Origin of the sequence: Ligilactobacillus ubinensis (genome assembly GCF_024160875.1) — a bacterium.
Taxonomy (GTDB): Bacteria; Bacillota; Bacilli; order Lactobacillales; family Lactobacillaceae; genus Ligilactobacillus; species Ligilactobacillus ubinensis.
On the sequence record NZ_JAIULA010000007.1, the window covers coordinates 1 to 57,671 of the forward strand.

The 57,671-nt window shown below is 32.5% G+C and carries 46 protein-coding genes and 1 pseudogene (1 of these 47 running past the window's edge); 26 read left to right on the forward strand and 21 right to left on the reverse strand.

From position 1 onward, the window contains the following. Positions 1 to 162: 162 nt before the first annotated feature. The 15 genes from LB941_RS04620 to LB941_RS04690 all read left to right on the forward strand — a co-directional run bounded on the left by LB941_RS04620 (position 163) and on the right by LB941_RS04690 (position 20,753). A complete protein-coding gene (locus LB941_RS04620; protein ID WP_253359897.1) occupies positions 163 to 1,491 on the forward strand; it encodes an MFS transporter in 1,329 nt (442 codons plus the stop codon). 291 nt (positions 1,492 to 1,782) lie between these two features. Further along, entirely contained in the window at positions 1,783 to 3,279 is a 1,497-nt protein-coding gene (gene yjeM / locus LB941_RS04625) for a glutamate/gamma-aminobutyrate family transporter YjeM (protein ID WP_253359898.1), read from the forward strand. Positions 3,280 to 3,477: 198 nt separating this feature from the next. Further along, positions 3,478 to 4,098, forward strand: coding sequence for an LbetaH domain-containing protein (locus LB941_RS04630; protein ID WP_253359899.1), 621 nt, complete (start codon positions 3,478 to 3,480; stop codon positions 4,096 to 4,098). Between the two features lie 357 nt (positions 4,099 to 4,455). Further along, complete coding sequence (locus LB941_RS04635) at positions 4,456 to 6,231, forward strand: potassium-transporting ATPase subunit KdpA (RefSeq protein WP_253359900.1); 1,776 nt, start codon at positions 4,456 to 4,458, stop codon at positions 6,229 to 6,231. Between the two features lie 14 nt (positions 6,232 to 6,245). Then, positions 6,246 to 8,330 carry a potassium-transporting ATPase subunit KdpB gene (gene kdpB / locus LB941_RS04640; RefSeq protein WP_253359901.1) on the forward strand — a complete coding sequence of 695 codons (2,085 nt, stop codon included), beginning with the start codon at positions 6,246 to 6,248 and terminating at the stop codon, positions 8,328 to 8,330. Between the two features lie 15 nt (positions 8,331 to 8,345). Continuing rightward, positions 8,346 to 8,933 carry a potassium-transporting ATPase subunit KdpC gene (gene kdpC, locus LB941_RS04645; RefSeq protein ID WP_253359903.1) on the forward strand — a complete coding sequence of 196 codons (588 nt, stop codon included), beginning with the start codon at positions 8,346 to 8,348 and terminating at the stop codon, positions 8,931 to 8,933. A gap of 94 nt (positions 8,934 to 9,027) precedes the next feature. Further along, positions 9,028 to 11,697 (forward strand): ATP-binding protein, encoded by a 2,670-nt coding sequence (locus LB941_RS04650; protein WP_253359905.1) that lies wholly within the window; start codon positions 9,028 to 9,030, stop codon positions 11,695 to 11,697. Further along, the gene (locus tag LB941_RS04655) at positions 11,694 to 12,392 is read left to right on the forward strand and encodes a response regulator transcription factor (RefSeq protein ID WP_253359907.1); all 699 of its coding nucleotides are present in this window, start codon (positions 11,694 to 11,696) and stop codon (positions 12,390 to 12,392) included. Before LB941_RS04650 ends, LB941_RS04655 begins: the two co-directional genes overlap by 4 nt. Before the next feature lie 24 nt (positions 12,393 to 12,416). After that, positions 12,417 to 12,572 (forward strand): hypothetical protein, encoded by a 156-nt coding sequence (locus tag LB941_RS04660; protein ID WP_253359909.1) that lies wholly within the window; start codon positions 12,417 to 12,419, stop codon positions 12,570 to 12,572. A gap of 477 nt (positions 12,573 to 13,049) precedes the next feature. Continuing rightward, on the forward strand, positions 13,050 to 14,231 hold the full coding sequence (locus LB941_RS04665; RefSeq protein WP_253359911.1) for a hypothetical protein: 1,182 nt from the start codon (positions 13,050 to 13,052) through the stop codon (positions 14,229 to 14,231). 301 nt (positions 14,232 to 14,532) lie between these two features. After that, positions 14,533 to 15,483, forward strand: coding sequence for a choloylglycine hydrolase family protein (locus LB941_RS04670; protein WP_253359913.1), 951 nt, complete (start codon positions 14,533 to 14,535; stop codon positions 15,481 to 15,483). Between the two features lie 157 nt (positions 15,484 to 15,640). After that, positions 15,641 to 15,940 carry an NIPSNAP family protein gene (locus tag LB941_RS04675; protein WP_253359915.1) on the forward strand — a complete coding sequence of 100 codons (300 nt, stop codon included), beginning with the start codon at positions 15,641 to 15,643 and terminating at the stop codon, positions 15,938 to 15,940. Positions 15,941 to 16,603: 663 nt separating this feature from the next. Beyond that, a complete protein-coding gene (locus LB941_RS04680; RefSeq protein WP_253359916.1) occupies positions 16,604 to 17,341 on the forward strand; it encodes a GntR family transcriptional regulator in 738 nt (245 codons plus the stop codon). Between the two features lie 240 nt (positions 17,342 to 17,581). Next, entirely contained in the window at positions 17,582 to 19,033 is a 1,452-nt protein-coding gene (locus LB941_RS04685; protein ID WP_253359917.1) for a 6-phospho-beta-glucosidase, read from the forward strand. A 400-nt stretch (positions 19,034 to 19,433) separates the two neighbouring features. Continuing rightward, positions 19,434 to 20,753, forward strand: a complete 1,320-nt coding sequence (locus tag LB941_RS04690) for a PTS sugar transporter subunit IIC (RefSeq protein ID WP_253359918.1) — start codon at positions 19,434 to 19,436, stop codon at positions 20,751 to 20,753. Between the two features lie 115 nt (positions 20,754 to 20,868). On the opposite strand, the gene LB941_RS04695 is transcribed toward LB941_RS04690, so the two are convergent. Continuing rightward, positions 20,869 to 22,527, reverse strand: a complete 1,659-nt coding sequence (locus LB941_RS04695) for an FAD-dependent oxidoreductase (RefSeq protein WP_253359919.1) — start codon at positions 22,525 to 22,527, stop codon at positions 20,869 to 20,871. Between the two features lies 1 nt (position 22,528). Beyond that, complete coding sequence (locus LB941_RS04700) at positions 22,529 to 22,840, reverse strand: rhodanese-like domain-containing protein (protein WP_253359920.1); 312 nt, start codon at positions 22,838 to 22,840, stop codon at positions 22,529 to 22,531. Between the two features lie 354 nt (positions 22,841 to 23,194). On the opposite strand from LB941_RS04700, the gene LB941_RS04705 reads away from it, so the two are divergent. Both LB941_RS04705 and LB941_RS04710 read left to right on the forward strand, forming a co-directional pair. Beyond that, positions 23,195 to 23,491 (forward strand): hypothetical protein, encoded by a 297-nt coding sequence (locus LB941_RS04705; protein WP_253359921.1) that lies wholly within the window; start codon positions 23,195 to 23,197, stop codon positions 23,489 to 23,491. Positions 23,492 to 23,677: 186 nt separating this feature from the next. After that, positions 23,678 to 24,226 carry an NADPH-dependent FMN reductase gene (locus tag LB941_RS04710; protein ID WP_253359923.1) on the forward strand — a complete coding sequence of 183 codons (549 nt, stop codon included), beginning with the start codon at positions 23,678 to 23,680 and terminating at the stop codon, positions 24,224 to 24,226. Between the two features lie 144 nt (positions 24,227 to 24,370). Here LB941_RS04710 and LB941_RS04715 read toward each other — a convergent pair whose 3' ends face one another. Further along, entirely contained in the window at positions 24,371 to 24,979 is a 609-nt protein-coding gene (locus tag LB941_RS04715) for a DedA family protein (RefSeq protein ID WP_253359925.1), read from the reverse strand. Positions 24,980 to 25,430: 451 nt separating this feature from the next. Here LB941_RS04715 and LB941_RS04720 point away from each other — a divergent pair, with 451 nt between their 5' ends. From LB941_RS04720 to LB941_RS04740, 5 genes are all read left to right on the forward strand, one after another. Then, positions 25,431 to 27,350: a BglG family transcription antiterminator gene (locus LB941_RS04720; protein WP_253359927.1), complete on the forward strand. Its 1,920-nt coding sequence runs from the start codon at positions 25,431 to 25,433 to the stop codon at positions 27,348 to 27,350. Positions 27,351 to 27,353: 3 nt separating this feature from the next. After that, entirely contained in the window at positions 27,354 to 27,812 is a 459-nt protein-coding gene (locus tag LB941_RS04725; RefSeq protein WP_253359929.1) for a PTS sugar transporter subunit IIA, read from the forward strand. Between the two features lie 3 nt (positions 27,813 to 27,815). After that, on the forward strand, positions 27,816 to 28,142 hold the full coding sequence (locus LB941_RS04730) for a PTS fructose transporter subunit IIB (RefSeq protein WP_253359931.1): 327 nt from the start codon (positions 27,816 to 27,818) through the stop codon (positions 28,140 to 28,142). A 16-nt stretch (positions 28,143 to 28,158) separates the two neighbouring features. Beyond that, on the forward strand, positions 28,159 to 29,250 hold the full coding sequence (locus LB941_RS04735; protein WP_253359932.1) for a PTS fructose transporter subunit IIC: 1,092 nt from the start codon (positions 28,159 to 28,161) through the stop codon (positions 29,248 to 29,250). A 123-nt stretch (positions 29,251 to 29,373) separates the two neighbouring features. Then, the gene (locus tag LB941_RS04740; protein ID WP_253359933.1) at positions 29,374 to 31,986 is read left to right on the forward strand and encodes a glycoside hydrolase family 38 N-terminal domain-containing protein; all 2,613 of its coding nucleotides are present in this window, start codon (positions 29,374 to 29,376) and stop codon (positions 31,984 to 31,986) included. 89 nt (positions 31,987 to 32,075) lie between these two features. Here the strand turns inward: LB941_RS04740 and LB941_RS04745 are convergent. From LB941_RS04745 to LB941_RS04755, 3 genes and pseudogenes are all read right to left on the reverse strand, one after another. Continuing rightward, positions 32,076 to 33,473, reverse strand: a pseudogene (locus LB941_RS04745) (IS5 family transposase). Between the two features lie 119 nt (positions 33,474 to 33,592). After that, complete coding sequence (locus LB941_RS04750; RefSeq protein WP_253359934.1) at positions 33,593 to 34,402, reverse strand: HAD family hydrolase; 810 nt, start codon at positions 34,400 to 34,402, stop codon at positions 33,593 to 33,595. A gap of 4 nt (positions 34,403 to 34,406) precedes the next feature. Continuing rightward, positions 34,407 to 35,159, reverse strand: a complete 753-nt coding sequence (locus LB941_RS04755; protein ID WP_253359935.1) for a DeoR/GlpR family DNA-binding transcription regulator — start codon at positions 35,157 to 35,159, stop codon at positions 34,407 to 34,409. 282 nt (positions 35,160 to 35,441) lie between these two features. On the opposite strand from LB941_RS04755, the gene LB941_RS04760 reads away from it, so the two are divergent. Then, positions 35,442 to 36,248 (forward strand): DUF4422 domain-containing protein, encoded by an 807-nt coding sequence (locus LB941_RS04760; protein WP_253359936.1) that lies wholly within the window; start codon positions 35,442 to 35,444, stop codon positions 36,246 to 36,248. Positions 36,249 to 36,362: 114 nt separating this feature from the next. Here LB941_RS04760 and LB941_RS04765 read toward each other — a convergent pair whose 3' ends face one another. From LB941_RS04765 to LB941_RS04805, 9 genes are all read right to left on the reverse strand, one after another. Continuing rightward, entirely contained in the window at positions 36,363 to 36,998 is a 636-nt protein-coding gene (locus tag LB941_RS04765) for an NAD-dependent epimerase/dehydratase family protein (RefSeq protein WP_253359938.1), read from the reverse strand. Positions 36,999 to 37,314: 316 nt separating this feature from the next. Next, positions 37,315 to 39,363 (reverse strand): methyl-accepting chemotaxis protein, encoded by a 2,049-nt coding sequence (locus LB941_RS04770; RefSeq protein WP_253359940.1) that lies wholly within the window; start codon positions 39,361 to 39,363, stop codon positions 37,315 to 37,317. Positions 39,364 to 39,593: 230 nt separating this feature from the next. After that, positions 39,594 to 40,697: a lactate oxidase gene (locus LB941_RS04775; protein ID WP_253359942.1), complete on the reverse strand. Its 1,104-nt coding sequence runs from the start codon at positions 40,695 to 40,697 to the stop codon at positions 39,594 to 39,596. Between the two features lie 27 nt (positions 40,698 to 40,724). Beyond that, positions 40,725 to 42,479, reverse strand: a complete 1,755-nt coding sequence (locus LB941_RS04780) for a thiamine pyrophosphate-dependent enzyme (protein ID WP_253359945.1) — start codon at positions 42,477 to 42,479, stop codon at positions 40,725 to 40,727. A gap of 101 nt (positions 42,480 to 42,580) precedes the next feature. Next, positions 42,581 to 43,003, reverse strand: a complete 423-nt coding sequence (locus LB941_RS04785; protein WP_253359947.1) for an Rrf2 family transcriptional regulator — start codon at positions 43,001 to 43,003, stop codon at positions 42,581 to 42,583. A 144-nt stretch (positions 43,004 to 43,147) separates the two neighbouring features. Next, positions 43,148 to 44,248 carry an SLC13 family permease gene (locus LB941_RS04790; RefSeq protein WP_253359949.1) on the reverse strand — a complete coding sequence of 367 codons (1,101 nt, stop codon included), beginning with the start codon at positions 44,246 to 44,248 and terminating at the stop codon, positions 43,148 to 43,150. A 51-nt stretch (positions 44,249 to 44,299) separates the two neighbouring features. Continuing rightward, on the reverse strand, positions 44,300 to 45,736 hold the full coding sequence (locus tag LB941_RS04795) for an APC family permease (protein ID WP_253359950.1): 1,437 nt from the start codon (positions 45,734 to 45,736) through the stop codon (positions 44,300 to 44,302). 246 nt (positions 45,737 to 45,982) lie between these two features. Then, positions 45,983 to 46,459 (reverse strand): GNAT family N-acetyltransferase, encoded by a 477-nt coding sequence (locus LB941_RS04800; protein ID WP_253359952.1) that lies wholly within the window; start codon positions 46,457 to 46,459, stop codon positions 45,983 to 45,985. A gap of 238 nt (positions 46,460 to 46,697) precedes the next feature. Continuing rightward, positions 46,698 to 48,773 (reverse strand): methyl-accepting chemotaxis protein, encoded by a 2,076-nt coding sequence (locus LB941_RS04805; RefSeq protein WP_253359954.1) that lies wholly within the window; start codon positions 48,771 to 48,773, stop codon positions 46,698 to 46,700. A gap of 185 nt (positions 48,774 to 48,958) precedes the next feature. Here LB941_RS04805 and LB941_RS04810 point away from each other — a divergent pair, with 185 nt between their 5' ends. Next, positions 48,959 to 49,177, forward strand: coding sequence for a CsbD family protein (locus LB941_RS04810; protein ID WP_253359955.1), 219 nt, complete (start codon positions 48,959 to 48,961; stop codon positions 49,175 to 49,177). Positions 49,178 to 49,273: 96 nt separating this feature from the next. Here the strand turns inward: LB941_RS04810 and LB941_RS04815 are convergent, their stop codons facing one another. Then, positions 49,274 to 50,200: a LysR family transcriptional regulator gene (locus LB941_RS04815; RefSeq protein ID WP_253359956.1), complete on the reverse strand. Its 927-nt coding sequence runs from the start codon at positions 50,198 to 50,200 to the stop codon at positions 49,274 to 49,276. A gap of 120 nt (positions 50,201 to 50,320) precedes the next feature. Between LB941_RS04815 and LB941_RS04820 the strand changes: the two genes are divergently transcribed. Continuing rightward, positions 50,321 to 51,484, forward strand: a complete 1,164-nt coding sequence (locus tag LB941_RS04820) for a cobalamin-independent methionine synthase II family protein (protein WP_253359958.1) — start codon at positions 50,321 to 50,323, stop codon at positions 51,482 to 51,484. A 208-nt stretch (positions 51,485 to 51,692) separates the two neighbouring features. On the opposite strand, the gene LB941_RS04825 is transcribed toward LB941_RS04820, so the two are convergent. The 5 genes from LB941_RS04825 to LB941_RS04845 form a co-directional block, all read right to left on the reverse strand. Then, positions 51,693 to 52,862, reverse strand: a complete 1,170-nt coding sequence (locus LB941_RS04825) for a DUF998 domain-containing protein (RefSeq protein ID WP_253359959.1) — start codon at positions 52,860 to 52,862, stop codon at positions 51,693 to 51,695. A gap of 152 nt (positions 52,863 to 53,014) precedes the next feature. Next, complete coding sequence (locus tag LB941_RS04830; protein WP_253359960.1) at positions 53,015 to 53,893, reverse strand: alpha/beta hydrolase; 879 nt, start codon at positions 53,891 to 53,893, stop codon at positions 53,015 to 53,017. A 6-nt stretch (positions 53,894 to 53,899) separates the two neighbouring features. After that, positions 53,900 to 54,688 (reverse strand): alpha/beta hydrolase, encoded by a 789-nt coding sequence (locus tag LB941_RS04835; protein ID WP_253359961.1) that lies wholly within the window; start codon positions 54,686 to 54,688, stop codon positions 53,900 to 53,902. Position 54,689: 1 nt separating this feature from the next. Continuing rightward, positions 54,690 to 56,153 carry a sucrose phosphorylase gene (gene gtfA, locus LB941_RS04840; RefSeq protein WP_253359962.1) on the reverse strand — a complete coding sequence of 488 codons (1,464 nt, stop codon included), beginning with the start codon at positions 56,151 to 56,153 and terminating at the stop codon, positions 54,690 to 54,692. Next, a complete protein-coding gene (locus LB941_RS04845; RefSeq protein WP_253359963.1) occupies positions 56,150 to 57,097 on the reverse strand; it encodes an alpha/beta hydrolase in 948 nt (315 codons plus the stop codon). Before LB941_RS04845 ends, gtfA begins: the two co-directional genes overlap by 4 nt. 210 nt (positions 57,098 to 57,307) lie before the next feature. Between LB941_RS04845 and LB941_RS04850 the strand changes: the two genes are divergently transcribed. After that, positions 57,308 to 57,671 carry the 5' end (the start) of a glycoside-pentoside-hexuronide (GPH):cation symporter gene (locus LB941_RS04850; protein ID WP_253359964.1) on the forward strand. The gene runs 1,016 nt beyond the window's last position, so the window shows 364 of its 1,380 coding nt (coding positions 1-364); it begins with the start codon at positions 57,308 to 57,310; its stop codon lies off the right edge, out of view.

Genomic DNA, 57,671 nt, shown 5'->3' on the forward strand with positions numbered 1-57,671 from the left:
CAGCGCCTTGAGACGCTGGCAAGTACATAGGGCTTATAGCCCTGGAGCAAACCACCCGTTTGACGGGTGGTCATGATTTGTAAAAAAGGAGAGATTTTGATGGATAATAGCTAGAAGATAGAGAGAAAAGGAATTTAGTACAAATTTTAGGAGGATGTTTAAATGGATACATTAACAAAAGGTAATTCTGATACACAAAACTTAGATACATATAATATGACACGAGATTCTGTTAAAACGGTTATTTTAGCATCTATGATTGGCACTGCAATTGAATTTTTTGATTTTTATGCATATGGCACGGCAGCAGCTACGTATTTTCCCAAGGTTTTCTTTCCTGAAGTAACACCAACAATTGCCACTTTACTAAGTTTATTGACTTTCGGAGTAGCTTTTGTAGCTAGACCTTTAGGATCATTTATTTTTGGCCATTTCGGAGATAAAATTGGTAGAAAAAAGACATTAGTTGTTTCTTTGTTATTGATGGGTGTATCAACTGTATTAATTGGTCTGTTACCTGACTATAAAACATTAGGTCTTTTCGCAGTTATATTACTTTGCTCGTGTCGCTTTATTCAAGGAATTGGATTAGGCGGAGAATGGTCGGGGGCAGCACTTGTAGCTACTGAAAATGCACCAGATAGTAAACGTGCACTTTATGGTGCTTTTCCAGAATTAGGAGCTCCATTGGGCTTTTTCTTAAGTAATGGGTTATTTTTCACATTAGAATCTTTTTTAACTCCAGAGCAAATGATTGAATTTGGCTGGCGCATTCCGTTTTTAGCTTCAGCAGTTTTAGTTATTGTTGGTTTTTGGGTTAGAGAAAGAATGCAAGAAACGCCATTATTTAGACAAGCGCAAGCTAAAAACTTAACAACTAAATCACCACTTAAATTTGTATTCAAAACATCTTGGAGACAAATTATTCAAGGAACATTTATTGTTTCGGTAACATATACATTATTTTATACATTAGCAACTTGGTCGCTAACTTATGCTACGACGATGTTAGGTTTTTCGAATCGTGAATATTTGTTTTTATTAATGGGTGCAATAATTGTCTTTGCAATTTTAATTGTATATGCTTCAAAATTAGCAGATATTTTTGGACGTCGCCGTGTTTTATTGTTTTCATCTAGCGCTTTAGTAGTGTTCTCTTTATTGTTCCCTTATTTGTTACAAGGTCAACGTAACTTTATAGGTGTAAGCACCTTTTTAGTAGTTGGTTTTACTCTAATGGGAATTGCATTTGGACCAGTTGGGGCTTTATTACCAGAACTTTTTAAAACAGAAGTTCGTTATTCAGGTGCAGGCATTTCTTATAATTTTGCCGCAATAGTAGGAGCTGCATTTTCACCCACAATTGCAACGTGGTTAGCAGATAATTTGGGAGTAAAGTTTGTTGGATTATATTTAGGTGTGATGGCTATAGCATGCTTAATATCTTTATTAACAGTAAGTGAAACAAAAGATGTTAATTTTTCTGAATAGTTAACACCGTGGTATATACAAGATTCATAGAGTTAGATTAGTGTAATTAAAGATTAGACAATATTTATTAAAATTATTGGAAATATAAACTAGCCAGTAGAGTAATGCATGCTAGCGAACTGTATCTATAGTTAGTGGATAGCAATTTAAGATTTCTTGCATAAAAAAGTAGTTAAAATAAATGTTAAGAAAATAGATTAAATTAAGCAATTACTAACCTTTTATTAATAATCAAACATGAATTTAAAGTGTATAATTATTAATTAAGCATACAGAAAGAAGTTGAATTGGATGGATAAAAAAACAGCCGTAAAAATCAAAACGAGCGGTCTTGTTTTGATGATTTTTTCATCAATTTTTGGTTTTAGTAATTCATTAACGGCATTTTATCAAATGGGTTATTCCAGTATTATTTGGTATATTGTCACAGCATTACTCTTTTTTGTTCCTTCAGCATTGATGTTTGCCGAATATGGAGCATCATTTAAAGCTGCAAAAGGGGGAATCTTTTCGTGGTTACGAGGTTCCATCGGAGAAAAGCCTGCATTTATAGGTACATTTATTTGGTTAGCAGCTTGGGTTGTTTGGTTAGTCTCTTCAACCCAGTTTTTATTGGTTTCGATCTCAACAATGATTTCAGGACAAGATGAGACACAAACGTGGCATGTGTTTGGTTTAAATTCAGATCAGACACTAGGAGTATTAGAAGTAATTTTTTTATGTGTGGTAACTTTAATTGCTAGTCGTGGAATTAAAAATATTGCTAAAATTGCTTCATTTTGTGGGATTTTTACTTTAGGAATTGCAGTCGTTTTTATAGGCTGTAGTATGCTAATTTGGTTATTGAATCATGGTAGTTTAGCTGAACCTTTAACTAAAACAAGTTTGATAACATCACCCAATACTAGTTTCATTTCGCCAATTGCAATTATTTCATTTATTATTTACTCTTTATTTGCTTATGGTGGCTTAGAAACAATGGCTGGTGTAATTGACTCTGTTGATAAACCGGAAAAAACTTTTCCACGCGCATTAATTATTGCAATGGTATTGATGACATTATTGTATGTTTTAGCTATTTTTCTTTGTGGTGTAAGTACTAATTGGCAAGCAATTCTTGGTAAAAAGAATGTTAATCTAGCTAATGTTGAGTATGTTTTAATCAATAATATGGGCTTAACGGTTGGAACAAAATTAGGGTTAGGCCATGTAGCTGCAGTTAGTTTAGGGAAAATTTTTTCACAGATTACAGCTATGAGTGATGTTTTTGGTGGATTAGGTGCCGCATTTGTGATGACATACTCACCAATCAAATCTTTTATCGAAGGCTGTGATCAGCGCTTATTACCACAAAAATTAACAAAGATGAATAAATTTAATATGCCTGCAGCTGCAATGTGGACACAGACAATTATTGTTTGTTTAATCACGATTTTTATTGCATTGGGTGGGGATGCTGCCAATCAATTTTATACAATTTTGACTGACATGATGAACGTTTCTTCTTCTGCACCATATCTTTTTTTAGTAGGAGCATTTCCGTTCTTTAAAATGAAACAAGAGTTAGATCGACCATTTGTTTTTTATAAGAGTATGCGCTGGACATGGATTGTTACAATTGTGGTTTGGTTAGTGATTGCAATTGGAATTATCTTTACATGTATTGAGCCATTACTTGATGGAAGTTATTTAACCGCATTTTGGACCGCTTTTGGCCCTGTTTTCTTTGGAGTTGTTGCTTGGATTTTTTATACACATGCTGAACGAAAACACGTTTTTGATGATTGATGAAGTGCGATACAAAAGGTTAGACAAAATTAGATATTTTTATGCTATTAAGGTATGTTTCCGATACTCAGTCGGAGACATGCTTTTTTTAAGCGAAATTTGTTAGTCGTTTTTATTTTGTATATTGATAATTAATGCTTTATAATAATGATACTAAATAAACTAACAATAAGTTAGCTGAGAAAGAAGGCCCTAATTATGCACATGGATTTTCCAAAGCTTTCAAAAGACAAACCGACAATCGGCAAAGGAACTCAACTTAAGCGAACTACACTAGGTCAATGGATTGAATTAGGCGAGAATAATTTGATCGATAATTGTGTAATCGGTGATTATAATTACACTGGTCAATATTGTTTTATGCAGAATAGTGATTTGAAGAAGTTTATTAGTATAGCTGCGCAAGTGCGAATAGGGCCGACTAATCATCCATATGATCGGGTTTCGCAGCATATCTTTGCATATAATGGTGCAGCTTATGGATTTGATCAAAAAGACACTGATTTTTTAGAGAAACGGCAACAAGTTAGAACGACAATTGGAAATGATGTTTGGATTGGACATGGTGCGATTATTCAAACCGGCTTAACGGTTGGTAATGGAGCAGTAATTGGCTCAGGTGCAGTTGTTACGCATGATGTTGAACCATACACAATTGTGGGTGGTGTTTCGGCTAAAGTAATTAAAGATCGTTTTTCAGATGAAATTAAAACTGATTTAGAAAGTATTGCTTGGTGGAATTGGTCTCGGCAAGATTTAGAAAAATATTATATGGATTTTAGATTGCCGGTGGAAGAATTTATTAAGAGACATGTGTAAAAGATATACTAATTAAAATACGTACTGTTTGGTTGCTGAAGATTTTTTATTTAGGATAGGATTAAAGAGGTAGCTGTAAAAATCGAGTTTGATTTTTACAGCTACCTTTTTTTGTAGAAGTTTCTAGTAACAAGTATATCTTTAATTATTCGTCATTGTTTTGTTGTATGAAGATAATTAACAAAGATTTAACACGGAGAGATATTTTTTAACACCATATTAACACCAAGTTTGTTATAGTCTCTATATTCAGAAGAGTAAAAAAGGAGGAGATTAGATGATTATGGTCATGACAGTATTAACAACGATTGGACTATTTATTTATCTTATATATATTTTGTTAAAGGGGGGAGGAAAATGAATATAATTGTTCAAATTTTACCATACGTAATCTTACCATTTATTTTAGCAATTCCACTTGGTTTATATATGAGTAAATTAGTAGATGGTGAAAAAAATTTCATGACAAAAGTAATTAGTCCATTTGAAAACAAAGTATATAAATGGCTAAAGATTAATCAGAAAGAAATGAATTGGAAAAAATATTTATCAAGTGTACTATCTTTGTCAGTGATGAGTTTTATTGTTCTTTTTTTGATATTAAAATTTCAAGATTTGTTACCTATGAACTCAAATCATTTTACAGGAATGAGTTGGACTTTAGCATTTAATACTGCAATTTCATTTGTAACAAACACTGATTGGCAATCGTATTCAGGTGAAACTACGTTATCAAATTTTTCACAAATTGCGGGTCTTACAGTTCAGAACTTTGTGTCAGCAGCTGTAGGAATAGCTGTACTATTTGCTCTAATTAGAGGGCTGAAACGCTCTTCGGTGAATGTAATTGGAAATTTTTGGAAGGATTTTATCAGAATACAACTTTATGTTTTGATTCCATTGAGTTTAGTAACTTCAGTTATTTTAATTGCAACAGGAGTTCCACAAACATTTAGCGGGTCAAAAACGGTTGATTTGGTTCAACCAGTTGCTGTTAATGATAATGGAGTTCCAATTACAAATGCCAAAATAAATGTAAAGACTAAAGCAGTTACAGTTAATGGAAAGAAAATTAATAATGTTTCAATTATAACTAAAGAGGAATTACCTTTATACGCTCAGGCGAGTCAAGTAGCAATTAAGCAATTGGGAAGTAATGGTGGGGGTGTATTAGGAACAAATTCAGCACATCCATATGAAAATCCAAGTCCTCTTTCAAATTTTATAGAAATGACCGCAATGATGTTAATACCCGCAGCGCTTTGTTTTACTTTCGGTTTTTCAATTAAGCGAAGAAGAGAAGGAATCGCAATTTTTATAACAATGACTATTTTATTGACTTTTGGTTTAGTTGTCAGTGTGCTTATGGAACAAAAGGGCTTTTCATTAGCACATATTGGAAATCTTAATATGGAAGGAAAAGAAATAAGAAATGGGGTTACCATTTCATCAATTTGGTCTGTATTTGCAACTGCAACTGGTACAGGCTCCGTCAATGCATCCTTAGATAGTTTTTCAGCATTTGCAGGAATGATTTTTATGATTTTGATTCAATTAGGAGAAGTAGCCTTTGGTGGTGTTGGTTCAGGTTTGTATGGAATGTTGGGATTTGTTATTCTGACAGTCTTTATTGCTAGCCTAATGGTTGGTAGAACACCAACATATCTCGGGAAAAAGATCGGTCCTAAAGAAATGCGAATGGCTGTGCTAGCATGTTTAGCGACTCCACTTGCTATTTTACTTGGAAGTGGGATTGCAGCAACCCTAAAATCAACGTTGGGAAGTTTAACCAATAGCGGAGCACATGGCTTTTCTGAATTGTTATATGCATTTTCTTCTGCTGGAGGAAATAATGGCTCATCATTTAGTGGATTTAATGGTAATACGGAAATTTTAAATATCTTACTTGGGCTCGTTATGATTATTGGTAGATTTTTACCGATATTTGCAGTCTTGGTAATTGCTGGGAGTATGGCAAAACAAAAGGTTAGTGCAGAGACTTCGGGAACATTATCAACGAGCAACATTACATTTATTGTTTTACTAATACTTGTAATTTTGATAATTGGGGTATTAAGTTTTTTCCCAGCTCTATCACTAGGTCCTATTGCTGACTTTTTAACTAGACGTTGAGGGGAGATTTTAAAATGGAAAAGAAAAAAATGATAAATAATTCAATGTTTGATAAATCAATGTTACTCAGAGCTGTCAAAGATTCATTTATAAAGTTATCACCTAAAGATGAGTTGAAAAATCCAGTTATGTTTTTAGTATATGTATCAGCGCTTTTAACAACGATACTATTTGTTTTTTCCCTATTCGGTATTAAAGATGGAATTGTAACAGCAGCATTTATACTATGTGTTGCTATAATTTTATGGGCAACTTGTCTATTTTCAAATTTTGCAGAAGCCGTTGCAGAAGGAAGAGGAAAAGCACAAGCTGATTCTTTAAGAGCAACACGTAAGGAAGTTATAGCACATAAATTAATTGATAAAAATGATAAAAATCAGATAGAAAGTATTGAGGGTACGTTATTAAAAAAAGGTGATTATTTTTTAGTTGAGGCTAATGAACAAATTCCAGCAGATGGAGAAGTAGTTGAAGGAGCAGCTTCGGTTGATGAAAGTGCAATAACTGGTGAGTCTGCTCCAGTTATCAGAGAAGCAGGTGGAGACCGATCTGCTGTTACTGGGGGAACTACAATTCTTTCAGATTGGCTAGTTATAAAAGTAACTCAAGAAGCGGGAAATAGTTTTTTAGATAAAATGATTGGAATGGTAGAAGGAGCTAATCGAAAAAAAACACCTAACGAAGTTGCTTTAGAGATTCTTTTAGTCGCATTGTCATTAATTTTTTTGCTTGTAACAGCTTCTTTATATACGTATACGTCAATGACATCTGTCTTACTAGGTGTTAAAGATTCAATTTCCGTTGTGTGGTTGATAGCATTATTGGTTTGTTTAGCTCCTACAACAATAGGTGCATTGTTATCAGCTATTGGTATTGCAGGAATGAGTCGTTTGAATCGAGCTAATGTTTTAGCAATGAGTGGTCGAGCAATTGAAGCTGCAGGAGATGTTGATGTTTTATTATTGGATAAAACAGGTACAATAACATTAGGAAATCGACGTGCAGCTGAATTCATTCCTGTTGATGGACATGAGATAAGTGAGGTGGCAGATGTTGCTCAATTGGCATCTTTAGCTGATGAAACACCAGAAGGCAGATCTATTGTTATTCTTGCTAAGAATCAATTTGGATTACGTGAACGTAAAATCAATGAAAAACATCTTGAATTTATACCATTTACAGCACAAACAAAAATGAGTGGCGTTAATTACGCAAATGTAGAGATACGAAAAGGGGCAGCTGCTAATATTGAAAAATATGTTAAAGAGAATAATCACCAATATAGTAAGGAATGTCAAAATATTGTAGAAAAAATTTCAAAAAAGGGAGGAACCCCTTTAGTTGTAACAAAAAACTATGAAATTTATGGAATTATATATCTTAAAGACATCATAAAAAAAGGTGTTAAGGAAAAGTTCGCTGATTTACGAAAAATGGGAATTCAAACTATCATGATTACAGGTGATAATCCGATAACTGCAGCTGCAATTGCGGCTGAAGCTGGAGTAGATGATTTTTTAGCGCAGGCGACTCCTGAAAGTAAGCTAGAAACAATTAAGGAATTTCAAAAAAAAGGTCATCTAGTTGCAATGACTGGTGATGGAACTAATGATGCTCCAGCACTTGCACAAGCTGACGTGGCCGTTGCAATGAATTCTGGTACACAGGCTGCCAAAGAAGCGGGAAATATGGTTGATTTAGATTCTTCACCAACAAAGTTACTGGAAATAGTAAAAATCGGTAAACAACTTTTAATGACACGAGGAAGCCTGACAACGTTTTCTATCGCCAATGATATTTCAAAATATTTTGCGATTATTCCCGCAATTTTTATGAATCTGTATCCTAGGTTACAAGTTTTAAACATTATGCATCTATCTAGTCCAACAAGCGCAATTTTATCTGCATTGATATTTAATGCTTTAATAATTGTCGCTTTGATACCACTTGCCTTAAAGGGAGTTAAATATAGAGAAGTAACGGCCAAGAAGTTATTAAATCATAACCTATTGATATATGGTTTAGGCGGTATAATCATACCCTTTATAGCAATAAAGTTAATTGATATGATTGTGGCATCGTTATTAGGAATAGTTTAAGGAGGGGAATATAGAATGATTAATGTAATTAAAGATTCTATAAAAGCTTTGATTGTTGCTACGTTACTGACAATTATATATACATTAGTTGTGACAATGATAGGACAGGCTTTTTTTAATAAGCAAGCAAATGGAAGTATATTAACGATACACAATAGGAGTATAGGTTCAAAGTTGATAGCACAACCGTTTACAGAGAAAAAATATTTATGGGGAAGGAACATGATAATTGATACAAATTTATTTAAGACAAGCAAAGGACAGACAATATTATATGCCAGTGCTTCCAACCTTTCTCAAACAAGTACACAATTAATACGACAAGTTAGAAATCGTGCTGCTATTATTAAAAAGTTGAATCCAGGTGAAAATAATGTACCCATTGATCTAGTAACAACTTCTGGAAGTGGTTTGGATCCTGAGATTTCACCTCAAGCTGCTTTTTATCAAGCAAAGCGAATTGCAAGAGCAAGAGATATTTCAATAAAAAAAGTTAACAAGATTATTAAAAATAATATAGTTGAAAAAACATATGGAATTTTTGGTGAAAATCGGGTGAATGTATTGGAGGTAAATATTGCACTCGATAGGATTAGTAAATGATGTTAAAATGGAAAAAATCTCGCTTTCTAGCGTTCAATTGTTGCTTAGTAATAGCATGACAGTTAACTAAACGAAAGGTAAAAGGTGGTGTTGAATGTTGAAAGATAATACCGATGAGATGAAGAATTTGTTGCACCAATTAAAGGTTAAAAATGAATATGAACAAAAAGTCACACGGGGAAAATTGAAAATTTTTTTTGGTTATGCGGCTGGTGTAGGTAAAACATATGCAATGTTAGAAGAAGCGCAAGAATTAAAAGCAAACGGTGTTGACGTAATTATTGGATATTTGGAACCACATAATCGGCCAGCAACTACTGCAATGGCAAAAGGGCTGAATTGTTTAAAACCTAAGCAAGTAGAATATCAGGGCATTAAAGTAAATGAATTTGATTTAGAAGATGCTTTAAAGAGAAAGCCGCAGATAATCTTAGTTGATGAATTAGCCCATTCTAACATTGATGATACAAAACATAGTAAAAGATATCAGGATGTTGAAGAATTGCTTGCTGCAGGAATTGATGTTTATACAACGTTAAATGTTCAGCATGTAGAAAGTTTTAATGATTTAATTCAACATTTAATGAAAGTTGATGTTAAAGAAACAGTTCCAGATTATATATTTGAGATTGCATCTGAAATTAAGTTAGTTGATATAGAACCTAGTGATCTTATAATGCGACTAAGGGCTGGAAAAGTATATACGACAGAAAAAGTAGATTTTGCTTTAAATAATTTTTTCCAAAATGAAAACTTAGCCTATTTACGAGACTTAGCATTAAGAAAAATGACAATGTATCTTGCTAGTAAAGAGGGGGCAACAGAGAAATTATTAGTATGTATATCTGGAGCTTCAAGCAATGAGCGTGTAATTAGAGCAGCAGCTCGGCTGGCAAAAGCAGTTAATTGTGAATTAATTGGTGTGTATATTAGTAATAAAGATAGCGAAAAAATTCAAGATGAACGGTTATTAGTTAATATGCAACTAGCAGAAAAATTAGGTGCACATATAACGATTTTATATGGATTTAACAAAGGAGAATTAATTGCAGAATATGCTAAAGAAAAGGGAATATCAAAAATAGTTCTAGGCTCAAATCGATCAAACTGGTTAAAATGGCGTGATAGTTTGATAGAACAGTTGAATCAAAAAATTCCAGAAATAGATAAATATGTAATCACTGAAGTAAAAGCAAAAAAAAAGAATACATTAAAAAATATTATTTCTATAGCTTTCAGGAAAAAGATCAATTTATCAGATTCTGTCTGGACGACACTAATACTATTTATTTGCACAGTATTAGGGATTGGTATTCAAACATTAGGATCAAATAACGTTAATGTGATATTGATATATATACTAGGGGTTATGATTACAGCACTTGTAACAAATAGAAGAGCAACTTCATTAATTTATTCGGTTGCAATGCTAGTAGTATATGATTATATTTTTACGCATCCAATTGGTTCTTTGGAAAGTAATTCAAATAATATTTTAACTTTTATAGTCATGTTTATTGTAGCTTTTTTGAGCAGTACATGGACTTCGAAAATAAAAAAGCAAAGTAAACTAGATGCTAAAAGAGCATACAGAACAGAAATATTGCTTAAAACTAGTAGAACTTTGCAACAGGCAGTGAATATCAAAGACGTTTATTATGTTACAGGAAATCAATTAAGAGAATTATTAAAATGTTCAGTTTGTATATATCCCGAAAAAAATAATGACTTAGGCATACCGTATTATTTTACGGATAATAAGGGAAATAATATTGAAGACATTTCAACAAAAGAAGAAAAGGCAATTGCATTATGGGTTTTAAGAAATAGCCATGAAGCTGGGTTTGGAACAGATACTCTTTGTAAAGCAAGCTTTATGTATTTACCAATTACAACGGGTGAAGAAGGTAAGACAGCATCTGCAGTAGTTGCATTAAATATCAAAAATAGTGAAACATTAGATCCATTTACATTTAACCTGCTAACATCTATTTGTGAGGAATGTGAACAAGCGGTATTGCGAATTCAAATTAGAGAAAAACAAAATAAAAGCGAGATGATTGCTAAACAAGAAAAGTTACGAGCTAACTTGTTACGGGGAATCTCACACGATTTAAGAACACCTTTAACTACAATTTTAGGCAACACGGATATTTTATTACATCAAGACTATACACTAACAAAAGCACAAAAGACAGAACTGTATGAAGCAATTTATTCTGATGCGACATGGTTAATTGATCTAGTTGAAAATTTGTTGGCTATGACAAAAGTAGAAAATAATATGTTAAAGGTGAAGTGGCAACCAGAGCTTGTCGAGGACATCTTACAGTCAGCAATTATGCATTTGAGCAAAGATGCAGAGAATTACAATATAAAGGTTAAAATTGAAAATCCAGAATTGATTGTAAAAACAGATGGACAATTAATTGTACAAGTGATAATAAATATAGTTAACAATGCGATAAAATACGCACCCAAGGGCTCACTAATCTCTTTAAAAGCAACTTCAGTTGGAAAAAATATGTGTGAGATTGGTATTTCAAATGATGGTCCGCATATTGCTAAAGAAGTAAAGCAAAAGATTTTTGATCTTTTCTATACTGGGAATACAGAATATTCTGGAAGAAAGGGCATGGGTATTGGATTAGCACTGTGTAAATCAATTGTAGAAGCTAATGGTGGGAAAATAGATGTGGAAAATCTTAATCCAAGTGGAGTTAGATTCTATTTTACACTGCCATTATGGAGGGATGAAATATGAGCGAGACAAGAATTTTAATAGTTGAAGATGATACAGAAGTTGGAAAACTTATATCCATGACTTTAAAAGCAAGTCACTACGCTTACACGTGGAGTAAAGATGGAAATAGTGCAATTACTGATTTTAAAATTTTTAAACCAGATATAGTTCTTTTGGATCTTGGTTTACCAGATATAGATGGAGTAGAAGTCATCAAAAAAATCAGAATTAATAAAATGATTCCAATAATTGTAATTTCAGCTCGCAGCGAAGAAAGTGAGAAAATAAAAGCTTTAGATGAAGGGGCAGACGATTATCTTGTTAAACCTTTTTCAGTAAATGAAATGCTAGCTAGAATACGTGTGGCTTTACGTAGATTAAAATTGATACAAGATGTGGATGAAGTTGAAGTTAAAGATTATCAAAATGGAAATCTAAGAATTGATTATGCTGCTAGAACAGCATATCTAGATAATAAGGCATTAACATTAACTGAAACTACGTTTAATCTATTATGTTTATTTGCAAAAAATACGGCTAAGGTACTAACTCATGGTTATGTAATGAGAACTATTTGGAAAGATAAACCAATAAATGATACTGTATCTTTGCGAGTAGCTATTGCATCTTTAAGAAAAGAAATTGAACCTAATGAAGACTCAACAAAATATATTCAAACGCATATAGGAGTAGGGTATAGTTTTATTCAGCATTAAATTTAATGAAGTGAAGTGATAAAAATGTGGAATAAAAAACATTTATCTTATTTAATAGTTATTTTATTTTTACTTTTTTTAGAGGCGATACATCTTATTAATGGACAGGTCTGGATGCTTGCTGCTATAGGTGTTATTGTTTTAGGATTTGCAGTAGAATTTTTGATTCCTAAAAAATAATGGAGTTGTTTGGAACCAAATTATTCATAAGTTGCTATGAAATTCATAAATTTTCTAATTTTTTGAAGTGATGGTTAACTTATTTTAGATATTTTGGGAGCATGATTATTATGTTAGTATAGCTGTTTTAAATTAAAAATATATTTGAGAGCAAGAATCGGTGCAATAAACTGGGCACAGGATTCAAGTCTCTTTTTGAATTTTCAAGTTTCGGCAAATGATATGTAAAAAATAATTAATGAAATGCTTTACAATTACATTTTATACTGTAATTAAAATAACTTTTTAGAGGGTATGTTATTGACATTTCAGCAGAGTAGGGCTAAAGATTGTTTTTGTACTCTCAACATTTTCCTATCAGTAAAACAACTCCTTATAATGTGATATTAGTGACTCAAATGTTTAAGTGATGTTTTTATATTTATCCTCTTTTGAAAGTGCTATAATTGGTTGTCTGAATAAAAAGGGGATAATGTTATGCGCAAATTAAATATTTTTATAGTTACTTTGTTATTGGCGGTTTTTGTTTCAGGTTGTAGTACTCGGGGGAAAAAGTCAAATGTGACTTCAAATGATACTGTTAAAGCAACCACAAATAAAACGATAAAAGCAAAATCTAAAACTTGGACGTTTAGTAAGGGAGTTAGTTCAAAACAGACCCAAGGACAAGGTGTTTCTAGTGACATCTCGACATCTGTGGTTTTGAAAACAGATGCTCTTTCTAGCTGGACTACATCTAATGGACAATTTATATCAAGCCCAGTAAAGTATCAGAAAGTATCATTAAAAACATGGGAACGTAATATGCGAAAAAATTATATGAAAAGTGCCCAGAAGAAGATTCATTTAATGACAGTTACACAAGTTAATCAGGTTTTGAAAAAATTAGGTTCGGACATCAAGATTAGCAAACTTTCAGATTTGGTTTATTTGAAAACGCAAACAAATGGTTTGCCACTTATGCAAGCTTTTGTTGCTAAAGGACATCATTTATATGCAATTAACATTCAATATGTAGATACTGATCAAACGATTACGATTGAGCGTGGACAAGTATTTACTGATACAAGTAAGAAGAAGGCAACTGGTCAGATACCATTGAACAAGATTAATGGGACATGGATTGCAGCTACTACCACAACTAGTGCCAATGATACTGGGAAAATTATGATTAAAGACGGTTATTTATATCAGCAGCGTTATGACAGTTATGAGCGATCCGTGATTCAAGAATTAAGTTCATATTCATTGGTTTCATTAAATCAAAACGAAACTTATGCTTCTCAAAAAGTTAATGCGGCTAATGTTGGATATCAATTAACACGAAAATCAGTTGCTAGTGGTGATAGTTTAGGGTATTTATATTTGTTTCTTAGTGAAAATAAAATGATTCGGATTGGCGATGGTGAAACGACGACTTACACGAAGACGAGTACCCTTGTAGCTGCAGATGATTTACCGCAAGAGGATATTACTATTTTCGAACAAATGGATCAGAAGTATCCTGGTGAAGCAGCATCAACGATTACGGTTAAAGCAGGTGATCCTTTAGTGGGTATGAGTAATAGTATAAAATATTTAACCGACCCGGAAGCAGGACAAATTATTAGTAATAAGGATGTTACTTTAGAAAATGGGACAGTTACTGTTGAAAATTAGAAAGTGAAAATTTGAGTCCAACATAAAAGTGTCGGGCTCAAATTTATCTTCAGAATATTTAGTTTAGTACCAATACATGCACTAAAAAGTAATTAGTTATGTTTAACTCCGTAAATCAAGGCTAAATGTCAGATTATCTAATTTATAATATTAACACTAATTAGCTAGTCTAGTCGTTTTTTGTTCCATTTTAAAATACTCATTGTGCTAACTTTAATTAAGCAGTTATAATTAATTGCGAATACTTTTGATTTGTTTTAACATTAAACCTGTATAAATTTTTTGAAGAGAGATGGAGAGTATGTGTACAGCATTATCTTTTGCCACTGAGGATGATACGCATTTTTTAGCTAGGACGATGGACTTTTCTTTTGAACTAGAGGCACAATTAATTTATATTCCGCGTGAATATGAATTTAGTTCGCTAGTAGCAGGAACAAAATATACAACAAAATATGGCTTTATAGGTGCAGGAAGGGATGTTGACGGCTATATTTTTGCAGATGGTTTCAACGAGAAGGGTTTTTCAATTGCTTCATTATATTTTGAAAAAAATGCAAAATATAGTACAAACAACAAGGAAGGGGCTTTGAATGTTGCATCAACTGATATGGTTTCTTGGGCGTTAGGAAATATCGCAACAGTAGCTGAATTTGAAAAAAGGTATTCCGAATTAAATGTAGTTGAGAAAATAAATCCATTACTTCAAACGCAAGTACCATTACATTGGATTGTTGCAGATAGTTTGGGTAAAACAGGTGTATTGGAGATTACAGCGCAAGGAGCTAAGTTCTATCAAAACGAAGTGGGTGTAATGACCAATTCGCCAGAATTTTTATGGCATATGAATAATCTGAATCATTATGTAAATTTACAACCAACAGATTTTACCTCTAAGAAATATGGTGACTATGAAACTGTATCTGATGGTCCAGGTTCAGGTGCGTTAGGTCTTCCAGGTGATTATACATCGGCATCTCGATTTATTAGGACTACTTTTTTAAAACAATATTCTGATCATTCGGCTGGTGTGAAGAATGGTGTGAATGCAGTGTTACACGTGTTAAATTCAGTTGATATCCCGAAGGGTGTTAAAATAACAAGTAAAAATGTTGTTGACTATACGCAGTATAAGGGAATTATGGATTTAAATAATTTAAGCTATTATTTTATGGCTTACACAGATACAAAATTAGCAGAAGTTAAGTTGACAAAACAGCTACTAGAACAAGCAACCATATCAATTTTTTAGAACATAGTAGGGTTTCTATCAAAAATAGTAACTTCTGAGATACTGGATTAGGATAATATAGGGTATAACCGCAAAATTCGTAATTAGACATTTGCGGTTATTTGTCTAACTTTAAAACAGATAAACTGGTTTAATAGAGTTAAGGAGATGATATGAAATGCAATATGAAATCAGAACATACACTTTAGCAGATCAAACAGCAACTAAACAATATTTTGAGGTTAATTGGTCAAGACATATCGAAAGTTTAAAAAAATTCCAGATAGAAGTTGAGAGTGTTTTTCTTGCACTTGAGAATTGCCAGGTTATTGCAATTTGTACGTACCCAGATGAAGTAGATGTTTTAGCAGCTGATAAAGCATATATGGAAAGTGAAGAATTTAGAAGTGATATGAAGGGGTTTTCGATGCAAGCAATTATAAATGTCACTTCGGCAATTGTTAAAAAGTTAAAGTGATGCAACTATGTTTTTAATTGATATGTAAAAACAAAAGGTGCAATAGAACATAGATAAAAAATGGTGATGTCTCCAAAAATTAATTTTTAGACATCACCGTATAAAGTTAGTACATTTTTTATTTGGAAAACTAGATTCCACTAACACTAGTAACTTAAATTTTAGAATTATTATTCTTATATATTTGTTGATAGAAACTAATCATCATCTTATGATTTAAAAAATTTAAATTAATTAGTATAGTAAATAGACAATTCACAATATTGGTGTAAATTGATAGCGAACTATAAAGAAGTACATTGAACTAATGATATATCGAATTAATAATATTTTATTAAGTGCAAAGTTATAAAATATGTGGCATACTAAATCAATAGAATAGTCAAAAGTCAAGTTGGCAATAACTTTGTGGAGTTAATATAGCATAGTAAGTAGCAAATTAGATGTGCCAGTTTGACTGTAACACTAGTACGATTTGATTATGAACTATAGAGTTACTGCGTATAAAATATATCATTAATTCAAGTAATATTTTATCACTTATTTTTAAATTGTAAATACTTTTTTTAAATAAGTATATACATATAACGAATGTCGCAAGTATATATAAAGTAGTGTAGAATAATAATAAAATGATAATGCTAGTAAAGGGAGATAGATTCTGTGTATAAGTATCAAATTATCTCACGTAAATTACGTGAAAAATTCACCGACGGGACATATCAGCCAGGTGACCTATTACCCGATCAAAATGAACTGGCTAAAGAGTTTAATACGACTAGAATGACTGTTCGTAAAGCGATCCAATGGTTAATTGTGGAAGGAATAGTTTATACCAAACGAGGCTCAGGTACTTTTTTAAGAAAAGATTATCATAAAAAGGCTAAAAATGATTTAGATTCTTCTGTAGATCGCCCAATTGGTGCAACGTTAACTTATGCAGGACATAAAGTAACCAGTAAGGTGCTGTCAATAGATGCACGATTACCCACCAAAGATGAGCAAAACGAACTTTTTATTACACCAGAAGAACCAGTATATGTTATCAAACGTGTTCGCTATGTAGATAATAAGGTTTATGCTTTCGAGCATACAATTATGCCTACTAGAATCACAAAAATAACAAAAAAAATTTTAGAAGGCTCAATATATAAACACCTAGCAGATAACGAACATATTCATATTGCAGGGTCACATCGGCGAATTCATGCAATTAAGGCAACGCAAGAAGATGTAGAGGCTATGGGTGTAACGCTAAATGATCCAGTGCTTGCGATTAATCAGATTAGTTATACAGAAGAAGGAGAACCGTTTGAAAAATCGGAAGAACACTTTCCTTATGAATCAAGTAGTGTAATTGCGGATGTTGATTTAAGTGATACAGGATATCAGCGAAAATAAATTGAGATAAGTAAATCGCTATTAATATTTTAAATAATTAAACTTGCAAAAAATAATTTTTCGTATTATATTTTGAACGTGGAGTTCTAAATGGATTTAAATAGAGAATTTGATTAGTTGTAAGTTAATAATCTAGTAGCTACTTTCAGTAAAATGAAAATACGAGTGAATTAGATGATGTAAAGAGTGGGGTAACCAAAGAAGTTGTCCTGCTCTTTTAACTATATTCATTTATAAGGAATGGAGTGTGTAATTTTGAGCAAAGAAATGAAAATGCCAACAGGATTCCTTTGGGGAGGAGCAACCGCTGCTCATCAAATTGAGGGAAATTGGCAAGCCGATGGTAAAGGGATATCTATTGCAGATATGATGGCAGCAGCAACAGTTACGGAACCTAACCGAGTAGTTACCAAAAGTATTGAGAGTGGCAAAATATACCCTAATCATTGGGCAATTGATTTTTATAACTCGTATCCGCAAGATATAGAATTATTTTCAGAATTGGGGTTAAAAGCTTTACGTGTTTCGATTGCATGGACAAGAATCTTTCCAAACGGTGATGAATTAACGCCCAATGAAGTAGGGTTGAAACATTATGATGATTTATTTGATAAATTACTAGCTCATAATATCCAACCGATTGTGACATTATCGCATTTTGAAATGCCATTTAACCTAGTGAAAAAATATGGGGGTTGGCTTAATAGAGAATTAATAACCTTTTTTGAAAGATTTGCAACAGCGTGTTTTGAACGGTTCCATAAAAAAGTTAAATATTGGATGACTTTTAATGAAATAAACAATCAAACAGATTGGCGTAATCCACATCATTTATACCAAGATTCTGGATTATTACTAGATAAGAATGAGAATGCTGAAGAGTCAATGTTTCAAGCGGCACATAATGAAATGGTTGCAAGTGCAAAGGCTGTAATTGCGGCACATAAAATTGATAATTCACTTAAAGTAGGCGCAATGCTTGCAATGGTACCAATTTATGCTTTAACAGCTAAACCGCAAGATCAGCTGATTGCTCAAAGAGCGATGCAGTATCGCTATTACTATGGAGATGTTCAATTGGGCGGAAAATATCCTAAATGGTTACTTAATTACTTCAAGTTAAAAAAATTTAAAATGCCCTTTTTAAAAGAAGATGCAGAGATATTAAAAGAAGGAGTCTGTGATTATTTAGGTTTATCATATTATTTCTCATTAGCAATACAAGCTCGTGCTGATAAAAAAGTTGAATATGATGAGCATAATGATTTAGTTAATAATCCGTATGTAGAAAAAAGTCAGTGGGGATGGCAGATAGATCCGGAAGGGTTACGCTATATTTTAAATTGGATTCAAGATCGTTGGGATAAACCTTCAATGATAGTGGAAAATGGAATTGGAGCTTACGATAAAGTACAAGCAGATGGAACAATACATGATGACTATCGGATTGAATATTTAAAAAAGCATGTTGAGCAAATGGAGTTAGCAATCACAGTAGATGGGGTTGATGTTTTAGGATATTGTATGTGGAGTCCAATTGATATTGTTTCGGCAAGTACTGGCGAAATGAAAAAAAGATATGGTTTGATATATGTTGATCGTGATGATACTGGTAACGGAACTAATGCAAGAAAAAAGAAAGACTCATATGCATGGTATAAAAAGTTAATTGCTAGTAATGGAGACATTTAGCCAATAAAAAGGAAAACAATCTGGGATATAAAATCCTGGATTTTTTTATTTTCAAGTATATCTTAGCAAAATGTGCGCAAAAAGGTAGCCGATTGTACTTAATTTTTTAATTCAGACAATTCAAGCCATGGATTAGCTAGGTTATAACATATAATACTGGATAGTGGTTTTTATTTTTAAAAGTATATACAAATTAAAAATAAAGATTGATTTTTATTTTATAAAGAGTATACTTAAACCGTTGATAGGAATAGAAAGCGTTTACTTTAATGTGACATATTCTTATATATTGAGTTCGTGGACTTTTACAAGTTAAATCATGTTTTTCGCATGAATAACTATTTAATCATTTTGTGTTGAAATAATGGTTTTTAAAAAAAGTTAGGAGATGTAATTCAATATGACATTAGAAAATTCTAAATTTGGGCAGGCATTTATCAAGATTGCAGTTAAGTTAGGTAATGAAATTCATTTGCGTTCTTTGCGGGATGCATTTGCAACAATTATGCCATTATATATATTAGCTGGTTTAGCTACTTTACTTAATAATACGGTATTTACATGGATTTTTAAGGGGAATACTTTACTTAAAGTACAGTATTGGGGAACAATGGTTTCTAATGCAACCCTTAATATTTCTAGTTTATTAATCGCAACGATGATTGGTTATTTTTTAGCAAAAAACCGTGGTTTTAGTAAACCGTTAGCATCTGCAATGGTTTCATTAGCAACACTAGTTGCAATGATGCCTAATACGATTGAGATTGCAGCAGATGGAGCCAAAAAGACTAGTAGTATTAGTGGTGTTTTAAGCTATACTAATATGGGTACAGGTGGAATGTTTGCCGGCGTTATCATGGGACTTTTAGCGACAGAGCTTTTTATTAAAATTTCCAATATCAAATCTTTGAAAATAAATTTGGGTGATCAAGTTCCACCAGCAGTTGGCGATTCATTTAATGTCTTAATTCCAATTATTTTAGTCGTTTCATTTTTTGCACTTATTTCAGCGGTTTTATATGATACAACTAGTTTAAACGTAATTAGTCTAATTACTAAATTTATTCAAGAACCATTACGTCATATAGGAACAGGAATTGTTGGTGTTTTAATTATCTATACATTAGCTAATCTATTATGGTTATTTGGGATTCATTTTTCTGTTATTTATAGTACAATTTTGGAACCCTTATTGATTATCAATATTGTTCAAAATACCGCGGCTTACAACGCTGGACATGTAGCTCCCAATATTATTAACTTATCATTAGTACAAGCTTTTGCACTATTAGGTGGTTCGGGGAGTACATTATGCTTATTAGTTGCAACCTTTATTGTTAGCAAGAATAAAGCTGCAAAAAATGTTGCAAAACTATCATTTTTACCGGGAATATTTAATATAAATGAACCAGTTATTTTTGGATATCCGATTGTCTATAATGTTTCGTTGATAATTCCATTTATTTTATTACCATCATTAAGTATTTTTATAGCTTGGTTGACAACGACTTTAGGTTGGATGAATACATGTGTAATCCAAGTGCCATGGACAACGCCAATGTTTTTAAATTCGTTTTTAGCAACAGGTGGAGATTGGCGTGCACCAGTAATTCAAGTCGCAGTCTTTGTTTTAGGTGTACTTCTTTATATGCCTTTTGTGAAAATTAATGATAAAGTTGTGGCTAAAGAGGTTGAAGAAAAGAAAATAGAAGAAGCATAATTCGAATTTGAAAGAGTAATTTTTAAATAATAGTTTTGTAAGTCAAAAATAATTAAAGCGATCTGCAGATATTAGCGTGAGGCTACTACCTGGGGATCGCTTTATTATTTATAGATTAATCACGTGAAATTTCATTTGGGCGCACAGTGCTATATAAAGCAAATGCACCATCAAGATTCTCTACTGTAAAACCAGCTTGTTTCAGGATACGTTCGCCAACATAACTACGTAATCCGCTATGGCAAGTAATGATATAAGCTTGCTCAGGATCTAGCTCGTTTATACGACAACGCAGTTCATTTAACGGAATATTAATGGCATTTTTAAAATGACCATTGTGAATTAGTTCCTCAGAATCTCTTACATCTAACAAAACTTTACCTGTACTAAGTTCGTGCTGCAAGTTATACCATTGAATATTAGTACTTAAACCTTCTGCGATATTCATAGCTGCATATCCGAGCATATTAACAGGATCCTTAGCAGAACCAAAAGGTGGGGCATAGGTTAATTCTAATTCAGGTAAATCAAAAATTGTTAATTCTCCCTTGATAGCAGTTGCTAGAATATCGATTCTTTTATCAACTCCAGAAGCGCCAACACCTTGCGCACCATAAATTTTACCAGTTTCAGCATTGAAAATTAGTTTTAAAGTAATATCAGTTGCATTTGGATAATAACTTGCATGATTTTTTCCTAGAATATGAATAACTTTAAAGTTTAGACCTAATTTTGTTGCAGTCCGCTCATTTATTCCTGTTGAGGCTGCACTTTGATTAAAGACACGGACAATGGCTGTCCCAATACTGCCCTTGTTTGGATGATTTAAACCTGCGATATTATCAGCAACTTGGCGTCCTTGGCGATTGGCCGGAGAAGCAAGTGAAATTAATGAATCTTTATTTGTAATTTGTTGTTTTACGACGATAGCATCACCAATTGCATAGATGTCGGCAAAGTTTGTTTGATATTTATCGTTGACCAAAATACCATTATTTAATCCCACTTTAATTCCGGCTTTTTTAGCGATGGTTGTTTCAGGACGAACACCAACAGATAGAATTGTTACATCCGAGTCCAATATGCTTCCATCATCTAAGATAATTTTTTGACCTGCGTTTTGAAATGCAGTAGCCGCTTTAGATGTAATCACTGTAACGTTGTTGTTAGTGAGCTCTTTTTCAATATATGCTGCCATTTCCTCATCGATAGAAGGCAGGACATGAGGAGCCTTTTCAACAATAGTTACTTTGATATTCCGTTTGCTCAAATTTTCGGCCATTTCTAAACCAATAAATCCAGCACCTATAATAGTTGCTTGTTTGACAGAATTTAATTGTAAATGCTGCATAATCTTTTTGACATCAGGAACATTGCGGAGACTAAAAATGTTTTTGGCAGTATCTAAACCAGTTATTGGAGGAATAACTGGTTTAGCTCCAGGGGATAAAATAAGATAGTCATAAGTTTCAGTATAGCTTTCATCTTTATGTGAAATAGTTACTTTTTTATCTTCAGGATCTATAGCTGTTACTTCATGGAAAGGACGAACATCCAAACCAAAGCGCGCTTGCAAAGATTCAGGTGTTTGAACAATCAAATCAGTTTCTTTTGAAATTTCACCAGATACGTAATATGGTAAGCCACAGTTTGCAAAAGATACAAACGGACCTTTTTCCAAAATAATAATCTGATCGTCTTCTCTTAAACGACGTAAACGAGCAGCGGCTGACATACCTCCTGCAACACCACCAACAATAACAATTTTAGCCATACTATTTCCCTCCTTTAATTGGACCACTCCACTGATTCATACCACCTTGAACATTGATAACGTCATAACCATTCTTTTTTAAGATTCGAGCGGCTTGTGCACTTCGCATCCCTGATTGACAAATAACATAGATTGTTTGTACTTTTTTATTATACATATGAATTTGATCCAAAGGCACATTTTTTGCCTTAGCAATATGTCCCATCTGATATTCAGACGGCGTTCTAACATCTATGAGTGTAATAGCACTAGTTAGTTTCTTTTTTAGGTCTGTAGCTGAAATACTTGGAACTTTAGTAAATAAACTGAACATAATTATCTTCCTCTCCTTTAATATACCCCTATAGGTATATTAAAAAACAATAACATAATTTTGTCAATATTGAGTTTGTCATTTAATGACGAATAAATGAAATACTTGAAAAATAAGCTAATTAATGCGATATTTGTTTTGAAAATATTTTTTACTCGAACACAGTAGATTATTTAAGAGCTGAAAGTTTTTATAATGTAGCTACCAAGAAATTGGAAAATATCCTTCCCAAAAAATATCATTATCTATAAATAATAAAGATCAAGAATTAAAAAACTTGCTAGATTAAGGAATTTGTACTTTATACTATAGAAACGTTTATGAATTAATTAACAATAAAAAGGTGGGAGAAAAATGTCAAAATGGATTAGAGGTATTGCTATTATAAGTATTCTAGTTGTAGCAACAATTATGATTATTGGTACAGTAATAAGTAATCACTTAATAGTAGATAGTACAACTATATTAGCCGGAATTTGGTCGATAATAATTGGTATTTTACTTGTATTTTTCCATCGAACTGAATTATTAGCTGGAACAGGCGAACATTTGAATTGGACGAATATTCCTAAGAGTATGAAGGTATTTATCTATCTTATTGGTATTGTATTAATCGGAGTGGGAATTAGTTTAATAAGTTCACTTTTATAGTGGCTATAGAAATTTATATGTATAGTGCTCTATCGCAGTAAACTATGATTTTAGAAGATTACTGAGATGGAGTATTTTTCTTGTAAAATATAAATAAAAAAAAGACTTGCAAATAAAAAATATTTTGGTATACTTATAATTAATAAGTAAATAAATATAATATAAATTTGAAAGGTTGATTAATTTATGACAAAATATGGTGTAATTGTAGGTTCAATTCGTAAGAATTCTTATTCTAAAGGGGTAGCAGAAGCAATTGCTGCAGGTTTGCCAAGTGATGCAGAAGTAACATATATCAATATTGCTAACTTACCACTTTACAACCAAGATTTAGATGCAGCTTCTCCTGTAGAATATACAGAATTCCGTGAAACAGTAGCTGCACAAGATGCATTTATCTTTGTAACTCCAGAACATAACCGTAGCATTCCTGCAGCATTGAAGAATGCTTTAGATGTTGCTTCACGTCCATGGGGACAAAGTGTTTGGGGTGGCAAGCCTGCATTAGTTGCATCACAATCAATTTCAGGTATTGCGGGTGTTTTAGCTCATCATGTACTACGTCAATCATTAGTATTTTTAGATATGCCAACAATGCAACAACCTGAATTATATATTGCAAATACAGATAAGTTAGCTGATGAAACAGGTAAGATTACAAATGCTGATACAGCTAAGTTTTTAGCTGGTGCAGGTAAGCAATTCAGTGAATTTGCAGCAAAGTTCGTTAAATAATTACAGATATACAAAAAATCCGAGATAAGAGTCTCGGATTTTTTTGTATATTAGAGTAATTGTGCCATAAAGTAGTTAGTTGCGCTTTGCTGAGCATTCAGATAATCTAGTTTTTATAGTTATACTGTCTACGATGTTTATACTTTACTTACTTTTTCGTTTATAGATAATCCAAGTAATTAAAAATGTAATTATAACAAATAAGAGAAATATTTTCCCATAAACTTCAAAGGTACTAACAAAATACGGCCATGCATGACCAGCTAATTTACCTAACCAAATCAGAACAGTATTCCAGATTAAAGTTCCTAAAGTTGTTAAGAGTATAAAACGTGGCAAAGGATAACCGGTCATTCCAGCAGGAATTGAAATTAAACTTCTTATAACTGGAACAAAACGACCAAAGAAAACAGCAACACCACCATGGCGCTGAAAGAAAGCGGCAGCACGTTTGATATCGTTAGGTTTTAAATGAAGAATCTTTCCCCAACGACCAGCTAACCATTTTTCGAGGCGATCTGCTGAAATTAAACGTCCAAGTGCATATAAGAATAACGCACCAATAATAGCTCCAATAGTTGCAGCTAAAATACTAGGTAAGATTTTTAAATTTGTTGTTGTTGTCGCAAATCCTGTAAAGGCTAAGACAACTTCAGATGGTATTGGCGGAAAAATATTTTCAATAGCAATTAAAAAAGCGATTCCCCAATAACCATACTGATTGATGATGTCAGTCAAAACAGTTGTATTCATAGAACACTCCTTTATATATTGTGATAACAACTACACTATAGTAGTGTCTACTCGAAAGTATAACATATTTGAAAATATAGACGAAAGCAAAAGATAAAGTCCATATAATTATGTGAAAAATAAAAGGCCGTGTAAACATCTTTTTACAGTACAATGTTTTTAACGACAAAAACATACTGATGCTAGTATGAATTCATGGACATGATCTGGTAGAATTTTAAAGTTGTTGTGATATAAACCTCACTTTTTATAAAAGTATTTTAATTGATATACAATAGATAGTCCTAATCTTTGAATAAGTACGCCTGATGCTTACAAATTAAATGAGTAAGTTGGATTGTAAGCGCATAAATACGAAGGAGTACACTTTCAATTAGTAGACTAAATAGAGGTTCAAATTGTTAGCGCTTACTTATATAATTAGAGTGTCCAAAAGAATGGAGGTGATTAGATGAGTAATACACATAGAGAAAAAGAGGAGATAACTACTGAGCTAATCAGATTCATTTTAACAAGAAAAACTGTGCATTATCAAGATATTATGGAGTATACAAAAAAATCAAGGAAAACAGTAGCCAAGTATTTAGATTATATAGATGACAGAATAATGGGTTTGAGTTTTGATGTTAATTTAATAAGAAAACGTAATGTAGGTATTTATTTTAAAGGAAATGTTAACCAACTATTGGCATATTATAATGTTAACTTACAAATTGAATCTAGAGAAAAAAGACAGTTAAAAATTCTTGAATACTTGCTTAATAATAATAAACCTGTTATTACAGATGATTTGGCAGATAAGTTTTTTGTTAGTAAAAGTACATTGGAAAGAGATTTAAAGGAGCTCAAAAGAAAATATGGGCTAGTAATTTCTGATAATTTAGGAATTTCTATAAATAAAACAGAAAGTAAGCTAAGAATGTTAATGTCAAATTTGGTACAGAAAAATTTAAGGAAAGAAATAAAGCAAGATGAGCAGACGGATGATTATATATTAGATTTTAATATACCTCCTGAACTAACAGGATATATAGATAGAGGAACTTTAAGTAAGACAAGAGACATTCTAAGAGAGTTCAATGGAGCAGTTAATAATTATATTAATGAGTATGAATATACATCACTTATTATTCATATAGCAATTGCAATTAAAAGAATAAGAAAGGGTGAGTATATCAATGATACCAATGATATGAATGAAACAAATATACTACCTACTACTAATGTTTTAGTTGAACTCATTGAAAAAAAGTTTAATTGTGATATTCCAATAAGTGAACAAAGATATTTGAATTTGCATGTTATAGCTATAGAAGGAGGAGCCATAGATGTCGAAAGAGATCCAAGTGTTGATAAACAATTAGTTTCATTTCTTAAAGCAAATCTTAATGAATACGACGATCTTTTGATAAAAAATCTAGTGTTGCATTTGATGTCAACTATAAAGCGTGGAGAATTTAAAGTTAAAATTAACAATCCATATAAGAAGGAAATTAAATCAGAATTTCCTAAAGCGGTAGATTTAGCAGCATATTTAATAAAAAATCTCAATAAATGTTATCCTGTTCTAATAAATGAAGATGAAATTTGTTATATTGCATTACACTTTGAATCATATATAGAGCGAAAAAAAAATAATGGAATGAAGAAAGTTACGGTAGTTATAGTTTGTAGTACAGGCTATGGTACAGCTGCGTTTTTAAAGCAAAGGTTGAAAATAGAGTTAGGTTTTGATATTGCAATTATAAAAAGCATTTCAGTTGATGAATTAATGAAAAATGGAGTTGAAGCAGACTTAATAATATCAACTATTCCTATAAAATCAAGCAGAAATAATGTTGTACAAGTATCACCTTTGATTAATGATAGTGAAATAGAGCTTTTAGAAAAGGTAGTAAGAAGAATTAAAGAAAAGAAAAGGAAATATGTTCCTGTTAATAACTTTTTTATTAAATTGATTAAAAAAAATTGTATTATAAGTAATTCAGGAGCATCAACACCTAAAGATGCTATCAAAGAAATTGTTATGCGATTAGAAAAAAATGGATATGTTACAGATAAGATGTATAATGCAGCTCTCTCTAGAGAAAATTTATTATCTACTGATTTAGGTAATGTAGCTATTCCACATGGTAATATCAGTCAAGTAAAGAAATCTGTTATAGGAGTTTTAACATGTAAAAATGCTATAGATTGGGGAGAAGGTAAGGTGAGATGTGTATTTTTCATGGCTTTAAATAAAGATGTTTCTAATGAAATAGATGACATATATTCACATTTTTATAATTTAATTAAAGACTCAAAAAAACTAGATAATTTGAATCAATATAAAGAAATAAATGATATTTATAATTATTTAAAAGAGGTGTAGAAAATGACAAATATTTTCACAAGAGAAAATATATTTTTGAATGAAGACTTAAATAGTAAAGATGAAGTTTTACTATTCCTCTCAAAAAAAGCTGAACAATTAGCAATAGTAGATGATTACTCAAAAGTTTATAAAGCTTTTAATAACCGAGAACTAGAATCTTCTACAGGAATGCAAGATGGAATAGCAATGCCACATGCGTTAAATGATAGTGTTAAACATGCTTCAATAATTTATATAAAGCTAAAAAACAAATTAAATGATTGGGATACTTTTGATGAAACAAAAGTAAATAAAATTATTGCAATGTTAGTTCCTGTGAATGGAGAAAAGGAACATTTGCAGATATTAGCAGAATTTGCAGTATCACTTATAAACGAGGAAAAAAGGCAAAGGTTAGAACGGTGTGCCACTATTGATGAAGTATATAACTTTTTAAATTTAAATAATGTGGAGGGATGAGTTATGGATTTTGTTGCAATTACATCATGTCCAGCTGGATTAGCACATACACCTATGGCTGCGAAAGCTTTAGAAAATGCTGCTAAGGAGTTAGGATTAGAGGCAAAAATAGAACAACAGGGTGCAATGGGATTAAAAAATGAAATCACACTGGATGAAGCTAAATCAGCAAAATTTTTGTTAATTGGTTCTGATCAAAAAATAGAAAAAATGGGAAGATTTGAAGGAAAGCCAGTACTTCGCGTAGATATTAATATGTGTATAAAAAAACCTAAACTGGTAATTGAAAAGTGTACAAAAGCTGTAGATGCAAAACTCAGAGAACAATAGAAAGGGGCTTTTAATTATGAAAAAACTGCTATCAGATTGGAAAGGTTATTTAATGACTGGTATTTCATATATGTTACCAATCGTTATTGGTGGTTCTTTGCTTGTAGCAATTACTAAGATTTTAGGGTTATGTTTTGGAATCACTAGTTTTGACACATATACATCAGGTGTTTGGTATTATGTTAATCAAGTTACTAATGTAGGTTGGACAGCAATTGGTTTGCTTGATTTAGTTTTAGCTGGTTATGTAGCATATGCAATTGGCGATAAACCAGCTTTGGCCGCAGGATTTGTAGGTGGTGCAATTGCATCAAGTTCAAATACTGGTTTTATAGGTGCGCTTATTGCTGGATTTGTCGCAGGATATTCAGCACGTTGGTGCACAGAGAAGATTAAAGTTAATGAAAAATATGAATCAATTAAACCATTAGTTATAACACCACTAATTTCAACGTTATTAGTGGCTGTTATCAGTGCCATTATATTGGCGGTACCTCTATCATGGCTTAATAAATCATTATTGCATTGGATCAAGGCAATGTGTACAAATGGTACAAGCTCTGTAGTTTTAGCATTAGTGATGGGTGCAATGATTGGATCTGATTTAGGTGGACCAATAAACAAAGCCGCATGGGCTGCAGGAAATGTGTTATTAGCTGAAAATGTATATACTCCAGCAATGATTACTAATGTTGCAATTGCAGGGATTCCTTTAGGATATGCAGTAGCAACAACTTTACAAAAAAATAAATTTTCGTCGGAGCTTATAGATGCAGGTAGAAGTGATTGGTTTATGGGATTTATTGGAATAACTGAAGGTGCTATTCCTTTTACTTTAATTAATCCATTAAAACTTATTCCATTAAATATGATAGCTGGTGCATGTGGTTCAGCAACTGCAATTATATTAGGTGCACAAGCAAAAATACCTCCAGTAGGTGGTATTTATGGATTTATAACAATTCACAATGGCTGGGCATATCTTGTTGGTTTAGCTGTATGTGCTCTGATTATAGGAGCTTTTGCACCTCTTTTAGTTGATTTTACGAATACAGCTGTTGATGAATTGAGTACAGATGATAAAAATATAGATATAACTTTTGAATGATATTAGTATAAAGGTATGTGAAAAAATAAAGAATTAGTTTTTAATTATTCACTATAAAAGATTATTTTATAGATAGAAGACGTATTAAACATCTTTTTAATTGCTAGGAGTGTGTTGCTTATTATGGTAAAAGGATACTTAGTAAATCATACTCATTGGGATAGAGAATGGTATTTTACTGTTCAAGACTCTCAAGTATTGAGTGATCAGTTGTTTACAGAAATACTGAATGAATTAGAAAATTATCCAGATGCAAATTTTACATTAGATGGACAAACATCAATTTTAGATGAATATGTTGCATTACACCCAGAAAATATTGAACGAATAAAAAACTTGGTAAATAGAAAACAGTTATTCATAGGACCTTGGTTTACACAAACTGATGCATTAATTCCAAATGCAGAATCAATTTTACGAAACTTGATTATAGGAATTAATGATTCCAAAAAAAAATATGGGTATCCAATGATGATTGGATATTTACCTGATACATTTGGATTTAATGCACAATTACCAATGTTGTTAAATCAGGTTGGGATTATTGACTTTATTTGCTGGAGAGGAATAAATTTTAAACGGCAAGCAAAATCAACTTATTTTGAATGGAAAGGATTAGGAAAGAACAAAGTTTATGTTGCTAGCTTTCCTTTAGGGTATTATACAGGACAAATAACAGTTGAATCAAAAAAAAATTTACAACAATTTGTTAAGGAAAGATTGGATAAAGGAATAGAGTTTGAGAGTGAGAATGGAGACAATGATGAAGTCTTGATTCCTTCAGGTATAGATCAAATGAATATTGTTCATAACATTTCAAATACAATAAAAGAAATTAATAAATTAAGTAAATATAAGGTAGTAATAGGAACATATCCAGCTTTTATGAAAATTTTGCATAAAAAAAATTTGAATAGTTTTCGCGGAGAATTAAGATATCCAACATACTCTAGAGTTCATAGAACAATTGGGTCTGTAAGGTCGAGATTTAAGAGAAAAAATTTTCAGTTAGAAGAAATTATTATAAAAAGAATTGAACCATTGTTAGTAATTGCACAAAAGGCTGAAATAGAAGTGTCAAATGGATTAATAATAAAATTGTGGAAAAAGCTATTGGAGTGTCAACCGCATGACACTCTAGGAGGAAGTATATCGGATAATGTTGCTGAAGATGTAGACCATCGTTTTAAGGAATGTTTTGAAATTGCTGAAGGTATAGAAAACTATATAAAAAAAAGAATAGCGCAACGTTTAGAACTTAAGGAAAATGATATTTTAATTTTTAATACTAATACTACTAAATTTAAGGGAATGAAAGAGATAACTTTTCTAACTGATTCGAAAGAAATAAAATTTTCCAAGAAGTATAATTCTCGTATAATGGATGAAACATATGTACCTGTTAGAAAAAATATAATGCGTCAAACTTCAAAGGGATTTGAGTATGCCGATGAGCCAGGATATTATAAGATAAAAGCGTTAGTTGATATAGAACTCCCTAGTATGGGTTATAAAGTTATATCTTTCGAAAAAAGCGATGATACAAGAGATAATATGCTACAATTTTCAACATCTTCTGAAACATATATAAAAAACGAATGTATACAAATTAATTATGAAAATGGTAGTTTTGATATAATTGCGGGTAATAAAAAATATACAAATATTATTAGATTATATGATTCTGGAAATGATGGCGATACTTATGACTATTCACCATTACGAGGTGATAAGGAGCTTGAATTGCCATGGAAGGGTAATATAATAAAAGAAAAAACTGATGGAATTGAGAAATTGATATTAAACGGAAGCCTTGCTTTACCTAATGATTTAATTGATAGAATTGCAGAAAATAAAAATATAAAAAAGATGCCATATAAGTTGATAATTACGCTATGTAGAAATATAAATAGGATAGATTATAAACTTGTTTTTGATAACCAGGTATTATCACATAGATTAAGATTAAAAATAAACATAGACTTTAAAAATGATGAGTTTATTACTCAAATTCAAGGAGGATTTACAAAAATAAAGAACAAACCAATAGCAGATGATTGGGAAAAAGAATTTGTGGAAAAACCTGTTAACATTTATAATTTTGACAAAGCAGTGGGGACAGAAGAAGGAATTTTTCTTTTTACAAAGGGTATAAAAGAATGTGAAAAACAAAATGATGGAGTTTATGTGACGTTAATGGCAACGACTGGACAATTAGGAAAACCTAATTTATTGTGGCGTCCGGGTAGAGCTTCGGGGGATACAACTAGTGTAGGGCACACTATGACACCTACACCTTGTGCACAAGAATTGGGAATTAATGAGTTCGAATTTGCTATTAAGTTGTATGATGAGTTTGATGAAGGGATTGTGGCAGAAGATATAGAAGAATGGCTTTCTCCTAGTATTAGTTATCAAAATCAACATTTCAATTTATTCGTTAATAGATTAGATAACAAAATATGGGATATAGAGTTTGATAGTAAAAAAATTCAGCTTTCAAGAGAGACAAGTTTTCTAAATTTGCGTACCAGTGCTACGATATCGGCATTATATCCATCATATACAGTAAAAAAGGCTTTCATTATAAGATTAGCAAATCAGACTAAGAACAGTATAGATATTACAAATTTAAAAGATGACGGTTATGTAATTGTAAATGCTCTTGAAGAAAGGATTAAGCAAGATTATGTTATTAGTCCATATGATATGATAACCTTATTAAAGAAAAATTGATAGAAAAAACTATTCTTTAAAGAAGAAACTTAATTTAAATAAAAATTAGGTTTTTTTTATATAGTGGCTGCTGAATTAGGCTCTTAGATTTAAGCTATTTGGTTTGTTCGATAACTAATTTTTAAATAAATATCGTTAGTTTTGACGGTAAGTAAAAGTTCCCAAGAAAAAAAGCGTAAAACCGTTTCAATATTGGCCATCATGACTCCAAAATCAATTGAAACGGCAATAGTAGTGGCTGTTTTAGCGCGTACTAACCCTAACCCACATTTGTGCTTGATGAACGAAAAGCTGCGCTCGATTTTTCCACGACGGTTTTCAGCATCCCGGGCTGCCGCATTAGCTACTCGCTGTTCCGCTTGATCAATATATTTGGGTTTGCGTCCCAGTTTGGGGCCAATTATTTTAATACCATGTTTCTTGGCAAAAGCGATGTTTGCACGGTTCCGATATAATTTATCGGCCAGAACTTCATCTGGATAGTAATCATAAAGATGCTGATATCGTTCTATCACATTTTGGAAGTTGGTACTCTCATTAAAGGCATTGAAGTCAACCCGTTCAATTTTAATGATGCCGTTTTGAATGGTATAGGGCCAAACTTAGTGTTCTGTCGGGCTTTTTGCGCTTGGTTGGCCGCACATAAGGCTGTGCCAGACTAACGATGCGATCCTTAACTATATGAGTCTTATTTTGATACATGAAATTCTGTTGTTCAAACAGTTGTTGAATCGTCGCAGCTTAGCCAATTGACGTTCTGACAGCTGACCCCCTTGTTCACGTAGCTCGTGGACGTAACGTAAGTCGCGTCGCACATACTGTAGTTGCACTTTAACCTGATCCCGGGTTTCCTTAGCTGAACGTCGAGGCTTCTTGGTGAAACAAACATAAACTTTGTGGGCTTCCCGCTTGTATGTTCGAGGAATCTGAGTGTTTAATTGGTGAGCCAACTCAGTAATGAACTTTTCAAGCGTTGTACGAGCTTGATTGAGTAGAGAATAATCTTGCGGAAAGCGAATGTTTACCAGTACGACCGTCGCATCCACAATAATTGTTCGATCATCAGCCAAAGGCTGATTCAGCTGTTGTTTGGCCCAGTCACCCATGATTGTTCGCAGCTCAGGGCTAATGGGTGCAATTCGCCTGCGAAAGACAGTCATGGCAGAAGGACTGAAAGATAACTCAATTTGATATTTGGTTAGCCCAATGAAGTACTGGTAAGCTGGTGTATCACGAATCGCATTAACCAGTTCAACATCTGACAGGTTAGTTGCTTGTTTGATTAATTGAGCACCGAAAAATAGTCGAAAAGCTTTTTCGGCTCGACCAACTTTTGACGGAAAAGTGGTGATGTAAATGGCTTCCAACTTAGACCAAGGTAACTGGTTGGCCAACTGAGTCCACTTATTTTGGGGACTCAAAGCAACGCCTAACTCTTGTCCAAAAGAATCGATTGAAAGTTGAACTATTTTAATCCGATAAACCATTTTCTGTACCCCGTTTTCTAACAAATGCATGGGAAACGGCGAATTGACGCCATATCACATGCATTTGTTATACAATAAATATCATATACTAACCATTAAATTAGTTATTTTATAATTATTCAGTATCCACTAAGTAAATTATGAATGCCAAAAGCTACACCGTTATTATCGTTTGTTTTTGTAATAAATGTAGCTTTATTTTTAACATTAAAGGATGCATTTCCCATTGCAATGGATGTTTCAACACATTCAAACATTTTTAAATCGTTTTCGCCATCACCAAAAGCAGCTAATTCTTTTTTTTGTAAATTTTCTTCTGATTGAATAAAAGCAATGCCATTATTCTTAGTAGCATTTAAACTAGTTATTTCAAGATGATTATTGTCGGAAAGTTGAACACTAATATCTTCAAAATGAATTGTTTGAAGCATCTTTTTAACTGCTCGCAATTGGGACAAATCAAAACTTATTAACATGATTTTATAAATTTGAAATTCTTTTGAATGTATTGTTTCAAAGTTCTTATCTTCGACGGGTTCTATATGGGTAATTTTCTTTTGAAAATCGCTATACATATTAGTATTCGTGACAAACCATTGTGCTGAACTGTACCAATTGATAGCTATTTTAGGAAATTTATAATTGATTAAATTAAAAATAGCCATAACAGTATTTGTTGCAATATATTGACAAAAGAACTTTTCAATATGCTTTGACTTTTGTTCAAATATTAAGCCACCATTAAAGGCAACTTGTTTATTAGATAAGTGTAATTTTGCTAAGGCAAAATGCATTTCGTGTGGCGAACGTGCAGAAACTAATGTTATTGGGACAGGACAATTCTGAATAGTTTCAATATTCTCTTGACTAATTTTACCGTTGGAATCTAGTAAAGTACCATCCATGTCTAAAAAAATGTGTTTAATCATTGTATCACACCTTTAAAATTTTTAAATTTGAATTAAACCAGTGAGCTTCTGTTCTTGTTAAAAAAGAATCTGTTATGAGGGTATTTATTTGACTACAATCGCAGATTTTGTAAGGAGACGAAGTATTACCAAATTTATATTTTGCAGAAACAAGGATAACTTCTTGAGATTGTTTAATAACATTTCTCATCAAAGTAGCATCGTTTTCATTGATAACAAAGGCGCCATGTTTATTTACTGCAGAAGCACCGATATATATTTTTTTAAAAGATAGATTTTTAATTTCAGTTAGAGCAGTCATAGAATATGTGTAACGATTAGAATTATCAACAGCTCCACCTATTATTTCGATTTTTAAATTTCTATTTTGAATGAAGGCAACAACATTATCGATCGAATTGGTTATAATTGTTACACCATTTTGCTTAATGAATTCACCCATTTGGACAAGTGTAGTTGATGTTCCTACAAAGTATAGACCTGGTGTGGAAATTGTTTGTGCTGCTAATTTAGCCATATTTATTTTAGTTGTTGAAAGTATATGTGTTCGAGTCAAATATTCTGGAACACCAGACATATTGGTAGCAGCAACACCACCATAAATTTTAGTTGCTTGACCAGTACTGGCAAGTTTTAAAATATCTCTTCGGACAGTATCTAAAGATACGTTAAAATAATTTTTTAAGAAACTGGTACTAAGTTCAGGATTGTCAACTAATAATTTTTTTATTTCTTGCAATCTATGTTGTTGTGACATAAATCTCACCTCTTCTAAGTGTATTTTAACAGTAGTCTTTAGAGATACAATAGACATTTGTTAATATCTGATTATTTTTAAGTAAGTATCTGATACTTACGAAATAATTGCGTAAGTTAGGCTAAAAAATCTATTTTACAATAAATATATCAATTTATTTTTCTAGATTAGATAAATTTAAAAAGTTTAAATTGGCAAGATTTTATTAGGAGTGTTAAGCTTAATAAGAGTATTTTTAGAATAGTTGAAACAGTTTTATTTTTTTTGGAAGCAGGTTATTTTTTGAAAGCAAAAATTTATGTTGTCAGTCATAAAAATTTATCATTACCTAATGATGACTTATATTATCCAATTCAGGTTGGAGATAAAAGGCATAGAAATAGCGGATACTTACAAGATGATATAGGTGAAAATATGGCTGCAAAAAATGCATATTATTGTGAGTTAACAGCGCAATATTGGATTTGGAAAAATCAAAGCGCTGATATACAAGGAATTGTTCATTATCGCCGTTTTTTTGCAAACTATATGGGGAAAAATAAAGTCATGACAGATAAGCCATTTGATTTTATTTTACAAGCAGGATTATTACAAGAAACATTAGCGAAATATGATATGATTTTACCACCAAAAGAAACCTTTTTTGAAGCTAATTTATGGTTGCATTACAGGTTTCAGCATCATATAGTATGCTTTAAAGCTGTACAAAATGTTATTGAAGAAGCTTATCCAGATTATATAGCAGCTTTTGAAAAGGTCATGTTTCATCAACGAAGCGCGCATATGTATAATATGTTTATTGCGCAAAGGCATGTTTTTACAGAATATAGTGAGTGGCTGTTTGATGTTTTAAAAAAAGTTGAAAATATCATTGATATCAGCAGTTATTCTGCATATGAACAACGAGTCTATGGCTTTTTGAGTGAATTTTTGTTAAATATTTGGGTTACTAAAAATAATATTAATACGATTGAAATTCCTTTAGTATTAACCGAACATCGTAATTATTTAACGGAAGGTATAGAGTTTTTCAGGCGCAGAATGAATGATATTAGCAGAGTTGATAAGTATAATTCTAGAAAAAGTTAAAGAAAAAATTTTTACACTGTGAGTAGAACAGTTGAATAATGAAAGTTAAATCTGTGATATTAAAAACACACTAAAGGTTATTGAACAATACCTTTTGGTGTGTTTTTAATAGCGCTATTTTTCAGTACGTTGTTGAAGAAAACTGGAGTTACCAGTAATTATTTGATTAATTTCAGTGGCAAATCTATCTCGAGCTATCGGTCGTAGAGGGGAAATTACCTTCTTTAAAATAGGTATTTTTTGAAGAAGAGCTAAACTAGTACCGGTAATATTAACCAAAGGTCGATCGGAATGATAAATTAACCCGGGATATACAAAAGAAGCTCGGGTTCCAAGGCGTAAAGATAATTCCTTTTCCAAGTTTTTTTTAGCTTGCATATAATTATGCATCCCAGGTGGAGCGTAGTTAGCAGATACAAATAAGAATTTAGTGGTAGTGTTTTCTTTTTCCAAGTATTTAATCACATTCATTACTGGGTCAATTGTTTTGGAATAATATTCTGAATAATTTTTAGCAAATAAGATACCAATGAGATCAATAACCCAATCAGCATCTTGAAGTTCAGCTTTCCAGGTTTGTTTATCATAGAGATCAATTTTGAGCCAAGTCACAGACGGCCACCTAATGATATCTTTTTGAGTTCCACCAGATCTTGACATGCTAACAAGTTGTAAAGAGGTATTGGTGCTAAGTATATCCATAAGACCGTGGCCAACATAGCCGGTACCACCTAAAATTACAATTTTCATATAAAACCTCCTCAAAATAACAATTGTCAATCTTTGCTTTAGTATACTGCTTTAAACAAGAAAACGGAATTAAGCAGTTTGTATATTTATATTATTTATAATGATGAAAGAAAATGAGACAAAAGAGGAGTTAGCTAGAGAACATTAAAATCGTAAATTAGCTAATTTTGGTCTGATATTGTCTGGGGTACGATATTATACGCAACTAACTGTCTTTTTACGAGTAGTATTATACTAAATATTCATAGATAAAATAGTCCAGACCTATTTTATTCTGGACTATTTTCTGTATGTCATATGTCAGTAAGCAACTTAATTAGCTAATTACCGTAAAGGTTTGGGCTAAGTTTTTCTTTAGATTTTCAGCAATATTATTTAGGTCTGCAACATGTTGGGTGAATTCTTCCATTGTTGCGAGTACTTCTTCAGAATTGGCAGAAACTTCCTGTGTTCCAGCAGAGTTTTCTTCAGTTGAAGCTGAAATGTTTTCTAGATTAGCTAAGAGAGTATTTTTGATGGAGATAATTTCTTGACTAATATTAGCTAATTCATTAATGCCATCAATCATTAGTTCACTATGTTTAGATACTTCTTTTGAAGAATCAATAGAGGTATCAATTAATTGCGTTTGTTTTTGACTGTCCTCTAAAGATTCAGAAGTTTGTTTAACCATGTTAGAAGATTGTTCTTTAATTTTGATTATAAGCTCTTCGATTTTCTTAGTGGATGCTTTACTTTTTTCAGAAAGTTCTCTAATTTCAGAAGCAACAACAGCAAAACCACGACCAGCTTCTCCTGCGCTAGCAGCTTCAATAGAGGCGTTTAATGCAAGTAAATTGGTTTGTTGAGATATTTCATTAATTACATTAATAATTTGACCAATGTTTTGGATGCTGCTATTGGATTCTTCCATTTTTTGCATTAATAACTTTAGTTTATCTAATTCGTGATACCAATTATCTTTTACTTCAGTTGCGATTTGAATATTATTTTTATTTATCTTTGATGCAGTTTGAGATTCATTGTTGATATTATTAACATTTGTATGCATATTTTCAATTGTACTTGAAAGATTTTGAAGTTGTTCAACACTTTTCTGTGTTTCATCAGCTTGTGAACTTGTAACAGTCGCAATTTCTGTAATTGTTTGTGCAACTTCACTTGTAGCTGTGTCAGTTTGCTTAGATAGAGTCAGTAAAGAATCTGACATTTCTGAAACCTTGGTTCCTTCTTTTTTAATTTTTGTGATTAGATTACCAATAGAAGTAGTCATTTGGTTATAGTATGAAGTAAGACGTTGGATTTCGGTACCATTTTTATTTGCAGTGACCATGCGGATAGCTAATCTATCTGAAAACTTACTTTTGTTAAGTTTGTCCGCGGATATAATTTGAATTTTACCATTACCTGCATCTTTAAATGATGCAACAAAGATATTAATAATTTTTTTAATAATTCGAGTAATAATTCCTGCAAAAATCAAACATACAAAGAACATTACAACAGAAACAATAATAGATGTTTTGATAATTGCTGACAATTCAGGCTTAAGCTCATTTTTCTCTGTTTTCGCAATGGCAATGGTAGAACTCCCACTATTTTTATGATAATAAACACGTTGGATTTTGGCACTATTAGTAGGTAAAAAAGAACTATTATTATTATTTCTAATAGAAGATTTAAGATTTTTAAATAATGTGGTTTTGGCTAAACTTTTGCCTATTAATTTTTTATTTTTTGAAGCAACTACAATACCATTAGATGAGAGTAAAAGCGCATTCCCGGTTCTCCCAACTTGAAGTTCACTAAGGCTTTGTTGAATAGAATTGTATGAAATATTAAAGGATAAAACACCTGTATGGCCTTGGGCATCTTTGACAACAGTAGATACACTTGTAACGTATTCATTTGTATTAGCATCAATGTATGGTGCAGACCAAAAAATATGGCCTTGGTTTTTGATTGCTCCTTTATACCAAGGACGTGAGGTTGGTTTGAAGTTTGCGGGTAGTTTAGTACTATTTGCAACATATGATCCATCAGAAGTTGCAAAGATAGCGTTTTTAATCGTTCCATTTTCCTTTTCAGCTGCGGAAATTACTGTTTTAATATCATTTAAGTTAAAGTTTTGCTTGAAAGCAGATTGTGCAAGCATTCCGGTTAAAGCTTTTTTAGCAGAGCTTCTAAGAACAGTTTGACTATGGTATACGCTAGCGACAGCAGCCTGTTTTGTGGTATTGCTTCTAGATATTAACAATTTTTTTGTGCTAGCATAAGAACTAATTGCTGTGATTAATATTGGAACTAAAGATATTAAGACTAAAAAGCCAATAATATATTTACTGATACTTTTTTTCTTAGACATAATAAAACCTCTTTTCATAGTGTAACTAATAGTTATTATCGGTAAATTAACTAAAAACTTAAGTAGAGTAATATTTAAATCTAAGAATGTAACAATGAAAAATAAAAGTGGGATAAAAGGTTGTTAATATTATCTAGCTACTTTTAGGTGTCAAATATTTGGATAAAAAAAATCCAGGACTTTTGTCCTAGATTTTTTAAGAAGATAAGCTAAAGTATGGATTAAAAAAACTATTTGCGGAATAATTTAGCTTTTTTAACATCCTCAATGGCTTGTGTACCAGCTAATTGCATATCAATTTTAAGTTCATCATTCAAATGGGTAATAACTGATGCAACACCTTGTGATCCACCAAGGGCAAGGCCATAGATAATAGGACGAGCTAAGGCAACTAAGTCAGCCCCATTTGCGAGAGCCTTAAAGACATGTGATCCACGACGAACGCCACTATCAAAGATAACAGGTACTCTATGATCAACTGCTTTAGCTATTTCATGTAATACATCAAAAGAAGCAGGGCCACCATTTAGTTGTCTACCACCGTGATTAGATACATATATACCCTTGGCACCGGCACCGATAGCTAAAAGAGCATCTTCAGGTGACTGGATACCTTTAACAATGACAGGAAGATTTGTATATTCTGCAATTCTTTTAACATCTGCGGGACTAATTTTTTGAGCAGCAGCTGCATAGATTTCCATAATGCCTTTGCCTTGACCAGCGCCTTCACTGAACTTGGCTAAATTAGCCATAGGAATTGGAAATTGGAAATTATTAATGATATCAGATTCACGATAGCCATCAACCGTTGCATCGGTTGTTAAAATAATTCCTTTAGCTCCAGCTTTTACAGCTTCATCTAATAAAGCATTGTTGAAATCCCAATCTTTACTCATATATAGTTGGAATAATTGTGGCGCACCATTACCAGCAGCAGCTGTATCTGCAATACTGGTTGAAGAATAAGTACTTTGTGACATTAAAGCACCTACAGAAGCAACACCCTTGGCAGTGGCTTTTTCACCTTGAGAATGAGCCAACCCTTGAGCAGCAGCTGGTGCCATCATAATTGGAGTACTTAATTTGTTACCAAACAAAGAAGTTTCTGTGTTTGGATTTTCCATATCTGTTAAAGATCTAGGAATAATTTGGACATGGTTGAAGGCTGTAGTATTTTCCTGCAATGTCCATTCGTCTTCTGAACCACCGCTAATGTAACCAAAACCACCAGTAGGAATAATATCCTTAGCTTTTTTCTCAAGAGATGGTAGGTTTAAAATGTCCAATTTTTCTTCACGATCACTTTGTTCATATCCATTAATTACTGTCATTATAGGTTCCTCCTTTAATTTTTCCAATTAATCTTCTAATGAATTTAGAAGATCACCAAATGCAGGTTGTTCAGTTTCATCGATATTATATTGTTTGCGGTATTGATTTACCATGTCATCTCCAAATGCATTACGATCAACTGCTACAAAGCTTGTATCAATTGGATCTACATTTTGAATCTTAGCATCTAGCACGATTGGTAAATCATTGCCTGCAGCTTGTAATTCTTTAATTTTATCCATAGCTTGTTTCAATTCAGTCAAGTTAGTTGCTGTTAAACCAATTGCACCAAAGTTTTCAGCGGCTTTAGCCCAATCGGCACCTAATAAATCGATGCCATAAGGTGCTTGGTTAGCAACTAGTTTTTCATGTTGAATGAAACCAAAAACTTTATTTTCTAAAACAACATTGATTACAGGAAGATGATACTTAACTTCTGTTAATAAATCAGGCATAACCATAGCATATCCACCATCACCTGAAATACTCCAAACTTGTTTATCAGGATAACTTAATTTGCCAGCAAGGCCAGCAGGTAAACCAAAGCCCATTGTGCCATACCAAGCTGACATAGTGAATTGTTGCTGACGGTTAAGTGGTAATTGACGGATTGCCCATTCAGTGTTGTTTCCAACATCTAGGCCAAAGACAGCATCATCACTCGCATTTTCCTTAATAGCTTTCATAACACCTTCAGCAGTTAAGCCGTTTTGATCATCATCAGCTAATTTATTTAACCAATTATCCCAATTCTTTTTGTTTCGTTGAGCAGCTTTCAAGAAAGCAGTTGGTTCAACCGAAAAATCAAATTGCAACAATTCTTGGAAGAATGATTTTGCATCAGCTAGAACGGTAATATCGGCATCATGTTGTTTGCCTAAATCAGCTAAATTATTATTAACTTGGATAAATTTGATATTAGCTGGTAAGTAGCGAGCAAATGGGAAGTTTGTACCTACAAAAAGAACTAAGTCAGCAGCTTGTGATGCTTCAAAAGCAGGTTTTGTCCCTAAACGTCCACGTGAACCCATGAAGTTAGGATGGTCTGTAGGTATTACACCAGTTGCAGGTGCTGTTGAAAGAACAGGAAGACTGAATTTCTCAGAAACAGCAACAACTTCTTTTCTAGCACTGTAAGCTCCTTTGCCTACCCATAAAATTGGATGCTTAGCAGCTTTTAAAGCAGCTTTAACGTCAGCAATATCGTTTTTATTTGGTACAATTTTTTGAGGGATTGATTTAAGTGGAGCTGTTTTAAAACCATCAAAATCAATTTCTTGACCAGAAAGATCATCTGGAATGATAACAACAGAAACGGAATTTGTTGCATAAGCAGAACGAATAGCTTCGTCAACAACGTAAGGAATTTGTTCTGCATTCACAACTTGTTTATGAAATTCAGCTACATCAACAAACATGGGATCTTGATTCATTTCTTGGAAGAAGTTTGTATTCATAACACCAGTTGCTGATTGACCGACAATTGCTAGTACGGGCACATGATCCATTTTGGCATCATATAATCCGTTTAATAGATGAACTGCACCGGGGCCAGCTGAACCAAAACTTACACCAATTGTACCTGTAAGTTTTGCATCTGCAGCAGCAGCTAAAGCGCCAACTTCTTCATGACGAACTTGGATATATTTTAAATTTTTTCTTTCTTGATAAAAACCATCAACGGTATTATTAATTGAATCTGCTGTAATACCGTAAAGGTGGTCAATGTTCCAATCAACTAAAACTTTTGCTAATGCGTGTCCTGCTTGTATTTTACTCATATTAATCAATCCCTCTTTCAAAAAAATAAGATGTGTTATTTTTAAGCACATCTTTATCATAAACCTATTTATTAAATTGTCAACCTTAATTTTGAAAAAATTTATTTTTCTTGATACATTTGAACATCGTCAATGATATTTTGCAAGGATATTTTGTCCATACGAGCTTCTGCACTGCTTTGAATTTCTTGATAGTAGTGATCCATAACTTTAGGTATTACAGTTCCAACAGAGCAAGTATCTGAAGTATTTGTGTCAACATTCAGTAAGTTGCGTTTTGTGGTAACTGCTAAGTAAATGTCTTTTAAGGTAATCTGTCTAACATCATGTGCGATAGTAGGACGTGCAACACCACGTGTAGAAACAAGTAAACCATGTTTTTTTAGTTTTCCCATGATACGTCTAACCAAAGTTGCATCTGTATTGAGGCTACTAGCAATACGATCACTCTTTAAATTTTCGTCATCATGTAGTGCGATATAAACCATTATATGGGTAGCATCACTAAGTTGTGTATTTGCCAAAACAAGCACACCCTTTCTATTATTTGTTGTTACTTATTTTAGCACAATAAAAGCATAAAAACTTGTTTTATGCTTAATCTTTAATATTATTTTTTGAGATATTAGAATATCTAGAAAAGTAAATAGCTAACAATTTAATAAAGGCTAAAGTAATAACAAACCCACTAGGCCTAATATAAGTAAACAAAAGGCATTTATAAATGAGAATACTTTAAAAAAATGCCAAACTTGTGCTTTATCTAAAAATAAAGCAATTTGTTTTAAGGCTAATAGATTTGCGAGAGAAGCAATAATAGTTCCTAATCCACCAATATTAACACTTAGAAAAAGTGCATTAACATTATTAGTAAAGCCAGAAAGCAAGATTGTTGCAGGTACATTGCTAATAAATTGACTACTAATGATCCCTATTAGATAAGTGGAGGTTGTTGTCTGTGTTAAAGTGTGGATAAATTGGGTCAAAAGCGAATTGCTCTTAAGCGAACTAACTATTAGAAAAAAGCAAACAAATGTTAATAGCAGTGCGTAGTCAACTTTAAAAATTGTCTGTGGTTTAGTAAATAAGGCGATTAATAAGGAACCAATAACGACAAACGAAATCGGAAGAATGCTAAAAATACCTAATAAAATAAAGCATAACGTTCCAATTGATATGATAACAAAAATAGGTTGGACAATAACTTTGCGTGCTGTATAATTGTCAGTTTTACTAGGCTTGATAAAAAAAGTCAAACTTAGCAACAATAAAGGACTTACTATCATTAATGGAGATGAAAGTCTAAAAAAAGTAATAGCTGCTAATTTATAATTTGAAATTAAAAATAAATTTTGGGGATTACCAAATGGAGTAAAAGCACTACCTAAGTTAGCAGCCATAACAATCAAAGTTGCAGGAAAAGCAAATGAGAAATGCTGCTTTTGAACTATGTTAATAAACATGGGTATTAAGGTTAAAATAGCGACATCATTTGTTAAAAACATTGAACCTATAAAGGCTAACAAAGTTAAATATTGAACCGTTTGCCGCTTTGTAGATGAGTATTTTAATAAGATGTTACTTAAATAATCTAGAATACTAAATGAGTTTAACAATTGAACACAGAGCATAAGAGATAATAATGATAAAATCGTATGCCAATTTATCTCTGAAAAATGTGGGGTTCCTAAAAATAAACTAAGAATAGCGCAAATAACTGATATCCAAAGAATTTTATCATTTATAGTTCGCTTAATAAGCTGTTTCATATTTATTCCCCGCGATAATGATGAAATTTAAACAAATATTTCAAGATAAAACTATAACTTTTTATTTTCATGTTTGGTTATTAAGGGAAGGATTGCACCTAATCCAATTAAAACAACAATTGCAATAATATTGATAATTAATTCATACCACCAAGTTGTACTTAAAAAACTGATATCTTGCGGAAGTACTCCAAAAAAAGTAGCGATTGCAGTAATTGCCAAAGCCCAAAAGCCAACAAGCCAAGCAAGCTTATCATTTTTAATAAAAACATAGCTAGAAGGGTATTTCTTGCTGTTTTTTCTAACTTGCATAAAGGCATAGAATATCCAGCAAGTGACTCCGGGGGAAATGATGCCATTTAGATTAAGCAACCAATTGAAGATATCGTTCATATCAGGTAAAAAAATACCTAATAAAAGAATAAAACCAGATAGTAGGCAGGTTAAAATATATCCATTAACTGGGAGACCATCTTTATTGGTTTTACGTAAAAACTTGGGCATAAACTGGGTCCCTGTATCTGAGATCAGCATTCTAGTCATTGCATCTAGTAAAACAGCTAAGAGAGCTGCTAGGTAAATAACTTCAGTCCAAGCAAACAAGTACATGAATAAGTTGCCTACGTGATATTGTTTGCCTAAAGCTTGGAAAGCATAATATGAACCATTCATTTTTAAATCTTCGGGTAAATGATGGGCATTAAAAAATATGCCTAAAGAAAATGAGCCAAAAATAGTTAAAAAGGCGGTCATTATGACTAACATCCACATGGATTTAGGAAACTCGCTTGAAGGCTTTTTCATTTTGGTTACAAAAGGAGCAATTAGTTCGCAACCATTTACAGCATAAATTAACAAACCAATAGTAGTTAAATATTTCAGATTAAATTTAGGAATAATAGAACTTAGATTCATTGGCTGTGTAGCGATATGTCCTCCCAATCCTAGAGATGATATGGACATGATAACAAATAGAATCGTCATTCCAAACATAGCAATACCACCAATTGAGCTAAGTAGTTCAAGTGTATGTTTAAAACGAGATTGAATCGCAATAAAGACAACAAAAACAATTAATGTTAATAAGGCAAAATGTTCATTTGACATGGTGTCTTGAAATTTGCCACTACCTGTAATAGCCCACCCTATACCAACGACAACGGAATTAGCGGTATCAACAACATAAGGAATAGATGCAGCCCAGTACGTCCATGCAGTGAAATAGCCTAAGAATTCACCATTCGTACCTCTAATCCAAGAACTAAGTCCGCCGCCTTCTTTATTAAAGATTGAGCCTAGTTGTCCCACCATTAGCGAATAAGGGATAACATATAAAAAAAGCATCAAGACCCAAGATGTTATAACGCCCATACCTTGATTCTTGAAATTATAAATTAAATCATCAAACCCAATAACTGTGACAAAACTCATCAAAGCTAGTGTAGGCCAGCTGATATAATGAGACTTAGTGGATAAATTTTCTTCCATAATAAAACAAACCTCGCTTAAAATAGACTATTTTAATATAAGTTAGGGATAAAAACTTTAAATTCTTTTTATCTCCGAATTTTTAGTGTCCCAAGACAGCTAGTGTACTTTGCCTTGTACTCCAGATGACATTAATGCTTCTTAGATAACTGCCATTTAGTTCACTATCCTTAATAATAGCATAGCCCCTTAATATTGCGAGGAATATTTATATATTTAATTAATTGATGCTAGGAACTAGTAGAATTACAATTTCTTTATAAGCCACATATCACAAGCGCTATGAGCAGTACCAGAAAGTGGTTGTGGAATTTCTTGAAAATCAAACTTTTGATAAAGATGTACGGCACTGGATAAATTTTTAAATGTTTCCAGATACAAACTTGTATATCCCATTTTTTTAGCATTTTCTTCTACCAAATTAATAATTTTTTTCCCAAATCCATAGCCACGAGCTTCAGGAAGAAAATAAAGTTTTTGTAGTTCAGCAATACCAGCTTGATTTAAAGGGGCTAAACCACCACCACCAAGGATTTGATTATTATGTTCAATAACCCAATAATGTGCCTTATCAGGTTGTGAATTATAAAATTCAGCTAGGGTGTCTAATTCAGGATCATAGTACGCAGTTCCAGGAATATTGTTACCAAATTCCGTAAGTGTTGTTTGGATAATATTTTTAATTGCTACATTGTCTTGTGGTCGAATATCGCGTAAAAACAAAATAATCACTCCCATATCTATAATAAATTGTATTTTAGCAGAATATATAATTAAACAAAAGAAATATATCCGAAATTTTGAAATGGGATGTTAAAAGTAAACTTATTAAGTTAAAGTTGACTAATATTTAATCTATAAACGAAGTTATCAAAAAAGCGATTGTTTAGAGTTAGCTTATAATGCTAACTTTAAACAATCGCTTTTGTCTTTTACTGTACTAGATGCAATAGACTATTATTTAGTTTTCAGTTTTAAAGTTATCAGCAGTCTTTTTAAGGTCTTCTGCAGTAGTTTGTAATTCGGCTACGTGAGTAGTAAATTCCTCCATTGTTGCTAAAACTTCTTCAGAGTTGGCAGATACTTCCTCTGTTCCGGCTGAATTTTCTTCAGTTGAAGCTGAGATGTTTTCCAAATTTTCCAAAACAGAACTTTGAACATTAGCTATTTGTTTGCTAGCAGCTTCTATTTCTTGAATGTCCTGGTTTAGTTGCTTATTCAATTGGTAGACATCTTTCGATGAAGTGATTGCTTGCGTGATTAATTTGCTTTGTTTCTCACCACCAGCGACAGAAGAAGAGGTTCTTTGGACCATTTCTTCAGAATCAGTCCGGATTTTTTCAACAATTTCACCAATCTCTTTAGTTGAATCTTTTGTTTTATCGGATAATTTGCGAATCTCAGTTGCAACGACGGCAAAACCTTTACCGGCTTCTCCAGCACTTGCAGCCTCAATCGAAGCGTTTAAAGCCAAAAGATTAGTTTGGCGAGAAATGTCATTAATAACATTAATAATTTTACTAATATTTTGAACCTGGTTGTTTAATTGTTCCATACTGTGCATAAGTTCTTCCATTTTACCAAGCTCATATTTCCAATTAGATTCTACTTCCCCAGAAATTTCAATATTTTGCTGATTCATATCACCAGAATGAGCAGAACGAGCTGTCATTTTTTCAACTTCTACACGTAAATTATTAATAATTTTTGATAAGTTCTTTAGTTGGGAAACACTACTTGCTGTTTCTTCAGCTTGAGAACTAGTAACTTCTGCGATTCCAGTAATTGTCTGAGCGACTTCTTCGGTTGCTTTATCAGTTTGTTTAGAGAGCTGGAGTAGTGATTCAGAACGTTGAGCAACAGTATTACTACCATTTTTTACATCTGCAAGTAAAGCAACAACCGAATCTACCATTTTGTTGTAGCGATAGGCAATTTGATTAAATTCTTGTCCATCTTTTTCAGGTGCTGCCATTTTTTGCCCAACACGTGAAATATTCATTAATAATGCTGGAGAATAGTGTTCTTTAACTGGTTGGATTTTTTCAAAGTGACCATCACCAGCTTTTTCAAAACGTGCAATAAATACTTTTGCTGTTGAACGTAATGAACGTCCAAAGTAAACGCTAAGTAAGAAAACAATAAAAATCATAAACAATGCTACAATTACGGAAATAATAATAAGTGCATGTAATTCAGTGTTGGAGTCGTTGTGTTCGACTACAGCAAAGGCCCAAGTTATACTGTTTGAACTCGTGCCACGATTATAGTATATCTCGCCAATATTACTATCGTTTATATGCAAGGTACCAGAATTCTTTTTGGCAGCAGCTATTTTTTTAAATATCTCTTTTGATTTGATGCTTTGTCCTGCTTTAAAGGTATAATTTTTAGATTTACCTTGCGAAACAATAACAGTTCCATCTTTTGAAACCAAAGTAACGCTACCAGTACGTCCTATTTTTAATACAGAGACAGTTTTTGCAACATTTGCATATGAAACATCTATACCAATAACACCAACCTGGCCACTGCTATTTTTAACCATGATTGAAGCTGTGGTAACCATTTGTCCAGAACCTGCATCTTTATAAGGTGTAGTCCATACAACTTTTCCGGGAGATGCTATAGCTTTTTTGTACCAAGGCCGAGTGCGAGGATCATAGCCTTTAGGTAAAGTAGTAAAGGTAATCATTTCACCTTGAGAGGAGCCAAACTCCAACTGTTTAATTTGCGAATTCCCAATTTTGGTCATTTTTAAATAGTTTCTAATTTTAGTTGAATTAAAAGTTTGGCCATCAAACAATGACGTTGCAGCTAGATTTTTTAACGCAGATTCTGTTGAATTACGCAGATTGGCTCTATCTGACATGACCGCAGAAGTAGCACTTTGTTGGCTTAATAAATTACGCTTTGTTAGTAAATCACTGGTTGTTATATATGAACTAACCAACATGACAACGATTGTTAATAGAGTAATAGCAATTAGTAGGACGCTGACGTAGCCACCCATACTACGGCTTTTTTTCTTTTTCATAATATTTTTCTCTCCCTTTAAGCATTAAATAATTAAATGCAACAATAGAAACATTATCGACTGTTTTTTTAAATAGTTAAGGCTTTTGTTTTTGAATAATAAACTAGTTTTAAGCAGCAAAATTGCTTCGATAGGGTTTTCATTGCTATAATTAAAGTATTCTAAAAGACAAAGGAGGAGTTTATATGAGTTCAGAAAAAAAGTTTGAAAATACAAAAGACAAAGTATTTGGTAAAGCAAAAGAAGTTGGGGGAAAAGTTACCAGAGATAAAGAACTTGAAAGCGAAGGAAAAGTGCAAAATGCTTTTGGCAAAGTCAAAGAAAAAATTGATGATGCGAAGGATACTGCGAAAGGGGCTTTAAAAGAAGCTAAGGAAAAACTGGCAAAAAATGATAAGGAATAATATCAAACGACAAACCTCTTAATTCTATTGTGAAAATTCAACAAATAGAATTAAGAGGTTTTTGAATAAAAAACTATGTAGGAGTTAAGTGACAGCTTAGTTATTAATAATGTTAAACCCATAATTTTGGATATGTTGTTTTAACAGTTTTAAGTAAAGTGTGGCAGTTGTACTTAGTTCGATTTTTTTGTGCTTTAAGTAACCCAAAGTCATGCTATCTTTCACATTTAATGGAATAGCGACAATTTTTTCATCATTTAATTCACTACTTATGATACCTGAACTAATAGTGTAACCATTTAATCCCACCATTAGATTAAAAATAGTTGCACGATCACTAATTTGAATTGATTTTTTGTGTTCTAATGTACTTAAAATTTCTTCTGAAAAATAAAAGGAATTAGTATCTCCTTGTTCGTATGAGAGATAAGTATAGTCTTCGAGGTCAGAAAGTGTAAGTTGCTTTTTTTGTGTTAGTGGATTATCACGACCAACAAAAACATGAGGTTTTGCAATAAATAAAGGAATAAATTCCAGATTTTTTTCCGCAATAAGCCGAGTTAAAACGGTTCTATTAAAATCATTTGTATAGATGATGCCCAACTCACTGCGAAAGGTTTGAATATCATTCAAAACATTTTCTGTTTGTGTTTCACGCAAGGTGAAGTTATATTCATCTTCACCAATTCTTTTAACCAACTCAACAAAAGCATGAACAACAAAAGCGTAATGTTGACCAGAAACACTGAAAATTTTTTTTCGGATGATATCTTTACCAAAACGTTCATCTAATAGATTAACTTGATCTAAAATGCCTCTTGAATAGTTAATGAATTCACGACCTTCATCTGTCAAAGTAATGCCTAACTTACTTCGATAAAAAAGTTGGATTTTATATTCTTTTTCTAGTTCTTTCATTGCTTGTGAAAGAGAGGGTTGGCTGATAAATAACTGCTTAGCAGCTTCATTAATTGAACCTGTTTCAGCTATTTTTTCCAGATAGTGTAATTGCTGGATGCGCATAATTTATCTCCTTTACGTTATAGGTAATACCTATTATATCACTAAATTAAAAAGTATTATCTAATATAAACTAGATTTGTTACACTGTATTCAAGTTAAATTTTTAGGAGGAAATTATAGATGACTGTAGACAGATTTCAATTAGTAGGTTCATTATTACGTTCACCAGAATTATTAGAGTATAAAAATAAAATTGAAGAACGAGATGATATTAAATATCCATTTTATGATGATTTTAAAGGTTATCAGGAAACGGAAACAACCGCAATTACCAAGATTATCAACGATCAATTAGAACATGGAATCAGTGTCATAACAGATGGAGAATATTCCAAATCAATGTGGCATCTTGATTTTATTTGGGGATTTTCTGGTATCGAACGTTACATTACGGATCATGGCTATACGTTTGAGGATTTAGACGGCGGTCATTTTGAAACACGGAAAGATATTGGTATTCGAATCACAGCGCCTTTATCAGGAAAAAAGCATCATTTTATTGATATTTTTAAAGAAGTACAGGCACAAGCAAACAATCAACCAGTTAAAACAACTGTTTGGGGAGCAGCGCATGCGATAACAGAGCTAACTGTTTTTGATAAATTGTATGGAAAAGGGCAGATTTATGCAACAAAAGATGAATTGAAAGCCGGCGTTCTTACAGCTTATAAGGAGTTTTTAGATGATTATGTTGCTGCCGGGGGAAAAATCATTCAATTTGATGATTGCTTATGGGAACTTTTTGCAGATGATAATAAACAAAGTTTTTTTGCAGACGGTAATGATAAACTTGAAGATTTAGCTGATGAGTTTATTGCTATTAATAATGAAGTAATTGATTATGGACATGAATTAGGTTTGAAGGTTTGGACGCACAATTGTCGTGGAAACTATGAAAGCCGGCATGCAGCAGGAGGCTCTTATAAAGCAATTGCTGAAAAGTTCTTGCGTGATCAGCATTATGATCGCTTTTTCTTAGAATGGGATGATGAACGTGCTGGTGATATTTCAGCACTTGAGGTCTTACGAGATAAAGCTAATGTAGAAGTGGTACTTGGATTGCTTTCAAGTAAAACTAATACGCTTGATAACGAAAAAAGGGTATATGATTTACTAGATAAAGCAAGTAAAATTATTCCAAAGGAGCGGTTGTATCTATCACATCAATGTGGATTTGCTTCATGTGATTCTGGAAATGAATTAACAATTGAACAACAGTGGGCAAAAATTGAACAAGGGCAAAAAATTGCGAAAGATTTTTGGAGTACAGTAGTTGTTAAATAATAGAATGATAGTTTGAGCTATAAAGTAATACCTATAAAGAAGCTAAGATTAATTCTGAATATAAATTATAAGAACTGGATCATAATGGAATGAAAGACTTCCATTATAATCCAGTTCTTATTTTTATTACGAGATTGTATTTTCTTTTAAAACTAACTTTTTCCAAACTTACTCTTACGATTAGTCAAGAGCTTTTATAATAAAATCTTTAATTGCGTATATTGATAGATACTACAGTTTCATTACGAGTATCAACCAAAGATTCAATTTGGTTAAATAAAGCTAATAACCAACCAAATGCAAGAAGAAAAGCAATTATTTCAAAAGCAGTAAGCGAAAAATAACCGATAAAGCGGAATAAAATTTCAGCAACTACTAATGATAGCCCTACACCGTATGAAAGATATAAAAACTCACGTGTAATATTGGGTAACAACCAACGAATACCTAGAATTAACATAAGAATAAAATAAATTAAAAAGAATGCGACTCTATCATGTAGCATATGAGATGAAGCATTGTTTGGGAAAACCCCGACTAAAGCCAAATTAATTGCTACTAGTGTTAGCAAAATACGTAGAATAAAAGTTCTCCATGTGTGATGGAAAACGGTATGCAAAACAACAAATAGATAATCAATTAAAGCAAGCATTAGGAGGGCAGACAAAATTAATGTAGCATTAAACTGCCAACCACCAGAAGCTTTGTTAGTCCCTAGAAAACTGAGGTTATGCTGCCACCAATAGCGATTTGTATTAACTGCCATTGAAATAACAACTCCGCTAATGATAACTAAGGTAAAGACCGTTGATAGAATGCTCACATCAATGATTAACGCAAAATAAATCATTGATAGATTTACAAACATACAGAAAATAAATAAAATAACACTAGCGGTAAAACAATCAAATGTAGCACCTTTGAATAAAATACCTAGCAACCACATGCAACCACTCAACAGTAAAATTAAAATTAGTGCAAAAGATGCAACAATTACTGGAAAATTACGCCAATAAATGTTTTTAGCAAAAGTGTTATGTGGATTGTTTCTATCTAAGATGAAAAAAAACATGAAAAAAAGTGTTCCTAAAAGGCCGCCGATGATGATAATGCTGGTTGCTAAGGAATAATTGCCAGTTAGTTTGACTGAATACATCTTTTCCCAGTTGCAATAAATATAGTAACCTAAACTTGTTAAAAAAGTAATTAATAGTATCCAAAGTCGAAATTTTTTTTGTAGAAAATCTGAATTTGAATCTTTAAATTGAACTAATAATTCACCCCTCCGAATACTGAGAACTGCTGTTTTTTTATTTTCTAGTTGAAGCTTATTAGAAATATCAGCAGGAATATTCAATTGAAAATCTTTATTTTTCATTCTTCCCCTCCATAGTAAAGCATTACTTCTATTATACCAAAATTAAAATAGATAGATAAAGAAGTTTGGGATTTTGTAAATACAACAAAAAACCTCTTTCAATAGTTAGTGTTAACTTGAAAGAAGTTTTTATATAATATTAGTAAAAATAGTTAATTTAAAATAGATTTTACAAAATCAGCAAAAGACTTTTCACCCGTACCCATTTTCACTACGGTAAAACCATGATATGAGTCAGGATAGCGGCATACAGTAACTCGAACAAAGGCTTCAGTTAGATGTTGTGCAAAATTTTCGGCTTCATCACGTAAGCTATCAAATTCGGCTGTATGAATTTCTGTTTCAGGGAAATTGCGTAATTCATCTTGTGTAGCTAAGATTGGAGAAATTAAACAATTACCTGTTAATTTTTGGGTGGAATCACTTAAATAAAATGAATTCATTAAACGTGATTCTTCAACTGGTATTCCTTGACCGTTAGGGTAATTTTTTTTAGCAGCATCAGTATCCAAATCAAGTACTGGGAAATCCAGTAAAAGTTTATCAGCTAGTTTAAGTTGCTTTCTTTTAGCAAGCAACTGCGTTGTAACGGCCAGATTGCCACCAGAGCTATGTCCCATAACAACTAGCTTTTGTCCTATAGAACTAAAGTCTTTATAGTGTTCTTGAACATAGCTAAAAGCTGCAAATGAAGCATTGACGGCAGAAGGAAATGGATGTTCAGGAGCTAAAGGATAGTCAACATCAATTACTGTGTAATTAGTAGCAAAAACGAGTGATTTTACAAAAGCATGATCATGTCTAGTCCAATGATGCATAAAGCCGGAGCCGCGAAAGTTCAAAATGACACCTTGGCTTGGCAGATAGGCGGGCTTATAAACCAAAAGAGCGACAGGATCTTGATTTGAAACATTAACAATTACCTTAGTTTGAGTTAAATTTGTTTGCTGTTGTTCTGGTAGTGGAAATACTTGTGAATCATTACGTTCACGAAGTTTTTTAGCTTGTGCTAGTAATTCTTCTTTACTCATAATAGGTTACCTCTTTTTTGAATGTTCTAGCCAGATAAAGGCTGCTTCCAATTGTTTATCCCAAAAATCCCAATCATGAATACCATCTTCTGCAATCCAAGTGTGATTAGTTGTAATTTTTTTTGTAAGTAGATTACTAAAATCGACATTTTGTTTATACAAGGGATCTTGTTTACCACAAGTAGTATAGATCTTTAAAGGCCATTTTTTAGCATCATAGTTAGCTAAACTAGCGACTAACGACAAAGGTGGAGCTGTTAAGTCTTGATCATGAAAGACCAAATCAAAATCGGGCATGGCAAAAATATCTCGTTTTTGATAAAAATCTGCAAGATCAACTACACCAGATAAAGAGATAATATGACTAAACTTCTCAGGTTGGTTTAATCCCCATTTTAAAGCGCCATATCCGCCCATAGAATTACCAATGACAACATTATCATTTCTATTTTCACTCAACGGAAATAATAAGCGCATGCGTTTAACAAGTTCATCGGTAATAAAGTCCCAATAGTTAGGGCCAAAAGTCATATTATTATAAAAACTGCGATTAACATCAGGCATGACAATTGCATAACCGTACTCAGTGGCATAGCGTTCTAAACCAGTCATTCGATACCAATCAGTAGCATCGCCAGAAAGTCCATGCAAAAGCCAAACTGTTTTTAAAGGTGTCTTATGGAGTGCTGCATAATCAACGCTGCCATCGCTTTCTCTTTTTTCAGGTACAATAACATTTACTTCAGTCATTTTGTTTAAAGTATTAGAAAAGTAATGTAAATTTATAAAAGCCATATTAATTCTCACCCACTACTAAAATATTTTGTGATGTTTCATTTGTGATTTCGTTAATTGAAAAATGATAATTATTAAGACTAGCATGCAAAATAGCTTTGACACAACCAGCTTCATTTGAACGTACTATTTCTAATATGCCATCATCTAATAATTTTGCAGTTACTTTGCCCGTTAATTCAAAAGCGGCTGAAGTATTTCTATATTCTAATAATTTTAGTAATTGTGCAACGACAGGTTTTTGTAAAGCTGAATTTATTTCAGCTTGGTCATAAAAATGTCGATTTATATCACGACCTTCTTTAGTTTCTTCAACTAAATCAATGTCGTTTTTACCAGCTAATAAACCAACATAATATATTTGAGGAATACCGGGGGCAAAAATCTGAATAGCTCGAGCTAATAAGTAGGCTGCGTCAGAATTACCAACTGCCGAATAAAATGTTGTATTTAACTGATAGATATCCAGATTGTGGTAGGCAGAACTTGAGTAAGCACGTTTAACATTTGCGCCTACTTCATAAAGACGATTAACCGTATAGTCAAGTTGTTCATCGCTCAAAATCCCCTTACCATCGACCACGCCGATTCCATCATGGGTATCTAACGTAGTGAATTGATGCATACTAGCTTGATTGAGCCATGAGACTAAAGCATCCCCTTGGTGTGAGTAAAGAGCGTGCAAAACAACAATTGGCAAGACAAAGTCGTAACTAAAGTAACCTTTTTCAACAATCTTTTTATTATAACTATAGTGTTCATGAATTTCTGGCAACACGAGTGCATCTGCTTTATTGGCGGTATTTGCTATATCTTCAAGTAATTGCCAAACTTCAGGTTCAACAAAAAAGTCACTAGTATCTAGTTTTTTAATTGCATATGCAAAAGCATCTAGGCGAACAATTTTAGCACCATGCTGAATTAAATTAGAAACTTGATGATGGATAAAATCTTGGGCTGTTTTTTGTGTTACATCTAAATCAAGTTGCTTTTCGCCAAAAGTATTCCATATTTTTTCGGTCTTACCATCTGCAAACATAATTTCTTGATAGGGGGCACGGTCTTTTCGCTTATAAATCAAATCAATATCAGCTTGAGTCGGACGATTTTTAGGCCAAAACTTTGACCAATTCAAAAACATATCTTTAAATTTAGAGTCTTGATGATATTTTACATAGTCTTGAAATTCACTTGAGTCAGGTGAAAGGTGATTGACCATAAAATCAACCATCACATCTTTTTGAGCAGCAATCTTTTCAATGTCATTCCAACTTCCAAATGCTTCGTCAACTTCATAATCAATAGGTGCGAAGCCGGCATCACCACTAGAATGATAAAATGGCAGAATATGAACACCGCCAAATGCATTTTTTAAGGGGCCATTTAAGATATTTTCTAAGTCAGCTAGATTAGAACCTAGTCGATTAGGATAGGCAATTAAGATGGCTTTATTTTTAATTTTCATAATTTATCTTCCTTTACAATATTATCTTTTAAAAAGTTAAGAACAATTTCTTGCGCTTTAGGTGACCAAAAAGCATCTGTTCCGTGATTACTGCCTTCAACTGTTACAAATTGATTTTTAATTCCAAATTCATCTAGTTTTTCTTTCAGTAGAATGCTTTGCTGGAAAGGAACAATCATGTCCATTGTCCCATGGAAAATTAAAAACGGAGCAAGTTTCTTTTTTAAGTGATTCCGAGGATCAGCCAGCTTAATTAAACTAGAATTTTGATTAATTTGTTGATGATTAAAGTAAGCGCCTACCCAACTGTTTCTAGAACGGTGTTCTTGAATGGAAGGGGCTAAATCTAGTTCTTGCATGGCAGTTGGACCATAAAAATCAATAACACCGTTGAAGTGACGTTGCTTCGCTTTTCCAGTAAAGAAAAATGAATCATTTTGAGTAATCGCTGTCATTATTGCTGTATAAGCGCCTGAAGATTCACCCCATAAGAATAGTTGTTTTACGTTAATGTGGTACTGTTCTGCATGTTCTAAGAGAAAATCAATAGCACAGTTTGTATCACGAATAGTTGACGGAAAAACTCCGCCGGCTTCAGTCCCTTGATATCCAATTGCAGCAATTACGTATCCTTTACGTGCAAATTCAACTAAGTGGGGGATGTGAAGCCCAATTTCTTGTTTGGCGAATGCAGATCCTTGAATCCAAAGTAATAATGGAAACTTACGTTGATCATTAATGCCCGTTTCAGGAACGTAAACAGGCGGCATAAGTATATCTAACTTTAAATTAGGATTACTAGAATTATATGCAATATCTGTAAAGCACATAGGAAACTTTGGTTCGTCATCTCCCTTAAGTTTTAATGAATTGGGTACAATTGTTTTATCTTCTGGGAAATCGTTGATAGAAAATGGATCTAAATATTTACTGTTGGCTGTCAAAGTGCCACCTCCTTGATAATACATTATATATAATAATAACGTTTTAAAACAATGTCAAGCGCATGACATTTAATTATTCTCAAATATATATGCGTTTCTTTTGGACATGAAAAATAATAATATTTTTTTGTGACGTACGCTTGACATAAAAAAGATAACAAGATATACTTCTATCTGAAAACACTTTCATTATATTTAGGAGGAATTACAATGGAAAACAAATTAAAACTTTCCAACAAAGTGGCATATGGTTTTAGTGATTTTGGCAATAATTTAGTTTTCGTTGCTGCAACGAATTACTTGATGTTCTATTATACAGATGTTGCGGGTCTCAGTTTAGCCGCTACAGGTATTTTATTTTTAATTATTCGTATTTTCGACGCTTTCGCAGGCCCAATCTTTGGTATTTTAGTCGATAGAACCCAAACTAGATTTGGTAAAGTTCGTCCTTGGTTTTTATGGATGTCAATACCATATGCAATTTCTGCGGTGCTCTTATTTTCAATTGGTTTCTTTCCAGCTAGTTCAAGATTATTATTGGCTTATATAACATATGCTGTTTTTACAATTTGTT

Bases quoted from the DNA above. Each gene is read 5' to 3' on its own strand.
- LB941_RS04665 (WP_253359911.1), top strand. From the start codon at position 13,050: ATGCGCAAATTAAATATTTTTATAGTTACTTTGTTATTGGCGGTTTTT.
- LB941_RS04620 (WP_253359897.1), top strand. From the start codon at position 163: ATGGATACATTAACAAAAGGTAATTCTGATACACAAAACTTAGATACA.
- LB941_RS04765 (WP_253359938.1), bottom strand. From the start codon at position 36,998: ATGAAAATTGTAATTTTAGGTGGTACCGGCTATGTTGGCCACGGTCTT.
- LB941_RS04815 (WP_253359956.1), bottom strand. From the start codon at position 50,200: ATGCGCATCCAGCAATTACACTATCTGGAAAAAATAGCTGAAACAGGT.
- gtfA (WP_253359962.1), bottom strand. From the start codon at position 56,153: ATGAAAATTAAAAATAAAGCCATCTTAATTGCCTATCCTAATCGACTA.
- LB941_RS04630 (WP_253359899.1), top strand. From the start codon at position 3,478: ATGCACATGGATTTTCCAAAGCTTTCAAAAGACAAACCGACAATCGGC.
- LB941_RS04715 (WP_253359925.1), bottom strand. From the start codon at position 24,979: ATGAATACAACTGTTTTGACTGACATCATCAATCAGTATGGTTATTGG.
- LB941_RS04770 (WP_253359940.1), bottom strand. From the start codon at position 39,363: ATGTCTAAGAAAAAAAGTATCAGTAAATATATTATTGGCTTTTTAGTC.
- LB941_RS04805 (WP_253359954.1), bottom strand. From the start codon at position 48,773: ATGAAAAAGAAAAAAAGCCGTAGTATGGGTGGCTACGTCAGCGTCCTA.
- LB941_RS04635 (WP_253359900.1), top strand. From the start codon at position 4,456: ATGAATATAATTGTTCAAATTTTACCATACGTAATCTTACCATTTATT.
- LB941_RS04780 (WP_253359945.1), bottom strand. From the start codon at position 42,479: ATGAGTAAAATACAAGCAGGACACGCATTAGCAAAAGTTTTAGTTGAT.
- LB941_RS04735 (WP_253359932.1), top strand. From the start codon at position 28,159: ATGAAAAAACTGCTATCAGATTGGAAAGGTTATTTAATGACTGGTATT.
- LB941_RS04660 (WP_253359909.1), top strand. From the start codon at position 12,417: ATGTGGAATAAAAAACATTTATCTTATTTAATAGTTATTTTATTTTTA.
- LB941_RS04790 (WP_253359949.1), bottom strand. From the start codon at position 44,248: ATGAAACAGCTTATTAAGCGAACTATAAATGATAAAATTCTTTGGATA.
- LB941_RS04830 (WP_253359960.1), bottom strand. From the start codon at position 53,893: ATGAGTAAAGAAGAATTACTAGCACAAGCTAAAAAACTTCGTGAACGT.
- LB941_RS04710 (WP_253359923.1), top strand. From the start codon at position 23,678: ATGACAAAATATGGTGTAATTGTAGGTTCAATTCGTAAGAATTCTTAT.
- LB941_RS04685 (WP_253359917.1), top strand. From the start codon at position 17,582: ATGGAGTGTGTAATTTTGAGCAAAGAAATGAAAATGCCAACAGGATTC.
- LB941_RS04755 (WP_253359935.1), bottom strand. From the start codon at position 35,159: ATGTCACAACAACATAGATTGCAAGAAATAAAAAAATTATTAGTTGAC.
- LB941_RS04650 (WP_253359905.1), top strand. From the start codon at position 9,028: ATGTTGAAAGATAATACCGATGAGATGAAGAATTTGTTGCACCAATTA.
- LB941_RS04705 (WP_253359921.1), top strand. From the start codon at position 23,195: ATGTCAAAATGGATTAGAGGTATTGCTATTATAAGTATTCTAGTTGTA.
- LB941_RS04750 (WP_253359934.1), bottom strand. From the start codon at position 34,402: ATGATTAAACACATTTTTTTAGACATGGATGGTACTTTACTAGATTCC.
- LB941_RS04655 (WP_253359907.1), top strand. From the start codon at position 11,694: ATGAGCGAGACAAGAATTTTAATAGTTGAAGATGATACAGAAGTTGGA.
- LB941_RS04730 (WP_253359931.1), top strand. From the start codon at position 27,816: ATGGATTTTGTTGCAATTACATCATGTCCAGCTGGATTAGCACATACA.
- yjeM (WP_253359898.1), top strand. From the start codon at position 1,783: ATGGATAAAAAAACAGCCGTAAAAATCAAAACGAGCGGTCTTGTTTTG.
- LB941_RS04810 (WP_253359955.1), top strand. From the start codon at position 48,959: ATGAGTTCAGAAAAAAAGTTTGAAAATACAAAAGACAAAGTATTTGGT.
- LB941_RS04720 (WP_253359927.1), top strand. From the start codon at position 25,431: ATGAGTAATACACATAGAGAAAAAGAGGAGATAACTACTGAGCTAATC.
- LB941_RS04695 (WP_253359919.1), bottom strand. From the start codon at position 22,527: ATGGCTAAAATTGTTATTGTTGGTGGTGTTGCAGGAGGTATGTCAGCC.
- kdpC (WP_253359903.1), top strand. From the start codon at position 8,346: ATGATTAATGTAATTAAAGATTCTATAAAAGCTTTGATTGTTGCTACG.
- LB941_RS04825 (WP_253359959.1), bottom strand. From the start codon at position 52,862: ATGAAAAATAAAGATTTTCAATTGAATATTCCTGCTGATATTTCTAAT.
- LB941_RS04740 (WP_253359933.1), top strand. From the start codon at position 29,374: ATGGTAAAAGGATACTTAGTAAATCATACTCATTGGGATAGAGAATGG.
- LB941_RS04675 (WP_253359915.1), top strand. From the start codon at position 15,641: ATGCAATATGAAATCAGAACATACACTTTAGCAGATCAAACAGCAACT.
- LB941_RS04820 (WP_253359958.1), top strand. From the start codon at position 50,321: ATGACTGTAGACAGATTTCAATTAGTAGGTTCATTATTACGTTCACCA.
- LB941_RS04835 (WP_253359961.1), bottom strand. From the start codon at position 54,688: ATGGCTTTTATAAATTTACATTACTTTTCTAATACTTTAAACAAAATG.
- LB941_RS04775 (WP_253359942.1), bottom strand. From the start codon at position 40,697: ATGACAGTAATTAATGGATATGAACAAAGTGATCGTGAAGAAAAATTG.
- kdpB (WP_253359901.1), top strand. From the start codon at position 6,246: ATGGAAAAGAAAAAAATGATAAATAATTCAATGTTTGATAAATCAATG.
- LB941_RS04700 (WP_253359920.1), bottom strand. From the start codon at position 22,840: ATGTTCAGTTTATTTACTAAAGTTCCAAGTATTTCAGCTACAGACCTA.
- LB941_RS04725 (WP_253359929.1), top strand. From the start codon at position 27,354: ATGACAAATATTTTCACAAGAGAAAATATATTTTTGAATGAAGACTTA.
- LB941_RS04690 (WP_253359918.1), top strand. From the start codon at position 19,434: ATGACATTAGAAAATTCTAAATTTGGGCAGGCATTTATCAAGATTGCA.
- LB941_RS04670 (WP_253359913.1), top strand. From the start codon at position 14,533: ATGTGTACAGCATTATCTTTTGCCACTGAGGATGATACGCATTTTTTA.
- LB941_RS04795 (WP_253359950.1), bottom strand. From the start codon at position 45,736: ATGGAAGAAAATTTATCCACTAAGTCTCATTATATCAGCTGGCCTACA.